Source organism: Rubneribacter badeniensis (genome assembly GCF_002899695.1).
GTDB lineage: Bacteria > Actinomycetota > Coriobacteriia > Coriobacteriales > Eggerthellaceae > Rubneribacter > Rubneribacter badeniensis.
Genome location: NZ_PPEL01000017.1, coordinates 1 through 42,845, shown reverse-complemented (window position 1 = coordinate 42,845; position 42,845 = coordinate 1). Strand labels below are relative to the sequence as shown.

Here is a 42,845-nt window from a genome sequence, read left to right as displayed (position 1 = left end):
ATCTACAGCACCCCCGCGACGCCCTCATGCAGCCGCACGGCCACCAGCGCCCCGCACGCCAGCGCGGTGCCCGCCAAGGCGGCGGCGTCGAGCGCGCGGAACGCGGGGCGGCGGTAGGCCGTCTTGCGGCCCGGCCGGTCGATGCCGCGCGCCACGGCAGCCGCGGCCAGCTCCTCGGCGATCTTCGCCGAGCGCAGCATGAGCGGCACGGCCAGCGCCTCGAACATGGGCGCGGGGCGCGTAAGCAGGTTGCGGACGGAAAGCTCCAGCCCGCGCAGACGCATGGACGCGCTCACGGCCGCGGCCTCCTCGCGCAGGGTGGGGAAGTAGCGCAGCATGATGGCGAAGGGGATCACGAGCGAGCGCGGCATGCGCAGCGCGTACAGCGCGGCCGTGAGGTCGCCTGTTTTCGTGCTGGTGGCGAACACGACGGCGAACAGGGCCACGGGCATGGCGGTGCGCGCCAGCAGCATGGCCGACCCCAGCGCCCCGGCCGCGCCGGCGGGCAGATGGCCGGCCAGCGCGAACAGCCCGACGATGACGAGGTAGCCGCCGATGAACGACAGCGCCGTGCGGGCGCGTCCCATCGCGAAGCACAGCGCCGCTACCACGGCGAACAGCACGCTGCCCCATGCAAGGTCCTTCACGAGCGCTCCGGTGAACACGATGAGGCAGAGCAGGATGAGCTTCGTGCGCACATCGAGCCGATCCGCCCGCGTGGCGGCGGTTTTCTTCTGCATGAAACCCTCTTTCCAAACGAAGCGTTTGCGATACCATAAAAAAGTAACCATTGGAGAACATGAGCGCGAGGGCGGCGGGAAGGAAAGGACCGGGCTCATATGAAAAACGGCGAATCGGATAGGTTTGAGGGGCGTGGGGCCGAAGATGAGCGGGGGATCGCGAAAACGTGTGGCAGGCGCGATGCGCGGGAGGAGGGCGCGAGGTTCGTCAACGAGACGTTCGACGACGCCTTGGCGCGTATCGGGCTGCTGCCCGCGCCGCCTGTGACAGGCGAAGCCGGGGGCGTTTTGTACCGGGGCGACGGCGTGCGTTCGACGGGCTGGTACTGGGCGTGGTCGCTCGGGCGCGAGGCCGTGGTGGCGTCGTGTGACTTCACCCTGCTGTGCAGCTGCGAGTTCAGTTTCGATTTTCACCGCTACTTCGCGGTGCGTCGCGAGAGGGCGGGGCTGCTGCCGCCCTGCGAGGCGCGCGCTTTTCTGGAAACGCGTTCGCGTCCGGCGGCGTTGCTGCTGCCGCGGGGAATCCGCTTCGCCTACACCGAGGTGGAGTACGCTGACGAGTACTGCCGCGCCAACTTGGGCGGCGGGCTGACCGAGGTTCTGGGGCCGGTGGCGGCAGTGCTCCAAGCGACCGGCGAGCGAGGCGCGTGGCGACCCGAGGTGGTGAGCCTGCTGAAAGCGCTCGAAGAGACGGCGCGGACCCATGCGGGCCAGACATCCCGATCGGGCCTCTCCCGCGCTTCTTGCGCGTCGGATGAGCTTATCCTGCGGGGATCGGTGGACGCTCTCATGGGGCAGGTGCTGCGGATGGAGGGGGATCGGATCGGATCCGTCGGCCGAGACGATGCTTTCGGCATTGCGGCGGTGGTGGAGCACATTCGCGCGCATCTCGACGAGCCGCTGAGGCAGGAGGATTTTCTTGCGCTTTCGCGTATGGGCAAGACGAAGTTCAAAAGCGTGTTCAAAGCGGTCATGGGCAAAACCGCCGCCGGCTTTGTGGCCGAGACGCGCATCGAGCACGCTTGCCAGCTGCTGCTTGATGGCAGCATGGCGGTGACGGACGTCGCGCGCGCATGCGGATACGAATCCCCCACGAGCTTTTCCGCGGCGTTTCGCCGCCGGACGGGGCTTTCGCCCCGTGCGTGGCGTCGTCGCGCGCGCATCGCATTCTCTGACGATCCGCAAGCTTTCGTTCGCCTTGCGCAGGGGATCAAGGGGATGGAGCGGGAGGGCGGACGGTAAGGGCCTTTCGGAAGGGGTCTTGCATGTTTGGGGCGGTCGCTCGCCTCAAGCGCGGCCCCTCGCTTTTTCGCGGATCCGGGGGTGTGCCGGATCTGCGGAGGTCGAGCGCGCGGATCGGGAGCGTCTGCCGATTTTTCGCGACGGGAAAGGGGAGGTCGCTCTATACTCGCTCCTGGAGGGCCGCATTCGATGCAAGGAGGGGCCGTGGCCGCGAACCGCCAGAAACTCAAGCTGCTCTACCTCATGCGCATGCTCATGGAGGAGACGGACTCCGAACGGGGGCTGACGATGGCGCAGATCCTCGAGGGATTGGAGGAGCTGGGCATCTCGGCCGAGCGCAAATCCGTCTACCGCGACATCGAGGCGCTGCGCGAGTTCGGCGTGGACGTGCGCGCTTATCAGCGCGCGCCGGTGGAGTACGGCGTGGAGGAGCGCGACTTCGCCTTCCCCGAGCTTGTGCTGCTCGTGGATGCGGTGCAAAGCTCGCGTTTCCTCACGCAGCGCAAAAGCGACGCGCTCGTAGAGGGGGTGAAGCGCCTCGCGTCTCGGCGCCAGCGCGCGCTGCTCGACAAGCGCGTGCACGTGGAGGGCCGCATCAAAATGCAGAACGAGTCGGTGTACTACAGCGTCGACCGCATCCAGGAGGCGCTTGCGAAGCGGCGCAAGGTGTCATTTCTCTATTTCAAATACGACGCGGCGAAGGAGAAGGTCGCGCAGCATGGCGGGGACCGCTACGTCGAGACGCCCGTGCAGCTTGTGTACGCCGAAGGGTACTACTATCTGGTGGCGTTCAACGAGAAGCACGACGGGTTCGCCACGTACCGCGTCGACCGCATGGACCGCATCCGCGTGCTCGACGAGCCGGCGGTGCGCAACGAGCGCATCGCCACGTTCGACGCGCAAAAGCTCGAGAGCCGTGCGTTCGGCATGTACAGCGGGAGCCCGGTCGCGGCGACGCTTTTGGTGAGCGACGAGGCGATGGGCGCGGTCATCGATCGGTTCGGGCGCGAGGTGAAGTCGTCTTTGGCGGGCGCGGGCAGGGCGCGCGTGCATGTGACCGTTATGAAGAGCCCCGTGTTCTTCGGCTGGCTCGCGCAGTTCGGCGACCGCGTGCGCGTGGAGAAGCCGCGGGCGCTCGCCGACGAGTACCGCGACTACCTCGCCGCCATCGCGGCCTCGTACGACGAGTAGGCGCCGCGAGCGGGGCGCGCTCATACCGCGCATGGAAGTGCGCGGACGGCGTGCCCGCCCAGCGCGATGCGGCCTCCGTCGTCGAGCGCGACCTGCGCTCCCACGAGCAGACCTTTCTCGTCGGTTTCCAGTTCGATGTCGACAACGGTGTGGTCGATGGCGTACGAACAGGGGCGAAAGCACTCCCAGTGCAGCGCGCATCCCAACGCCGCCGTGGGCGCTGCGGTGTCGACGGTGCCGAAGAGCAGCGCGATGTGCGGCGCGCGCATCGCGAACGCGGCAAGGTCGCATGCTTCGAGGCGCAGGACGGTCGGCGTGCCGGGGAGCCAAGAGCGTGCGCGTTCGTCCCAGAGCGCAAGCACGTCGGCCACCTGCTCGCCGACGACCGCGTGCGCCTGCCGGGCGCTTTCGTCGGCGAGGGCCAGCGGATCGTCGAACCATCGATGGTAGAGCCGTGCGAACGCCGTCGCGGCGCCGACGCCCCGGTTCATCGGGCGTCCCTCACGAAAAGCCCCGCGCGCACCTGCCTCCACGGTGCCGCCTCGGGATCCACCTGGAGGGCGCGCAGCTCGAACGCGTCGGCGTGTCCGAAGCGGCTCATGAGCGCGACGAGAGGGCTTTCGTCGGCGGGCAGGTACCCGATCTTGGTTCCGTCGAGGCGCACGGCCACCGCGTCGGGGTCGTGCGGGTTGTCGGGCTCGGGCGCGAGGCCGAGTGCGATGCCGGGTTTGAGCCGGTCGAGGACGAGCGCCCCGTCCCAATGCTGGAAGCCGGCGAGGTGGAAGGTCGCGAGATGGCGTGACGGCTCGTACATGGTGCTCCTCCTTCGTTTGCGAACCTGCAACGCATCATACGCGTGAGATTTTTCTTGCCTGTCCCTTCTGTGGGACTTGCGAAAAAAAGAACATCTGTACGATAGTTTTGCCAGTTCGTGCTGACCGTGTCGGTTCGCCGAGCGCTCGGGCGAAGGGGCAGGCGCTTGCGCTAGAATACGGAGGAGTTCGTTCGATCAGGGTGGAGGAGACGTTGACGAGACTATCGATCGCGCCGCGGGCGCGCGATGACGCGGGGGTGGCCGCGGTGGCCGAGCGCTTTTCCCGGCGCGTGCGCACCGTGCCGCCGGGGACGTGCCCCCTTGCGTTCGAGCTGTCGTTTCTGCAGGCGTCGGCGGCGCAAACGTGCGGAAAGTGCGTGCCGTGCCGCGACGGATTGCCGCAGCTTGCGGCGATGCTTTCTCGCGTGGTGTCGTGCGAGGCCAACGAGGGGGATGTTGCGCGCATGCGCGCGCTCGCCGAAATGGTGCGCGACACTTCGGACTGCGCCATCGGCTACGAGGCGGCCGGGGCCCTGCTCGATGGCCTCGCCGCGTTCTCCGACGAGCTCGAAAGCCACCTGACGGCGGGTCGTTGCCAGAAGGGGGTGGGGCAGACCGTTCCGTGCGAGACGCTTTGCCCTGCGCATGTGGACGTGCCGGGCTATATCGCATGCGTGGCCGCAGGCGCCTACGCCGATGCGGTGAACGTCGTGCGCAAGGACAATCCGTTTCCCACGGCCTGCGCGTTCGTGTGCGAGCATCCCTGCGAGGCGCGCTGCCGCCGCGCGCTCATCGACGCGCCCGTGAACATCCGCGGCATCAAGCGCTACGCGGTGGACGCCGCTTCGGCAGACACCGTGGCACCGCCGCCGCGCAGCGTGGACACCGCGCGCACGGTTGCCGTGATCGGCGGCGGCCCGAGCGGTTTGACCTGCGCGTACTTTTGCGCGCTCATGGGCCATCGCGTGACGGTGTTCGAGGCGCGCGAACGTCTCGGCGGCATGATGCGCTACGGCATCCCCGCGTACCGCTTTCCGCGCGAGCGCCTCGACGAGGACATCCGCAGCATCATGCAGGCCGGAACCATTACCGTGCGCTGCGGCGTCGAGGTGGATGCGGAGACGCTGCGCGACATAGCGGGAACGTTCCACGCCGTGTACGTGGCCGTGGGCGCGCAGGCGGGCAAGGGGCTTTCGCTTCCGGGAGCGCAGGCCGAGGGCGTGCTTTCGGCGGTGGATCTTCTGGGGGCCGTCGGCGATGGCGCGCAGCCCGATTTCTCGGGCAAGCGCGTGGTCGTGGTGGGCGGCGGCAACGTGGCCATGGACTGCGCCCGCACGGCGGTCCGTGCGGGCGCCGAGGAGGTGTCGGTGGTGTACCGCCGCCGTCGCGAGGATATGACGGCGCTCGCCACCGAGGTGGAGAGCGCCGTGGCCGAGGGCGTGGAGCTCATCACGCTCGAGGCTCCGGAGCGCATCGAGCGCGACGGAAAGGGGCGCTGCGCGGCGCTCGTCACGCGCCCGCAGATGATCGGCCCCGTGAAGCGCGGCCGACCCGCGCCCGTCGCGGCCGACAAGCCCGAGCGTCTCATTCCCGCCGATATCGTCCTCGTCGCGGTGGGGCAGGACGTCGTCACCGCGCCGTTCGAGGGGTTCGGCATGCAAGCCGACCGGGGGCGCCTCGTTGCCGACGAGCGTCTGCGCGCCGCGGGATTCGAGCATATCTTCGTGGGCGGCGACTGCCAGACGGGGCCGGCGACGGTCATCCGCGCCATCGCAGCGGGAAAGGTGGCTGCGCGCAATATCGACGAGCATCTGGGCTTTCACCACAAGCTGGCCTACGAGGTGGAGGTGCCGAGCGCCCTTCCGAACGACCGCACGCCCATGGGGCGCGTGGAGCTGGGGGAGCGTCCGGCGCGTGAGCGCAAGCGGGATTTTCTGAACGTTGAGACGGGCATGAGCCGCGAGGAGGTTGCGCAGGAATGCGGGCGGTGTCTGCGCTGCGATCGGTTCGGCTGCGGCGTGCTCGAGGGAGGCAGGGAGCAGTATGCCTAACATCATCATCGACGGCGTCGCGGTGGAGGCCGCAGCGGGCGTGACCATCCTCGAGGCCGCGAAGGGGGCCGATATCCGCATCCCGACGCTGTGCTGCTTGCGAGAGCGCGGCACCATCGCCTCGTGCCGCGTGTGCGTGGTGGACGTGGAGGGCCTCGATCATCCGGTTCCGGCGTGCTCGACGCCTGTGCGCGAAGGCATGGCGGTGACGACGTCCTCTCCGCGCGTGGAGGCCTACCGCCGCATCGCGCTTGAGCTCATCGTCGCCGACCACGGGCTCGACTCCACGAACTACTGCTTCTCATGCAAGAAGAACGGCGCGTGCGAGCTGCAGGATCTGTGCCGCGAGTTCGGCGTGCTCGCGTCTTCCTACGAGGTGGCGCAGAAGCGCGAGCCGGTGCTCGACGCCAACCCGTTCCTCTCCTACGACCCCAATCTGTGCATTCGCTGCCAGCGCTGCGTGGGGGCGTGCAACGAGGCCGCGCACAACCACACGCTTGTTGCCGGGAAGCGCGGCGTGCGCACGACCATCGAGGCGCCGTTCGGCGAAGGGTGGCGCGCCACTGACTGCGAGTCGTGCGGCAACTGCGCGCAAGCGTGCCCGACCGGAGCGCTCGTCGAGAAGCGCCGGACGGACTACCGTTTATGGGAGACGGAGCGCGTGCGCACGACATGCCCGCATTGCGGCGTGGGCTGCCAGCTCGATCTCGTGGTGAAAGACGGCCGCATCGTGGACGCCGAGGCGGCCGACGGCCCGTCCAACCACGGCCTTCTGTGCGTGAAGGGGCGTTCGGCCAGCTTCGACTTCGTGGATGCGCCCGATCGCCTCTCCACGCCGCTTGTGCGCAATCCCGCCACGGGAGAGCTCGAGCCCGCCGCTTGGGACGACGCCCTCGATCTGGTGGCGCGCCGCTTCACGGAGCTGCGCGACGCGCACGGGGGCGAATCGCTTGCCGCGTTCGCGTGCTCGCGCTCCACGAATGAGGATATCTACCTGTTTCAGAAGATGGCCCGCGCGGCGTTCCACACGAACAACGTGGATTGCTGCGCGCGTGTTTGACACGCCCCCACGGTCGCCGGTCTGGCGACCATGCTTGGTTCGGGGGCGATGACGAACTCAATCGAAGACGTGACGCGCAAGGCCGACGTCATCATGCTCGTGGGGTCGAACCCCGAAGAGGCGCATCCGGTCATCGGCATGCAGATCCGCGCCGCGGTCGAGCGGGGATGCCGGCTCATCGTGGTGGATCCGCGCGACATCGGGCTGGCGGCGCAAGCCGACATCCATTTGAAGCTGAGGCCGGGCACGAACGTCGCGTTCGCGAACGGCGTCGTGAACTACCTCATCCAAAACGACCTCTACGACGAGGACTTCGTGCGCGAGCGCACCGAGGGCTTCGAGATACTTGCCGCCACCGTGCGCGACTGCACGCCCACATGGGTGGAGGAGGTGTGCGGCATCGATCGGCGCGATCTCGTGCAGGCGGCGCGGATGTACGCCGCAGCCGATGCTGCGGCCATCATGTACTGCCTTGGCGTGACCGAGCACTCGACGGGCACCGACGGCGTCATGGCGCTGTCGAACATCGCGATGATCACGGGGAACCTCGGCAAACCGGGTGGCGGCGTGAACCCGCTGCGCGGTCAGAACAACGTGCAGGGCGCTTGCGACATGGGCGCGGGCCCGGACGATCTGCCCGGATACCAGAAAGTGGCCGATCCCGAGGTGGCGCGTCGCTTCGAGAAGGCGTGGGGCGTGCCGCTGCCCCGCACGCGCGGCCTCAAGGCGACCGAGTGCTTCCCGGCCATGATCGAGGGCGGCATCAAGGGGCTGTTCCTCTTCGGGGAGGATCCCGTGCGCACCGATCCCGACACGGCGCACGTCATCCGGGCGCTCGAGGCGCTCGAATTCCTCGTGGTGGACGACCTGTTCCTCACCGAGACGGCGAAGTACGCCGACGTCGTTTTGCCCGGTCGCAGCTACGCCGAGAAGGAGGGCACGTTCACGAACACCGAGCGGCGCGTGCAGCGCGTGCGCAAGGCGGTCGCGGGGCCGACGGGCGCGCGATTGGACACGGAGATGTTCACCGAGGTCATGAACCGCATGGGCTATGCTCAGCCGTCTCTGAGCGCAGCTGAGATCATGGACGAGGTCGCCTCGCTCACGCCTTCTTACGGCGGGATGAGCCATGAGCGCCTTGACGGCTCGGCGCTTGCCGGCCGCGGTTTGCAGTGGCCCTGTCCGAGCGAGGCCCATCCCGGCACGCCCATCCTGCACATGGGCGAGTTCGCCTTGGGGCTCGGCGCGTTCTCGACTCCCGAGTACCGGCCTTCGGCCGAGCTGCCCGATGCGGAGTACCCGCTTATGCTGACGACGGGGCGCGTCCTTTACCAGTACAACGCCTGCGCCATGACCGGCAGGACGGACGGCGTGAACGAGATCATCGATCACTCGTTCATCGAGATCAACGAACGCGACGCTGCGGCCCTCGGCGTTTCCGACGGCGACCGCGTGCGCGTCTCGTCGCGTCGCGGCACCATCCAGTCCACGGCCCGCGTGTCCGGCAAGACGAATCCCGGCCAAACCTGGATGCCCTTCCATTTCCAGGACGGCAACAGCAACTGGCTCACGAATGCCGCCCTCGACCGCGTGTCGAAGGCTCCCGAGTACAAGGTGTGCGCCGTGAAGGTGGAGAAGATCGGCTAGCCTGAAAAGCGAAGGATCCCGCAGGGGATCCTTCGCGTTCGGAGTCAATGTGCCGCCTCCGCGGCGCCCGAAGGCAAGTAAGGCTCAGCCTTTATTTTGACTCGCAGTGACATCTTGACTGGTATCAAGATATGCCCCATTCTAGCAGGTGCCTCGAGAAAGGGAAACCCATGAATTTGCGCAATGTCGAGTCGTACCAGATCGGATTGGATATCGGCACCGGATCGGTGGGGTGGGCCGTCCTCGATGAGAACGGGGATCTGTGCCGCTTCAAAGGGAAGCCCACGTGGGGAAGCCGCATTTTCCCGTCGGCTCAAACGGCGGCCGATGCGCGGATGCACCGTGGGCAGCGCAGACGCTACGACCGCCGGCGGCAGCGCCTTGACTGGCTCCAGGAAATATTCGCCCCCGAAATGGCCAAGGTCGATCCGGAGTTCTTCGTTCGCATGAACCAAGCGCGGCTTCATCCGGAGGATCGGGCCGAGGGGCATCGCGATTACCGCTGGCCGTTGTTCAACGACGCGGGCTTCACCGAGGCCGACTACTACAAGCGCTTTCCCACCATCTACCATCTGCGCGCATGGTTGACCGAGGCGGACGAGAAAGCGGACATCCGCCTCATCTACCTCGCATTTCACAACATCGTGAAGCATCGGGGCAATTTCCTGCATGAGGACAACCCTGCGCTCAGCGCCAGAAACGCCAATATGAAAGAAGCGGTGAAACGGCTGCGCGAAGCGCTTGAAGACTGGTGCGAGGAACATGACATCGAGTGCGCTTTCGACGAGGATGCTTTGGTTCGGGCGCTCAGCGACGCTTCTTTGAGGGCGGCCGAGAAGCGCGAGAGGGCCGAAGCGGCGCTCGGCGTCGAGAAAGCGTACAAGAAGCTGGCCAAAGCGGTGTCTTCCGCCGTGGTGGGATATGCGGCCGAGTTCTCGCACGTCTTCTTCGTTGAAGCCGAGGGCAGCAAGTTCGCGCTCTCCAACGATGAGAAGGTCGAAGCGTACGCGTGCCCCGACGAGGGGCGCGACCTGTTCGAGGCGATGCAGAAGGTGTACTCGTCCTACGTGCTGATGGGCATTTTGAGCGAGGCGCAAGGCAAGACGCTCTCGTTTTGCAAGGTGGGGGAGTACGAGCGCTACGCCCGCGACCTTGAGACGCTCAAGGGCCTGGTGCGTGCCTACGGGCCCGAGCGCTACGACGAGTTCTTCCGCGGTCCGTTTTACGAGGGGACGCACGACTACAACCCGGACAAGGCGAAGGGCTACACCAAATACAACTTGGGCACGAGCAAACTCTCGCACGAGGACTTCCTCAAAGAGGTGCGGAAGCTGCTTGCGGATATCGGCGCGCAAGAAGACGAGCGGTACGCAGCCGTTGAGCGCGCGATCGAGGCGGGCACGTTTTTGCGGCGCCTTAAAACGAGCGACAACGGCTCCATTCCCTACCAGCTGCATTTGGAAGAGTTGGAGGCCATCATCGAGCGGCAAGCGCGGCACTATCCCTTCCTCGCACAGGAAAAAGGCAAGCTGAAATCCCTCGTGTCGTTCCGCATCCCCTATTACGTGGGGCCTCTGACGACGAAAAACGCTGCGGTTGACGGCAAGGGGGAGGCGCGCTTTGCGTGGTCGTCGCGCAAGCAGGGAATGGAAAACGAGCGCGTCTACCCGTGGAACTGGGAAGACGTCATCGACAAAGATCAAAGCGCGGAGGACTTCATCCGGCGCATGACGGGCACCTGCACCTACTTGAAAGGCGAGCCGGTGCTGCCGCGCTGCTCGCTTGCCTACGAGATGTTCTGCGTGCTGAACGAGCTGAATGGCGCGAAGTGGACGCAGGACGGCGACAAGAGTTATCGCTTCGATGCGGCTGATCGCCTGGGCATCGTGGAGGAACTCTTCAAGAAGCGCAAGCGCGTGACCTACGAGGCGGTGGAGAAATGGCTGGCGAAGAGGCACGGGCCGGAGGGCGGCAAGTCTGTCGGCGGCGCGTACCACGTGTCCGGCGGGCAGGGTGAGGACGCGTTCGAGTCGCAGCTCTCCTCGCACTACGACTTCTGCAAGATCCTCGAGGTCGACGAGCTGTCCGAAGCCGATGCGGCTATGGCCGAGGATGTTGTTCTGTGGAACACTGTGTTCGAGGATCGCTCCATTTTGAAGCGCAAGATCAAACTTGCTTACGGCGACCGTTTGAGCGATGCGCAGATAGGCAGGCTTTGCAAGAGGCGCTACACCGGATGGGGAAGGTTGTCGAGCGAGCTTCTGTGCGGGTTGCGCAGCGCCACCGACAACGGCCCCAAGACCATCATGGACATCTTGCTGGAAGGCGATCCGAACCATGCGCGCCGCATGGGGGCTGCCATGAACCTCATGGAGATACTCCACGACGACCTGCTGGAATTCCAAGCGAAGATAGACGAGCGCAATCTCGAGCGCGCGCACGAGGCGGGCGGGATGTCGGTCGACGAGGTGACGGGCTCGCCGGCTTTGCGCCGCGGCATCAACCAGGCGCTTCGCATCGTGGAGGAAGTCGCGCGAATCGCCGGAAAGCCTCCGGCGCATATCTACGTCGAGGTGACGCGCGACGAGGATTCCCGCAACAAGGGCCGGCGAACCACGAGCCGCTATCGGGCTTTGGACGCGGCGCTCTCCAGCTTGAAAAGCCAGCATGCCGACGTGTACGCCGAACTGAAGGAGCGCGACTCGCACGCGCTCGACGACGAGCGGCTTACACTCTACTTCATGCAGTGCGGCAAGTGCATGTACTCGGGCAAGCCGCTGGACATCAACAAGTTGCAGACGTATCACGTGGATCATATCCTGCCGCAGTCCTACACCAAAGACGACAGCTTCGAGAACAAGGTGCTGGTGTACGCGGATGAGAACGAGCGCAAGCTCGATTCGCTGCTGCTGGACCAGAAGCTCATCGCGCGCATGCAGGGGTTTTGGCGCACGCTGCGCGATGCGGGGCTCATCGGTGACAAGAAGTTCAACAACCTGACGCGTACGAGCGTGGGAGACGAGCTGATGAGGAAGTTCGTCAGCCGCCAGCTGGTGGAGACGAGCCAGATCGTGAAGCAGGTGCAGCAGCTGCTTCAGGCGCGCTATCCCGAAAGCGATGTGCGACCGGTGAAAGCGGGCGTCTCGCATCAGCTGCGCGAGCAGTGCGGGCTTGTGAAGAGCCGCGAGATCAACGACTTCCACCATGCGCACGATGCTTATCTGGCATGCCAAGTGGGGCGGTTCATTCAATATCGTCATAGCGCTGTATACGACGAGCCGGTGAAGATGGCGGCGGTGGTGCGGCAGTTCATCAAAAAGCAGGCGGACGACTATCGCCGGACGCGCGAGATGCCGGGTTCTGCGGGATTCATCGTGTCGAGCTTCCTGACGCCAGGCTTCGACGTGGAGACGGGCGAGGTGTTCCGCGATGCGTGGGATGCGGACTTCGAGGTCGATCGTATCAAACGCTGCTTCGACTACAGGGATTGCTTCATCTCGCGCATGCCCGAGGAGACGAGGGGGGCGTTTTGGAACCAGCAGCCGCTTCCTGCTCACGGTAAAGAAAAGAAGCTGCCTTTGAAGAAGGGCCTTTCTCCGAAAAAGTACGGCGGCTATTCGGGCGAGCAATTCTCGTATTTCATGCTGTATCGTGCGTTGGATGCCAAGGGGAAGCCCTGTGCCAAGTTCGTGGGGGTTCCTTTGCCAGTTGCACGCGAGATAGCTTGCGGCAAGTTGACCGTCGAGCAGTATGCGATGAGCGTTGCGGATGCCGAGGGTTTGCGATTCGAGAGGATTTTGAGGGGTCGTATCCTTAAGTATTCCAAGGTGTATTACGGTGGCGACGAATTCTACCTCTCCGCGTTGGATGTGGTGTATTCCGCTCGTCAGCTAGCGTTGACGGGGGAGCTGCTCAAGGTGGCGGCGGATGTTTGCGACAAGAGGATCGATGCAGAGCGTTTAGACGAAGCTGCTATGGGTCGGCTTTTCGATGAGCTGAGGGATAAGGCTCTCTATCTGTGCTCAAGATTTAAGACTGTTCGGGATGTGCTAGATAAGGGTCGCGATTCATTCCTTGCTCTGACGAAGAGCGAGAAACGGTTGCTGCTTGTCGGCTTGATCGAGTTCTATGCTGGGAAAAAACAGCGAGTGTCTCTGTCCCTTATCGGGGGTTCTCCTAATGCGGGGAAGATAACCAACAGCTTCCTGCACGCTAAAATAGAGGATGTGGTGTTCGCCGACACCTCGGTCACCGGCATGTTCGAAAGGCGTGAGACGATTGGCCTTTAGGACCGTCTTCATCGAGAGCCGATGCCGATGCAGCTACCAAGGCGGTTATCTCGTGGTGCGAAAGACAGACGATACGAAGAAGATCCACCTGTCTGAAATATCGTCCATTATCCTGCAGAACACGCAGGTGTATTTGAGCGCCTATCTGCTCGCGGAGTTGGCGAAGTGCAAGATATCGCTGGTCGTTGCCGACGAGAAATGCAACCCCATCGGGCAATACCTTCCGCTGTACGGTGCCCATAACGCCAGTAAGCGCGTGGCGGAGCAGCTGTCGTGGGGCGAGCCAATCAAGAAGCGCGTGTGGCAGCAGGTGGTCAAGGAGAAGATTCGCCAGCAAGCGCGCGTGCTTGAGGAGAAGGGACTTGTGGAAGCTGCGAGGCGGCTCTATGCGAGTCGCGATGAGGTGAAGTCCGGCGACACGACCAACCGGGAAGCCCATGCGGCGCGTGCGTACTTCGCAACGCTGTTCGGTCGCGATTTCTCTCGCGATGAGGATATTCCGGTCAATGCGGCTCTGAACTATGGGTATGCCGTGCTGCTCTCTATGGTGAACCGGGAAGTGGTTTCGCGCGGGTACTTGACGCAATGTGGCATCTGCCATCGCAGCGAGTACAACCAGTTCAATTTCTCGTGCGATCTGATGGAGCCCTTCCGCCCTATCGTTGACCGCTTGGCGTACGAGTATGCGCAAGAGCTTTTCGATCAGGATGTGCGGCGCTTGCTGGGCGATTTAGGAAATCGCGTCGTGACGTACAAGGGTGGGTCGTATCGGCTGCATTCGGTGGTGTCCCTTTTCGTGCAGGATTGCCTTGCGGCACTCAATAAGAACGTGGCACCATCCAAGATCGAGGGCTTTGAGCAGTGACGGGCGCTCGAGAGAGGATCCGGTACATGAGGGTGTTCGTGTTCTTCGATCTGCCGATCGACACGGCGGCGCAGCGGAAAGAGTACCGGCTGTTCCGCAAGTATCTTATCAAAGAGGGGTACCTCATGTTGCAAGAATCGGTGTATGCGAAGCTGGTGGTGAACGACGCACAGGCGGGCGCAGCCATCAACCGCTTGCGGCAGCACCGCCCGCCGGCTGGATTGGTGCAAGCGCTCAAGGTGACGGAGAAGCAGTTCGCCACGATGGAGTTCATCACGGGGGCGAGGCAGTCGCATGATGAGCTTGATACGTTGGAGGGGTTTGTGGTGCTATGAACCTTGTTCTGTCTGGGTTTTCCGAAGCGCTGACCTTGGGAAGCGACAGGGTGTCGGTGTTGGAGGTTCACAATCGTCGGTTGTTCGCGCGGATATGCCAGTCGTTGGCGTCCGAGCTTGATAGTGAGGCATTAGAGCCGTACGCTTTGTGGAACGGCGAGGATCGGCGCAGTTCCAGAAACTATTTCCTGTTCGTGTTCAACCCTTTCGAGCTTCCTTGGTCGGAAAGGGCGCTGATGGGCGAGGTGCTTGAACGTGTCGAGGATATGTTTCTGGCCGAGGATGACGTGCGCCAAGAAATAGAGACGGCGGGACGGGCGTTGTCGGAGCGGGTGGCGTCGCTGGGGTTGCGGCTTCAATCGGACTATGCCTTTGAAGTACAATGGGAGATGCGGAAATACCTGAAGGCTTTTGATTTCGGCGTTGAGGTCGATCCCTTCGATGCGCTCCTTGACAACCTGATAAAGTTTTTGAAATTCGCATCGGATGCCGCGTTTGAAAAGCAGCTGGTTTTCGTCAATTTGAAGAATTTTTTGGAGCCAGATGAGGTCCAAGAGTTCTATCGACAGGCGGTTTTTCTGGAATTGAACGTGCTGCTGCTTGAGAACGTTCCCGACGATGCGGTTTTCGAATACGAGAGAAAAATGTGTATTGACAAGGACTTTCTTCAATCATGAAGCTATGTGCCAGTCGGCTGTCCGTCCTCCCGCAGAGAGGATTTTGCCCCAACGGTTTTGGAGCAGTGACAAACTGACTGGTAGTCAACCCCGCCAGGACGCCGGACAGCGCGGCGGCGGGTTTTGGAGCAGTGACAAACTGACTGGTAGTCAACCACGGTCATCACCAGCAACTTCAAGGTGAGGTTTTGGAGCAGTGACAAACTGACTGGTAGTCAACCTCCGGCGACTGCCGGGTGGTGGACGGACCGGTTTTGGAGCAGTGACAAACTGACTGGTAGTCAACCGGGCTTCGCGTCATCTTCAAGCAGGGTGTGTTTTGGAGCAGTGACAAACTGACTGGTAGTCAACCGAAAACCTCCTTGTTGAATCCCATGTGTGTGTTTTGGAGCAGTGACAAACTGACTGGTAGTCAACCGAAAACCTCCTTGTTGAATCCCATGTGTGTGTTTTGGAGCAGTGACAAACTGACTGGTAGTCAACCCCGTCACTCTGACGCATGGAACCGAGTACAGTTTTGGAGCAGTGACAAACTGACTGGTAGTCAACCCGTAAAGGAGTCTGAATGCAGTACACCGAGTTTTGGAGCAGTGACAAACTGACTGGTAGTCAACCTGCCCATCACCTTGGAGTGGCGGCGCACCAGTTTTGGAGCAGTGACAAACTGACTGGTAGTCAACCAACCTCGTACTTGCCACCCATGCTACTTGCGTTTTGGAGCAGTGACAAACTGACTGGTAGTCAACCGGCTGCGTGTAGTTATCGGTGTCCATGCGGGTTTTGGAGCAGTGACAAACTGACTGGTAGTCAACCTTACAAGTCCTTCATCACGTGTGGCGACCGGTTTTGGAGCAGTGACAAACTGACTGGTAGTCAACCTTGTACCAAAAGATCAGGGACGAGAACTTGTTTTGGAGCAGTGACAAACTGACTGGTAGTCAACCGCAGACCGTAGCTCACCATGGCGCAGTGCCGTTTTGGAGCAGTGACAAACTGACTGGTAGTCAACCGAGCACAGCCTGCGGGTCCACGTCCTCGGCGTTTTGGAGCAGTGACAAACTGACTGGTAGTCAACCCGGCCACTGGTGGAGCCCGTCGTTGAGGACGTTTTGGAGCAGTGACAAACTGACTGGTAGTCAACCCTGCCCTACTCGGAGTGCCACGCGGCCTGGTTTTGGAGCAGTGACAAACTGACTGGTAGTCAACCTGCCCTGGGTGCCGTTCGTCACCGTGACGTGTTTTGGAGCAGTGACAAACTGACTGGTAGTCAACCCCGCGAGGTCGTCTGCCTTCGACGCGCGGAGTTTTGGAGCAGTGACAAACTGACTGGTAGTCAACCTCGGCGGCGGTCGTGCCCGTGATGCCCATCGTTTTGGAGCAGTGACAAACTGACTGGTAGTCAACCGTAGTCCACCATACGCATGACGTCGAAGGTGTTTTGGAGCAGTGACAAACTGACTGGTAGTCAACCTCTGGACGATGCGCTCAAGGTCGGTCGACAGTTTTGGAGCAGTGACAAACTGACTGGTAGTCAACCGGCCCTCTGTCGTGCCCCAGCGGCCTGTCGGTTTTGGAGCAGTGACAAACTGACTGGTAGTCAACCGTCTGGCCTCGGCCTTCGCAGTGTCCAAGGTTTTGGAGCAGTGACAAACTGACTGGTAGTCAACCGAACGTCGAGCAGAGCGTGTCCAAGGGCGGGTTTTGGAGCAGTGACAAACTGACTGGTAGTCAACCGATCGATCCTAGACACGATGTGCCAGTGGTGTTTTGGAGCAGTGACAAACTGACTGGTAGTCAACCGCTCGCCACGACGTTCGAGCCCGCCACGGGTTTTGGAGCAGTGACAAACTGACTGGTAGTCAACCCGAGAACATCCGCTCGATGATGGAGGAGGCGTTTTGGAGCAGTGACAAACTGACTGGTAGTCAACCATCATATCGATGGCGTTTTTGATGTCGCTGTTTTGGAGCAGTGACAAACTGACTGGTAGTCAACCTGCCTGTTGATGCCGTCGAGGTACCAGTTGTTTTGGAGCAGTGACAAACTGACTGGTAGTCAACCGATGGCGAGCACCTTTTCAGCGTCGTCCTGGTTTTGGAGCAGTGACAAACTAACTGGTAGTCAACCTCGTTTCGCCTCATTCCTCGCCTCCTCTCTGTTTTGGAGCAGTGACAAACTGACTGGTAGTCAACCCCGCCTTCCCGGCGTCCAGCATGTCGCGCAGTTTTGGAGCAGTGACAAACTGACTGGTAGTCAACCGTTCACCGGCGGCTCGATCCCCGGGCGCAAGTTTTGGAGCAGTGACAAACTGACTGGTAGTCAACCCTCGCGCTCGACCTCCTCCAGGTCCTCGGGGTTTTGGAGCAGTGACAAACTGACTGGTAGTCAACCACCCCTCCACGGTGTTGGCGCGCCGGGTGCGTTTTGGAGCAGTGACAAACTGACTGGTAGTCAACCCTCAAGCTGTACGACACGACCGACGCGCCGTTTTGGAGCAGTGACAAACTGACTGGTAGTCAAACCTCTGGTGGCGCGCAGCGTGCCGTCGGCATGTTTTGGAGCAGTGACAAACTGACTGGTAGTCAAACCTGCACGGCGCTCATGGCCCCGTCCGCGTGTTTTGGAGCAGTGACAAACTGACTGGTAGTCAAACCCTCCCATTTGCATACTATTTTACATCATTGTTTTGGAGCAGTGACAAACTGACTGGTAGTCAAACCGCGGTGAACGTCGTTTGGCCGCAATGCGCGTTTTGGAGCAGTGACAAACTGACTGGTAGTCAAACACGGAGCCGGGCGGCGAAACGGGCATCTGAGTTTTGGAGCAGTGACAAACTGACTGGTAGTCAAACCGAATCCCTGGGCGCTCGGTGCCGCGAAGTGTTTTGGAGCAGTGACAAACTGACTGGTAGTCAAACCGACGAGCTCGCCGTCCCGGTAGACCCTGTGTTTTGGAGCAGTGACAAACTGACTGGTAGTCAAACAGCAGGTTTTCCGCGTGGTCGCGGATGTAGGTTTTGGAGCAGTGACAAACTGACTGGTAGTCAAACGGCCGCCTCCGGGCACAGAGGCGGCCACCTGTTTTGGAGCAGTGACAAACTGACTGGTAGTCAAACTGCTCGCCTTGCCGATAAAGCCGTCGACTTGTTTTGGAGCAGTGACAAACTGACTGGTAGTCAACCCCGGTACGTTGATTGGATTGCGAGGACGCTGTTTTGGAGCAGTGACAAACTGACTGGTAGTCAACCGTACGCAGTTATTTCTATCGAGAAGTCCGAGTTTTGGAGTAGTGACAAACTGACTGGTAGTCAACCCGGGGTTCTGCCAGTAGCCGCGCTCGCCCGGTTTTGGAGCAGTGACAAACTGACTGGTAGTCAACCGACCGCGCCAGAATCGGCGACTGCGACTTCGTTTTGGAGCAACGGCGACAGACTGGTGACCAACCTTGGCGTCCGTCGCGAACGACGGGCGGGCGCGTCGACTTCTCGATCGCACAAGGACTTTTCCAACGTTTCCAACTCGTTTCGTTGCGATGGGGCTTTCTTGGAGTTGACCTGCGCATGTTGACTGGGCAGACGGTGTTCGCCGATGATCGTTGCGACAGACAGGCGACAAGATAGAGGCAAGGAGCGAGACATGGCGAAAACGCGCATCGGCATTTTGGGGTACGGCAATCTCGGCAAGGGCGTGGAGCTGGCTTGCCGCCAAAACGACGACATGGAGCTTGTGGCGGTGTTCACGCGCCGCGACCCGGCTGGCGTGAAGCCGCTCACCGAAGGCGTGGCGGTGCGCTCTGCCGACGACCTCGCGGCGCATGCGGACGACATCGACGTGCTCGTCTTGTGCGGCGGCAGCGCGAACGACCTGCCCGAACAGACGCCGTCGTGCGCCGCGCTGTTCAACGTCGTGGACTCCTTCGACACGCATGCGAACATCCCCGATCATTTCGCGCGCGTGGACGCGGCGGCTCGGGAGGGCGGCAAAGTGGCCATCATCTCGGCCGGTTGGGATCCCGGCATGTTCTCGCTCGCGCGCCTTTACGCCACGAGCATCCTGCCCGACGGCGCAGATTACACGTTTTGGGGCCGCGGCGTCTCGCAAGGGCACAGCGATGCCATCCGGCGCATCGACGGGGTGGCCGACGCCCGCCAGTACACGGTTCCCGTGCCCGCCGCGCTCGAAGCCGTGCGCTCGGGCGAGAACCCTCAGCTGACGACCCGCCAGAAGCACACGCGCGAGTGCTACGTCGTGGCCGAGCAGGGTGCCGACAAAGCCGCCATCGAGAAGGCCATCGTCGAGATGCCGAACTACTTCGCCGACTACGACACCACGGTGACGTTCGTCACGCAGGAGGAGCTCGACCGCGATCATGCCGGCATTCCCCACGGCGGCTCGGTCATCCGCTCGGGGGCGACCGGCGAGGCGGGCGAGCATCGCCATGTGGTGGAGTTCTCTCTCAAGCTCGACTCGAACCCCGAGTTCACCGGCAGCGTGCTCGCGGCATGCGCCCGCGCCGTGCATCGTATGAGCCAGGAGGGGCAGACGGGTTGCAAAACGCTGTTCGACGTCCCGCCCGCGTACCTGTCCGCGGCAAGCGCCGAGGAGCTGCGCGCCCACTTGCTGTAAACACGCGCAAACGGGTTTTTCCAGGTAGAATCCGAAGCACGATCGGACGGCCCTGCCGCATGCGGCAGGGCCGTCCGCTGTCGTTCGCCCTCACGCAAGCGCGCTGGCGAACGAGACGACGGCGAACACGATGCCGGCCGCCACGGCGAAGGAGCGATCTTTGGCACTGAGAGGATAGGGCGTTCCCGCCAGGGTTCGTCCAAGGCGGGGCCTGGGGCTGCCGATGCGTTCGGCGCGGGCATGGCGGGGGATCCTCTGAGAGCAGGTGCGCCCGCCCGCGATGACGCGGACTTCGACCGCGCGACGTTCTTGCGAGGGACGGGGGGACGTTTCGGAAAAGGCGACAGCGACTGCGTTCATGGCGGCTCCTTGCGACGCGTTTTCAAGTACGCGTGCAGCATACTGTCTTTTCCGGCGACGCAAGTACCGATAATGGGACAGCAAAGAGGCGAAAGAAAAGGTCTGGCGAGGTGTCCCGCCAGACCGGTCGGCAAGCTTTTGAACTGCGGTTACTCTTCGCCCGTCCAGCAGTACGTGCACACCTTCGCCGGGTCGATGCCGATGGCCTCGAGCATGCCGTCGAGCGACTGATAGCCCAGCGAGTCGAATCCCATCTGCTCGCAGATGGTGCGCAGCATGCACCCGCCTCGCTTCGTGGAGCCGTCGGCGTATTCGGCCAGGTGCCTCTGCCCCTCGTCTCCTTCGAGGTCTTGCACGACGCGCCGCGCGAGCAGATCCATCTCGGACTTCGTGCTGGAGAAGCTCAGGTACTTGCAGCTGAACATGATGGGCGGGCAGGCCGAGCGCATGTGCACTTCCGAGGCTCCGCACTCGTAAAGGAAGTCCACCGTCTCGCGCAGCTGCGTGCCGCGCACGATGGAATCGTCCACGAACAGAAGCTTCTTCCCGCGGATGAGTTCGGGTATGTGGATCTGCTTCATCTTCGCCACGCGGTTGCGCACGTCTTGGTTGCTCGGCATGAACGAACGCGCCCAGGTGGGCGTGTACTTGATGAACGGCCGTCCGAACGGCGTGTGACACTCCGTGGAGTAGCCGATGGCGTGCGGCACGCCCGAGTCCGGCACGCCGGCCACGTAGTCCACCTGCGGCACTCCCGTTCGCGCGGCCTCGTCGCGGGCCATGATCGAGCCGTTGCGATAGCGCATGACCTCGACGTTCACGCCTTCGTAGTTCGAGTTCGGATACCCGTAGTACACCCAGAGAAACGCGCAGATCTTCATGTGGTCGCCGGCGGAGGAGATGGTGCGGTAGCCGTCGGCGTCGATGAGGACGATCTCGCCGGGCCCCAGCTCGTACTCGTCGCGGTATCCCAGCTTGTGGTATGCGAACGACTCGAACGAGATGCAGTGCCCCGCCTCGCTTTTGCCGATGAGCACCGGCAGGCGGCCCATGCTGTCGCGTGCGGCGATGATCTTGCCCTCGTTCGTCATGATGAGCAGCGTGAGCGACCCTTCGATGGCGTTTTGGGCGTGCTTGATGCCCGAGACGAAGTCGTCCTTCTGGTTGATGAGCGCCGCGACGAGCTCGGTGGTGTTCACCTTGCCAGAGCTCATCGCCATGAACTGGCGGCCTCCGCTAGCGAAGTTCTGCTCGACAAGCTCCTCGGCGTTGTTGATGGCGCCGACCGTGGTGACGGCGAACGTTCCGAGGTGCGAGCGCACGAGCAAGGGCTGCGGGTCGGTGTCGCTGATGCAGCCGATGCCGCTGCCGCCGTGGAAGCCGGGCAGGTCGTCTTCGAAGCGCGTGCGGAACGGCGTGTTCTCGATGGAGTGGATCTCGCGCTGGAATCCCTCGTCGGCATCGTGAAACACCATGCCCGCGCATTTCGTTCCAAGGTGCGAGTGGTAGTCCACGCCGAAAAACACGTCAAGCACCACGTCGTTGTGGGACGCCGCCCCGAAGAATCCGCCCATTGCCAGCCTTTCCTCGTCTCCTGCGCCGCGCCGCGTCTTTGCTGCCGCGTCGGCGAGAGCATCAGTATACGGCTCTGCGCGCGCGAATGGGTCGAGGTCGTTCGACGATTCGCGGTTTCTGCACGACTGACTGCGCGAACGGCTGCGATGCGCCGCGCGTTGTCGGGACGTCCCGGCGCGCTTCGGGCGCGCGACCGTGCGGGGCGCCGGGGAGCTCCACCGTGCGCTTGCGGAAGGCGGCTCGCCTCGGCGCGCATTCGAGGCGAGCTGCCTCTTGGCGAGTGCAGGGGAGGCGCGTCCGGAATCGCGGCGAACGGGACGCTGCTGAGGTTGCCGGTTGCGCTGGCCCTCTTCCTCTTTCGCGGCGTTTGCGAGCTCGCTGAGGACTCGTGCGGATTTCTGACCGTTTTCTGGCCACGAAACCGCGCTCTGGCACGGATTCGCGGCTTTTCGTCCCCTGAGGACGGAAAGGGGAGCGAGAATGCCCAGGTGGCGTGAAATCGACTTCGCCGCAAGGGGGCGTTTTCGTGCCAGAACGCGGTTTCGTGGCCATATTTTGCCGAAAACGCCGCACGGGGTCCGGAGCGCTTTCGCGGCTGCGGCGGGAGTGCGTGCCGAGGGCGTCGCGAGGGCGAAGGACGCAGGCGCATCGCGTCGCTTCCGTCGCGTCTGTAAGGGGTGCCGCGTTTCGGGGTCGATTTCGCGGGCGCAGTGAAAGGGGCGGCGAAAGGCGCAGCGGAGGGATGGCGGAAAGGGTGGAAGAGAGGCTTGAAGGGGCCGATCAAGGGTGGTCCCAGGTGCGCGAGGGGCGAGAGTCCTTGGACGCGGTGGGCAAAGGCTCGGAGGCACGAGAGCGCGGAACCGGTGGCGCGAGGGGCGCGATAGGCGCGGCCCCGGAGGCGCGAGAGCGCGGACCCGGAGACGCGAGGGGCGAGGACCCGGATCCGCGAGGGGCGCGGGCCCGGGGCTCCAGCGCGCGAGGGCGCGCTTCGGGGCCGTTTTGCGCAGCTGCCCTTGACCGTGCGATCGGCCGGCTTCTATACTGGGGCGCTGCGTTCGTCGCGCGCGTTTTGCGGGCGCGACGGCACGCGCGATAGCGAGCAACGAGGAGCCGGCGTCATGAAGAACATCCTGCTGATAGCCACTGGCGGCACGATCGCCTCGGTCGAGGACGGGGGCGGCCTTCGGCCTGCGCTCGCCGGGGAGGAACTTGCGCGATACGTGCCCGAGGTCGCGGGCCTGTGCGAGCTCGACGTGGTTCAGCCCATGAACATCGACAGCACGAACATGCGCCCCGCCGACTGGATGCGCATCCGCGACGAGATCGTGCGCGCCTACGATGCCTACGACGGCTTCGTGGTGCTCCACGGCACCGACACCATGGCCTACACGGCCGCCGCGCTGTCCTACCTCATCCAGGAAAGCCCGAAGCCCATCGTGCTCACCGGGTCGCAAAAGCCCATGGCCAGCCCTTTCACCGACGCGAAGCTCAACGTGTACCAAAGCCTGCTCTACGCCGCCGACGACCGCTCGCGCGACGTGTCGGTGGTGTTCGGCGGCGCCGTGATCGCGGGCACTCGCGCGCGCAAGCAGCGCACTATGAGCTTCAACGCGTTCTCGAGCGTGAACTTCCCCGAAGTCGCGCTCATCAGAAACGACCGCATCGTGCGCGCCGGCGCTCCGATGGCGACGCGTACGCAGGGCGAAGGCGGTGGGAGCGCGCCTCTCGTCTACGACCGGCTCGACGAGCGCGTGTGCGTGCTCAAGCTGATGCCGGGCATGAATCCCGAGCTCTTCTCCCTGCTCGCGCGCGACTACGACGCCCTCATCCTCGAGACGTTCGGCGTCGGCGGCGTTCCCGCCTACGGCGGCTTTCAGCGGGCGCTGTTCGACTGGGTGGACGCGGGCCGCACGCTCGTACTGACCACGCAGGTGCCCGAGGAGGGGTGCGATCTGGGCGTCTACGAGGTCGGGCGCGCCTTCGCCGAGCACCCCGGCATCCTCGATGGCGGCGACATGACCACCGAGGCGCTCGTGGCGAAGACCATGTGGGCGCGCGGGCAGGCAAGCGACGCCGACGAGGTGCGCGCGCTGTTCGGCCGCGTGGTGAACCACGACCGCACGACGGCGTGAGGCCGTTTCCCGCAGACGCTATCCGACGAGGCGCACGGAGCGAAGCGGCTCGTATGCGGCTCCGTCGCGGCGAAGCGTGCTCTTGAACAGCGTGGCCGTCTCGGCCTGGTTGGCGAGCGGGAAGGGCAGAGGCGGCAGGTTCCCGCGGGGGATGCGCGCGCGGCGCGCGAGCGTGACGTGGGGCTTGAACGGCTTGCCGTCGAAGGAAAGCTCGCGCGCGGCGAGCTCTTTCCGCAAGCGGGCGGCAAGGTGCTCAAGCTCCGGGGATCGCGCGATGCCCAGCCAAAGCGTCGCGTCGTCCTGGCGGCCGAACGTGCCGAGGCCTGCGGCGCGCAGCGGGATACGGGGAACTTCCGCGCACGCAGCTTCGAGTGCGTCGGCGGCAACCAGAGCGTCGGCCTTGGGCACGTCGCCCAGAAACGCGAGCGTGAGGTGGCGCGCCTCGCGCGGCACGAAGCGCCCCTCCACGACTGCCTCCAACCGGCGGGCGAGCGCCGATACGTCATCGGCGAAGCGTTCGGGCAACTCGAGGGCGGTGAACATCCTCACGACAGCCTCCTTTCGCAGCGGAGCCGTTTTGGCTTGGAGCTATTGTAATCTTCCACTCCGCCTTCTTCGGCGTTGCGCTCCGAAGTGTTGAACCGTCCCTTGTCTTCGACGAGTTCAATCATACTGTTATAATCGAAGGCAGAAGCGGTGCGGACGGTCGCGACTTTTCGAATTTGGAGAAGAGGGCGAATGGGGAAGAAACACGGAAAAGCGCGCAAAAGGCTTCTTGCGTACTTCGAAGAGGCCGCGAGGATAGCCGGCGAGGCCGGTCCGGATGCGACGCCCGGGCGCGACTGTTACCGGGATGGCCAGGCGTTCTACTCCCTGCTTTGGTACTTTCGCAACTGCATCAACGACGATCTGGATCGAAGTCGATCGGATCGCTATTCGCCGCTTCTCGACGCGTACCTCGGAGCCGACATCGCTGGCGTCTTTCACCCTCCGGCCCTCGATTCGCGGCAGACGCGCGCCGAAAGGGAGCTGGTCGAGCGCTTGTTCCCGCAAAGCGCGTACCCTCTCAACGGCAACCAGCGCATCGCCATGCACAAGGCGCTCCATTTCCCGCTGTCCATCATCAAAGGGCCGCCGGGCACGGGCAAGACCGAGGTCATCTTGCGCATCGTCGCGATGGCGGTGGCGCGCGGCGAGCGGGTGGCCGTCGTGTCGACGAACTCCGCGGCGGTGCGAAACGTCGAGGAGAAAGTGGGGAAGGCGCTCGCGCGTTACGGGCGCAAAAGCCCTGCCGAAGCGCGCGAGCTGTTCGAAGCCGACCTTGCCTACCAGGCTGCCTGCAAGCACGTCGCCCTCGGCAGCAAAGGCAATCGGGAAAGGGCCGTCGATCCGCTGACCGGCGCGCACCTGGCGTTCGAGTCGGGAGAGCATGTGTTTCCCAACGGCGAGGCCGTTGCGGGTTGGGAGCTGAACAAGGAGTTCGATTCCTTCACAGCCAAGTTCCCGTTCGTCACGAGCACGGTGCATTCTTTGAAAAAGTGCTTCGCCGACGGCGATGCCAAGCGCTACGACCTGCTGGTTATGGACGAGGCGTCTCAGACCAACCTCGTCGTGGGAATGGTCGCTCTGAGTTGCGCGCGCAGGATCGTGATCGTCGGCGACGAGGAGCAGCTTCCTCCTGTGGTCAGCGACGACTACCGAGCCGCCGTGAAGAGCGTCTCCGACGACCTCAAGCTGTTCAAGAAAGGAAAGCGCGCATCGCCTTACGACATGGCGCGCGAGGGGCACAGTTTCCTCTCGTCGTGCTACGAGGTTTTCAGCGAGAGGAATCCCGAGTTGCGCACGATGCTCACCGAGCATTACCGGTGTCATCCGGCCATCATCGGATTCTGCAACGAGGCGGTGTACGACCGCAAGCTGCAGGTCAAGACGCCCGTGCAGGGAGATGGCGTCCCGTGTCCCATCAGGATATGCTGGTACGAGGGCGACTATCGCGAGAGCGTCTGGCCGCCGACGGCTCCCCCGGAGGAGGAGCCCAACAAGAAGCTGCGCGCGACCTGCGTGAACCGAAAGCAGTTGGCGATTCTTCGGGAAGAGGAGGGCAAGCGGCTGCGCAGCCTTGCGGCTGACGGGAAATCCATCTGCATCCTCTCGCCGTTCAGGGGGCAGATCTACCTGCTGGGGGCGTTCATCCGCCAGCTGCTCAAAGACGTTGTCGCCGAAGGCGAGATCGAGCTGGAGACAGACGAGGAAGAAGGGCGCGAAGCGGTCGAGCCCGAGCGGGTGTACGCGCTGACCGTCCACAAATCGCAAGGGCGGGAGTTCGACGTCGTGTACCTTCTTCCAGTCGAGGACGGCAATTGGGAATGGCCGTGGTCGCAGGGCCGACGGCTGGTGAACGTGGCGGCGTCTCGTGCGAAAGAGGAGCTGCGGGTGATCCTGTCCGCGAAAATCCTCGACGGGGACACCCAAGAATGGCTTGCCGGACGGCAGGCGTATGTCAAGAAGCCGGCGAAGCGCGAGGACGATCCGGAAAACCAGGAGATGTTCGTGCGCAAGCTCGTAGAGTACACGCGCCGAACGATTGACGGGCTTTCAGGGGAGGATGCCGAGCGCCAGCGGGCCGACCGGACCTTCGGATTCTGCCGAACGGCCATCGCGTCGGTGTTCGACGACATCCCCTTCGAGCAGCGTCCGAAGAGAAAGGACGGGGATTACGCCCCTGAGCGATGCGTCGAGAAGGCGTTGAAGGCGATGCGCCTTCCCGGGTTGGCGGTTGCGAAACGGGTGACGTTCGACCGGGTGCTGCTTGAAGGAGGCCGCGTCCGGTTGAGCGACTGCTGCGGGGGCGGATACGAGTGCCCGTCCGAGGCGCATTTCGATTTCGTGGTCTTCGAGGCTGCGACCGGTCGGGTGGTGATGGCCATCGAGGTCGATGGGTGCAATCACCGCTTTAAAAGGAAGAAGGGGCGTATCGACTGCTCCCAGATACTTGCGGACGACACCAAAAACGTCGTGGTGCGGGACGTCTGCCATGCGACGCTCGCGTGGTTGGGTCCCATTCGCGACGGGTCTTTGCCTCGAGGCGTCGAAGGGCTGAGGACGGGTCGGGACGATTGGACGTGCTTCCCGAGCCGGATAGGGGCATCGTCGTCGTTCGTGTTCCTGCGCATTCCGTCGGATGGCAGCACGTTCTGGGAGACCGACGCATTGCGCCAAAAGGCGCGCAGCGTTGGTGCGGGCGAGCTCGTAGCCAGTTCCTTCGAGCCCCCGACCATCGAGGAGTACATCAGGGTGCAGCAGGGGGTTTTCGAGAAGGGCGAGGCTTCGGCCGTGTGCATTGCCGAGGACGCGAGGCGTGCGAAGGAGTCGGTTGCCGGCGATCGTCGCGAAGCCGTCTCCGTCGTTTCGGATGATCGTCCGATGAAGATCACGGCGTGCTTGGAAGAGTGGAGAAAAGACGCGCGGCTCGCCGAGCTGCTGGAAGGGGTGAGCGCCGCCGATCTGAACGCGCATCTGGTGCGGGCGGGATACCAGGTTCTCGAAGGCGGGGATTTCCGTCGGCGCATCCCCACCGAACGGGGAAGGGGCATCGGCATGACCTCGTTCCACGGTCGGAGCGCGGACGGGCCGTACGTCTGCCCGGAGTACTCTCGGGAAGCGCGCGATTGCCTTGCTGCGCAGATGGAGGAGATTCTGCGGGCGTAGGCGACCCCGATCGCGCCGAAGAGGCCGGGCTTTCGCCGGTGTCCCCTCTCCGTCTTCAGCCTTTGCGCAAAAGCGGCGTCAACTCGCCGTGCGCGAGGACGACGAGGGAGCGGGTGGCGCGCGAGAGCGTGGTGTAGAGGCGCCGGCGCGAGAGCGGGTCGTCGGCGGGGAAGACGCGCTCGGACGCGTCCGGCACGATGACCCGGTCGAACTCGAGGCCCTTCGCCAGCTTGAGCGTGATGAGCACGACGCCTTGCGCGGGAAGCGACGCCGTGTCGTCCGCGAGCGGGGGCGCGTCGTCGCCGAGCAGCTTCTGCAGGCGCTTCGCCTCGTGCTTCCAGGGGGCGATGACGGCGGAAAGGCCCTCGTCATCGCGCGCTGCGGCCACGGCTTCGCGCAGCGCGGCAGCATAGGCCGCCTCGTCGGGGCAGGAAACGATGGCTGGCGGCTCGTCAGCCCGCTGGACGGCTGAGATGTTCGCGCGCTCGTCCTCGCCGAGCAGGCTTGCGAACAGCTCGGTGATCTCGGGCGTCGAGCGGTAGCTCGTCATGAGACGGCATTCCTCCACCGGCCCGCGCGCAGCCTCGAACACGGCGCGCACCTCGTCGAACGTGGCCGTGCCCGGCGCGATGGCCTGGTTCGGATCGCCGAGCAACAGGAAATGCGCGCGCCGGAAGTAGCGCGCGAGCACGGCCAGCTGGGCGGCGGTGTAGTCCTGCACCTCGTCGATCATCACGTACTTCGCATCCGGGTTGCCAAGGCCCGTGAGCGCCATCTTCAGGTAGAGCCACTCGAGGGGCGAAAGGCCGTCCGCGTTGAGCAGGCGCATGCCGACGCGGTCGATGCGCAGCCAGTCGTCGTTGTCCACGGCGGCGAACGCGTCGGCGTACCGATCGCGCAGGTAGCGCAGCGCAAGCGCGCGCTCCTCCTGCTCGTCGGCCGGCGCGATGGCCTCGTGGAAGATGCGCAGCTGCTCGTCCAGGCTGAGGGTGGAAAGCGCGTCGAGCGTCTCGTCGGCCCCGGCCATCTGCGCAAGCCGGGCCTCCAGGCGCGCGTGCAGCTCTTCGCGCATGAGCGTGACGCGATGCGGTCCGGCGGGGATGCGGCGCAGCTTGTCGGAGAGCTTGCGGATGGAATCGGCCGAGACGAGGCGTACGTCGCGCACGCGGATGTCGCGGAAGTCGAACGCGTCGAACTCGAAGTCCCTCACGGCCGCGTCGATGCGCGCGAGCGCCGCGAGCGGTACGTTCGCCTCGCCGACGCCGCGGTCGGGCGGCAGGAGGCCGCGTGCGAACTCGTTCCAGGTGAGGCTTTCCGGATTGCGCTCGCCGAGGTCGGGCAGCACGCCGGCGATGTAGTCGCGGAACACGGGGTTCGGCGTGATGAGGAAGACCTCGCGCGCGTCGAGGCTGCCGCGCATCTGGTAGAACAAATACGCGATGCGCTGCAGCAGCACGGACGTCTTGCCGCTGCCCGCGATGCCGCTCACCAAAAGCACGGGCACGTCCTCATGGCGCACGACCTGGTTCTGCTCCTTCTGGATAGTTGCTGTGATGGCCTGCATCTGCGCCGTGCGGCGCTTCGAGAGCGACGCGAGCAGAAGCGAGTCCTGGATGGCCACGGTGGTGTCGAAGTAGGCGTTCAGGCGGTCCTCGTCGATGTCGAACTGGCGGCGCAGCTTGAGGTCCACGTCGATGGTGCGCCCGTCGGCCACGTACGACGTGGGGCCGGTGTCCTGGTTGTAGTACACCTCCGCGACAGGGGAGCGCCAGTCCACGACGAGGCGGTGGTACGCCTCGTCTGCGATGCCCGCCGTGCCGATGTAGAGCTCTTTGGGCTTCTGACCGGGCTTGAACTGGAGGGCCACCTTCGCGAAGTAAGGCTGCTTGAGCAAAAGCTCGACGTTCGCAAGCCTCTCCGCATCGGCGTCCTGCGCGAGGTTGTAAGCGTCGATCACGCGGTTCATGGCGGCGAAGTCCGCGTACGTCTCCATCGCGTCGGCGTACGTGGCGAAGTTGGGCGCAAGCTCCTCGGACATGGATCGCTTGTCCGCAGCTGCTGCCGCGCGCGTGCGCTCCATCTTTCGCACGAGTTCGCGCCCGATCTCCTGCAGCTTCGCGTAGGTGTCTGAAAGGTGCAGCTGCTCCTCGCGGAAAACCGGGTCGTCGGACGGGGCCAGCGTGTCTGTTTGCGCCTCGGATTGTCGGTCGTTTGTCGTGTGCACCGGTTCTTCTCGCACGTCTATCCTCGTTTCGAGCCTTGGCGACGCATGCCGCCCTTGCGGCCCGCCGCCTTGTTCGGCCCGATGCCCGCGCGGGATCGGCCGGATGCAGGCATCGGCAGGGGCCTCGAGGCGTTTTTTGCGGCCAGCGCGCGCTGCCAGCGCCCGTTTCGCGTGTCGTACGCGCCGTGCGCACCGTTGTGCGATGCGTCCATCGGTCGACCTCCTTCGTCCCTTCGAGTCCTTTTTCGGCTTACTGTCGCCTCCGCTTGCCTCAGGCCGCCTCGCTACACCAGCTTGCCTTTGCAGTGGTCGATCATGTGCTGGACGATCTGCGCCGTCCAGCCGGTGAAATCGCGCTTGCGCGGCTTGAGCGCGCCGTCTGCCAGTTCGTCGTAGGCCACTTTGATGCGGTCGAAGCGGGTCACCTTCGACTCCTCGTCGCGCGTGAGGCACCCTTCGGTCGTCTTGAACGCGCCGAGGGCGAGCTTGAGGACGGGGTTGTACATCACGTGCGCCTCGTCGTTCTCGTCGAGGTAGGCGACGATGCTCTTCGTCACGCCGATCTGGTTGGCGGCCAAACACGCCGCGTCTTCGAGGGACGCCAGCGTGTCGAGCAGATCCTGCGCCACGTCGACGTCGTCGGCGGTGGCCGCCTCGCAGGGCTTCGAGAGGAGGGCTTCGTCCTTCACGAGTTCTTTGATCATGGTCGCTCCTTGTCGATGCGGGCCGCTCTCGCGCGGCTCGAAAGGTGGGTGGCATATGGTTCGAAGAATTCTATCACGAGGTTCTTAGGGCGCGAGGGCTCTTTCCGGCTCGGTTCCTTTCGCCGCGCGCCTTTTCTTGCACTTGCACGGTCTTGTGCCTGAGCGACCCCTTTCTTCGCGGATGACCTCGCTGCAGACGAAGTGGAGCCCCCTCCCTCCGCGACTGCGCAGCCCCTTCTTGTTGCGAACCGCTTTCTTGCGGGCGCAGCGGGAAGCTCCCGTCCCCGCAGTCGCTTTCGGCGTGGCGCCCTCTTGTGGGCGCGGAAACAGGCTTTCGCTTCGTCCTCCCGATGCGTCTGCGAAGGTTCCCTATGGATCGCCTTTCTGCGGATGTGGTGGAGGTTCCTCCCCTTCATCTGCTCGACCAACTTGCCGATACGGTGGAATTTTTTCGCATCGGAACAGCGAAGCGGGGATTTCCTGACCTGCCCTCATGGAGAAAATGTCGTAAGGGGGGGGGGGGTGCTCAAATGCCGTCTTGTTGCCAAATCGTTGGGGAGTGCGTATGATGGCTTTTGCTATTCTGACAGAATACGAGACGTCTTCGCGCCCACGGCGCGTTCAGGAGAGCGTTTGCATGCAGGATCGTCCCCACAACGAGCCCGGTAAGGCTGGCGAGCAGCCTGTTCGGGTGAATCGCGCCGCCGCTTCGCACGGCGCTGACGCGCGCCGCCGGCAAACTCCTTCCGGCGCTCATCGCGCGCCCGCATCCGGCCAAGCGCGCGCAGCGGGAGCGTCCGCTTACCGGCCCGTGGGCCCCGATCTCGCCAAGTCCCAGGACATCATCCGCGTTCGCAAGAAGCGCAAGAAGCATTCGGGCCGCAAGGCGCTGCTCATCGTCCTTGCGGTGATCGTTTGCGTGTTCGGCGTGGTTGGAGGGGCCGCTGCGCTGTACTTCAATTCCATCAACCAGGCGCTGTCGTTCGACGACAAGGAGACGATCGAAAGCCTGAAGTCCGTTCTCGAGCCGGTGGTTGTCGATGACGAGAGAGGCGAGCAACCCTACTACGTGCTCGTGCTCGGCTCGGACGCGCGCGAGGGCGACACGGCGTCGCGCTCCGACGTCATCATCCTCACGAGGGTCGATCCGAGCGACGGCCTCATCACCATGGTGTCCATTCCCCGCGATACCATGGTCGAAATCGAAGGGCATGGCCGCCAGAAGATCAACGCGGCGTACGCCTATGGGGGCGCGGCGGGCGCCGTCGAGGCGGTCTCGTCGTTCGCCGGGGTTCCCATCAGCCATTATGCTGAAATCCATTTCGAAGAGCTTGAAACGCTCGTCGACATGCTGGGAGGCGTGTGGGTGGACGTGCCCGTCACCAACGACGAGACGGGTTCGAGCAACTCGGGTGTGCGCATCGAGGCCGGCGAGCAGCTGCTCAACGGCGAGCAGGCGCTTGCGTTCGCCCGCGAGCGCTACGGCTACATCCGAGGCGACTTCCAGCGCGCCGACAATCAGCGCATCCTCGCGGAAGCCATCGTCAAGAAAGTGCTCGACTCCTCGCCGATCGACCTTCCCGGAACCGTCCAGCAGTTGGCAAGCTGCGTGAGCACCGACTACGGTTTGACGGATATCATCGACCTGGCACAGCAATTCCAGTCCACGTCGGCGACCTTCTACTCGGCGCTCGCGCCGTCGTCCACGACGACGCTCGATGGCGTGAGCTACGTCGTGGTCGACCCCTCCGGTTGGGCGGCCATGATGGAGCGCGTTGACGCCGGCGAGGATCCCAACGCTGCCGGGGGCGAAGCGGCCGCTTCCAACGAGGCCTCGACAGAGGGGGAGTCTCCCGGTGCGGAAGCGGATTCGGCGTAGCCGACCCGAATCTCCACCCAAGTGACCGATTCGACATGCGCAAAGGACATTCATGACCCTGCTCGAACTCATCAAGCTCATACGCAAGCACCTGGCGCTCGTCGTGGCGCTGCCCATCGTGTGCGCCGTGGCGACGGCCGCCTTCGCGTGGCTCGCGCTGCCGAACCAGTATTCGTCAAGCGTCTCGATGTACGTGCTGACCAAGGCAAGTGCTGAAGGCTCCCTTGCGAGCACGGACCTCTCGGCCAGCCAGCAGCTTGCCAACGACGTGGCCACCCTCATCACCGACGAGCGCGTCGCGGAGGACACGGCGAGCGCCCTTCAAATGGATTCGCTCAAGGGCTACAAGATCTCCGTGGCCAGCGAGTCCACCACGCGCATCGTCACGCTCACTGTGACCGGCGAGTCCGCTCAGTCCGTGGCCATCATCGCCAACCAGCTGGCCGCCACCACCGACAGCGTGGCGCAGGAGGTCATGGACGTGCAGGCCATCAACGCCATCAACGAGGCGAAGGAGCCCGCCGCGCCCTCCGGGCCGCCCCGGGCCATGTACACCGCCGTGGCGTTTCTGGCGGGCATCTTCTTGGCCGTTGCCATCGTGGTGGTCATCGACATGGTGAACACGCGCGTGCGCAGCGCCGAGGAAGCCGAAGAGCTGCTGGGATTGCCGGTCATCGGCCGTATCCCCACCATCAAGGGTTAGGAGGGAAGAGCCATGGCCAAGAAGAAAAAGCAATCGTCGAACCAGCTTGAGATCCAGAACGCCGCGAAGACGCTGTTCGCGAACATCCGCTTCATGTCGGTGGACGACCCCATCAAGTCCATCGTCATCACGAGCTCGGTGCCCAACGAGGGCAAGTCCACCGTGTCGGTGAACCTGGCCCAGGCCATCGCCACGTCGGGCAAGCAGGTGCTGCTCGTGGAGGCCGACATGCGCCGTCGCAGCTTGGCGACCATGCTGGGTGTGAGGCCATCTGCCGGCCTGTACGCCGTGCTCACGGATGCGGCGCCGCTCAATGTGGCCGTCACCGGCACTGCGACGCCGAACCTGCACTTCCTCGACACCGAGCCGAACATCCCCAATCCAGCCGATCTTATCTCCTCGAAGCGGTTCGGACGCCTTGTGCGCACGCTCGAGGAGCGCTACGACTACGTGATCTTCGACATGCCGCCTGTGGGCACGTTCGTCGACGCGGCCATCCTGTCCACGCTCGTGGACGCGACAGTCATGGTGGTGCGGCCCAATCTGACGAAGCGCGCCGAGCTTACTGGGGCCTACGAGCAGCTTCAGAAGGCGAACGCCAACGTCATCGGCGTGTGCGCCACGTTCGTGGAGGGTTCGGGTTCCGAGTACTACTATGCGTACTACACGAACTCGGGTGAGCGGGTGAAACCCGAAAGCGCTGCGGGCGGTTCGGGCGTTCCGGCGGCTGCAATGGCTTCCGGTTCTCGTGGCGGGCGCGGTGGTTCGCCCGAGCCTTCTGCGCGTTCGCAGACGCCGTACGGCGGCATGTCCCAGCGAGGAGCGAGGCGATAGTGCGCGACCTGCACTGCCATATCCTGCCCGGCGTGGACGACGGCGCCCCCGACCTCGAGGCATCGCTTGCGATGCTCGAGGCGGCCAAGCGTGTGGGCATCACGTCCATCGTGTGCACGCCGCATGTGCGCGACCCCTACTTCGACTACGAGGCCATGCTCGAGGCGTTCGATCTGCTGCGTGCGCATGCCGGCGGGTTTCCGCTTACCATGGGGTGGGAGGTCAACCATGCCAAGCTCATGGAGCTGGGCATGGAATGGGCCGATAGATTGCATTTCGACGGCACGAACGAGTTTTTGCTCGAGCTTTCCAGCCGTTGCCACAAGCACGACTTCGAGGTGTACGAGCGCACGATCTTCGAGCTGCAAGGCAAAGGGTACACGGTGATCATCGCGCATCCCGAGCGCTACCGGGCCATCCAGGAGGACGTCGGACTTGCGCGCGATCTCGTGCGGATGGGCTGCAAGCTGCAAGCTTCGGCTGACTTCGTGGCCGGTGGCCGTTTGGGCAAGGAGAAGCGTCCGGCGAAGCGGCTGTTCGACGAGAACCTCTACAGCTACATCGCAAGCGACGCGCACCGCGTCGAGCATTACGACCTCTTCGCCGAGGCGAAGCGCACCTACCGAACCCGCGGCGCCCACGCGCGCGTGTAGGGGAGGCCAAGGGGCTTCGAGCGGCGGTTGGCGGTGCGCGGTCGGAGCGCGTTGACGTCGGGGCTTCATGCGGTGCGTCTGCGACTTCCGGAGCGGATCGCCCTTTCGGCGGTCGAGGAAGGCCTTGCCGAGATCGACTCGGGGCGCAGGAGTCGCAGATAGACCGCAAACGCCTTTCGATCCATCATGGTCGAGCGCGTGCCTCCCATGATGATGCCGCTATTGGCGGTCGGCTTCCCTCAAGCGTCCGTCCTCGCAGATATGATTGGGATTCACAAGCGGCCGATGGCTTCGAGACGATGCGCTTCGTCTCGAATATTCTCAAGGAAGCATGGTGCGCTTGCTGTACAATAGGGCAATAGCGACCGTTCTGCATGCAGATTGGCGGCATCATGTTCTGCTTCGTTTCGACTCATGGGCGCGGGCGATTTGGTCCATGCGTCGACAAAAAGGCATCGAAGAGGGCGCTGTGATCATAGGTGGTGGTTGCCGATGCAAGAAGAACCGGAAATCAAGCGATCAAAGAAAAGCGATTTGATCCTCGGCGTCTATAGCTTGCCCATAGAGAACCTTCTCGTGGACTGCTGTCGTGGGCTTCGCGAGATCGTTCCTTTCGACCGATCGTTCACCAACCTCAACGATCGATCGAATCGGTTCAAATCGATCTTCAATTACCAAAGCGAAGACACTGATGAAGAAATGCTGGCTCAGTATGCCGACTACTACCATACGATCGACTTTCTCTCATGGTGTTACAACCAAAGGCAGCCGATGGTCTTTCGAGCAACAGACCTCGTGTATCCGGAAGTGATCGAGCGATCGCGCATCCATCGCGAGTGGGAAAGCCGTATGGGCGTCTTCTATACCGTGACGGTGTGCATTGCCTCGGATGACATTCTGTATGGGACCATCTCGCTTATGCGTTCGAAATCCCACGGTGACTTCACGGACGCTGAGGTGGGCATCTTGGACGACGTGAATCAGCACTTGTGCAATCGGTTTCACCTGACCTATCCCAACGGAGTGAACCGTTTCATGATGGACGCAAGCGTTGACCCCATTGCGGAGCGGTTTTCGCTCACGCCGCGCGAGTGGGAAGTGACGTGCTTGCTCATGCACGGTTTGTCGCGTGCTGAGATTGCCGGAAAACTCTGCATCAGCACGAATACCTTGAAGCGGCATGTGGCGAACATCTACCGTAAGGTCGGCGTATCGAATGTGCAACGGCTCTTCGCGGCGCTGAGCCATGCCGATGCCGCTGCGGCACGCGAGGGCGGCGCCTCGGGGAAGGGGGGGGGGTGCTCTTTCAAAGAGGAAACCTTGGATCAGGTCGGTAGCATGCTCTTTGAGCGCGCCTCCTTGCGTCGGCATGCTGCGTAGCGGCTGTTGCAGGAAAGTCGAAGCCGCGTAGCGCTCAAGGAGCGCATTCGGCATGTGCCCACGGACATGTGCCCACGGAAACGGGCAGACGTGCGGTGAATGCGCGTCTGCCCGCTTTGCGATGCGGATCCGAGCGATTCTGCGGCATTGCGTTGATGCCGGCTGCCGACGCGCTCCCGTTCGCCTCGCTCCTTCGTTCGATGGTTGCACGGTGGCTGCGCCATGCGCTTCGCCTCGTCCCAAAACATCGAAAACGCGTCGTCTGTACGCAATCATGCCAAGGTACCCTATCTGGAAGATGGCGCGAGGGGGTGATTGAGGGTTATCCCCTTCGGTTTGCATAATCTCGCACAAGGAATCCCGAAAGGCGGGATTCGGAGGTGCGGGGTTTGCCGCAAACTCGAAGGAGTGATTGTCATGAAGCACGAGCACTACATGGACATGAACCGCCTGAGTGATTGGAGCGTCGATCAGATCAACGAGCTGCTTGACGTATGTCTGTTGCTTAAGGAGATGGAGGAGAAGGGCGTTCGCCTCCCGCTTCTTAAGAACGTTTCACTCGCAATGATGTTCGACCAGCAGTCCACCCGCACGCGCGTCAGCTTCGAGACCGCCATGGAGCAGCTTGGCGGCCATGCGATGTTCCTCGACGGCAAGTCGTTGCATGCCGGCACTGGCCAGGAGACCATCCATGAGACCGCCGCCATCATCTCCAGCATGGCGGACGCCGTCATGATTCGCAGTCTGAGCCAGCAGGTCATCGACGAGTTCGTCGCTGCGTCGACCGTGCCGGTCATCAGCGGCATGAGCTGCGCCGAATTCCGCTCAGACGGTTTCGGCAGTCAGGAACAGCATCATCCCACCCAGGTCATAGCCGACCTGATCACCATGATCGAGCGCAAGCCGAAGGACAAGCAGCTCTCCGATCTGACGTTCATGTGGCTGGGCGATGGCGCCGACGGGTTCGACTGCGTGTTCATGGATCACCTGTCCTTGTTCCCGCGCTTGGGCATCCGCGTCATTTGCGCTGCTCCGAAGAAGTACTGGCCGAGCGACGAGATGCTTGCCAAGTGCCGTGCTCAGGCTGCCGAGGATGGCAATGGCGAGATCATCTGCACCGACGATCCGCTGCAATACGCTTCGGAAACCGATTTCTTCTACACCGGCGTCGTGAACTATCACAAGTTCGGCGTGAGCGAAGAAGAGGCCTTCCAGGTGTTCTATCCGAAGTACCAGATCAACGAAGAGCTTATGGCCCATGCTCCGAAGACCGCCTGGGTGCTGCACTACCTGCCCGGCAACCGCAACTGGGAGATGACCGACGCGGTGTGGGACGGCCCGCAATCTGCCCTGCTGCCTCTCGGCGAGAACCGTCTGTATGCGCAGCGCGGCATTCTCGTGTACATCCTCTGGCCGTTGCGTCGCAATACGAGTCCGGCGCTTGAGCACTACTATCAGGGCAAGGTCGAAGATCTGCTCACTCCTCGTCTCCATAACTACGATTTCTAATGTGCCCGGAGGGCGCCCTGATCGGCTTCCGGTTCGTTTCGGAGCGCCCTTCTCATTGTGCGTCGAAAGAGCCGTTTGGGGTTCTTCTATTCCTTCGATTTCGTTTGGAGGCTTCGAAATGCGTCAAATCACCGAATCGGAATCCACGCCTCAAGCAGATGGATTCTACATGCCTGCTGAGTTCGCCCCTCAGGATCGCGTGTATATGGGCTGGCCCAATCGGCCCGATACGTTTGCCTTCGGCGCCGTGCCCGCCCAGCGCACCTACGCGGGCATTGCGAACGCCATCTCTCGATTCACTCCCGTTGTCATGTGCTGCAATGAGGAAGATTATGCGAACTGCCAGTCAGTGTTCAAGGACAACGAGCGCGTTACCGTGATGGAGATGAGCATCAACGATGCGTGGTTCCGCGATACGGGGGCGACGTTCCTTGTGGACGGCAAGGGCGGCAAGGCTGCGACGGACTGGAATTTCAACGCGTACGGCGGGTTGGTCGACGGCCTGTACTTCCCTTGGGACAAGGACGCCGAGATTGCGCGGAAGATGGCTGACTACGTTGGCGTGCGCACGTACCGTCCCGACCACGTGATCCTCGAGGGTGGCTCCATCACCGTTGACGGCGAGGGAACCGTCATCGTCACCGATTCTTGCTTGCTGTCTGCCGGCCGCACCGCGTCGGCGCTGATTGCCGATGAGCCGGATGCTGGGGACTGGCCGCACTATGCGCGCAAGTATGCTCCGTTTAGCGAGGAGCTGCGCGCGTACATGACCGAGGAACTTAAGAAGTACCTGGGCGTCGAGAAGGTCATCTGGGTCAAGGAGGGGATAGACCCTGAGGTGACCAATGGGCATATCGACGACTGCGCTACGTTCATCGCGCCGGGCGTGGTGGCTTGCATTTGGACCGACGATCCCGACTATCCCTTCTACCGCCAGTGCCATGAGATCTACGAGACGTTGTCCAACGCGACGGACGCCAAGGGCCGCAAGCTCAAGGTGCACAAGCTCCCCATGCCTGAAAAGCCGTGCTTCATGTCGGAGGAGGAGGCGAACTCGATCGACCTTGTGAACCCGCGCACCGCGCAAGACGAGCCCCAGATCGCTTCGTACATGAACTACCTCGTGACTAATCATGGCTGCATCGTTCCCCAATACGGCGACAAAAACGATGCTCTGGCGGTCGAAACGCTTCAGAAGATCTATGACGAGACGTGGGGTGCGGGAGTGTATCGGTGCATCGGCGTCGATTCTCGCCAGGTCGTGTATGGCGGGGGCAATATTCACTGCATCACCCAGCAAGAGCCCAGCGCCTAAACGAAGAGGCTTCGCAAACATATTTTGCTCGATACCTTCAAGTTTTGTCTTGGGTTGCCGAGCGGCTTCCCGGTCAGAGCATTCGTGTGGCGTGAGTTCTTCGGATGAACGTTGAGCTCACGCCACGTTCGTTGAGAGGCCGAAGCGACATGCCGGCTGTTTGCGTGCGTGTGACAGAGACAATCGTAATCGTCTTCTCGGCAAGAAATGAGACCGGGTTTCCAAAGGGGCTGGAGAACGTCTTGCGACTTCGTAAGGAGGGAATCGATGAGCGACATCGATGAGGTCAAGTTGGAACTGAGCGGTAAGACGAACTTTGACGAAGAGCACGAAGGCGAGCTCTTCGAACGCATTTCGGAGGTCGAACGACAAGAGCGCGCTGGCGATCTTGTGCAGGGGTTGAGCAGGGGCGACTGCTGGCTTGTTGTCGCCATGCTTGCGGTGTTCGGCGTGCTGCCCGTGATCTGGTATGCGGTCAGGTATTTCTAGGGAGGTGTGCTATGGCAAACGAAGATATCAACAGCGAGGCTCAGAGCGAGTCGATGCCGGTTCTCAAAGACGAGCGTCCGTATGCTTTCAAAGACTATACGGTTGTCATCACGGGTTTTGCTTGTGCGGCATGGTGCTTCATCACCGGTGGATCGCTCGCGCTGTACGTCGGTGTGCAAACCGCGCTGGTCGCTTCCATTGCGGGCAACATCGTAGCGGTACTGCTCATGTCGCTTACCACTCAAGTGCTCAACACCAAGTACGGCGTCGACGCCTACACAGGCGTTCGGGGCGTGTTGGGCGGTAAGGGCACGAAAGTCTTTCTGATCCTTATGTCGGTTTTCGTCATCGCCTGGCTCATCATCCTTTGCATGATGGTGGCGAAAGCCGTGGGCCATATCGTGCTGGGCTTTACGGGGATCGACATCACCACGGGCGTTCCGGTGATCGTTCTGTCGCTTGTTGCGGGTGCGGTGTGCTGGTTCGCTGCCTGGAAGGGACCGGGGCTCATCAAGAAGCTGAACACCATCGTCGCCCCCGTGTTCGTCATCATCCTCATTTTTCTCGTTGTTGCCATTACCGGAAATTACGGCTGGGACACCGTTTTGAGCGCGCAGCCGCTTGCGCCGTTCGAAGATGAATGGATGAACTTCCTCATCGCATTCGAGTTGAGCATGGGCGCCGGTTTTTCGTGGTGGCCCAACATGGGTGGCGTGGCGAAGTTGTGCAAGACTACTCGAGCGGCGTTCTGGCCCAACGTTATCGGATTGGTGTTCGCAGCTACGTTGGGAACCGTGATGGGTGTTGCCGCGGCCTTGCTGATCGGCGATTCCGATCCGACGGCATGGATGATTCCGATGGGCGGGCTGGCTCTCGGCACGGTCGCCTTGGTTTTGGTGATCGGGGCCGATATCACCGCTTGCTCTGTCATGCTCTACAACTTGGGCATCGGGGTCAAGCAGGTGAAGAGCTTCGTCAAGCTGTCTTGGGGCAAGGTGACCGGCTTGATTACGATCATTGCGTTTATCGGCATGATCTGGGCAGAGCCGCTGTACGCTCGTTTCTACATCATCCTTGGCATTTCCAGCATGACGTGCGCTCCCATCGCCATGATGCATCTTGTCGATTACTACATCTTCAGGAAGCAGCATATTTCCCTCCGTGATGCGTACAACAACTCGAGCAGCTCGAAGTATTATTTCTGGGGTGGTTTCAATTGGGTTGCGATTGGCGTGTTCGTCGCTTCGATCGTGCTCTACCTGTTGATCTTCGATCCCTTTATGTGCATTCCCCAGCCGATCTTCAGGTACTGCAATGCTACGGTTGCCACCTGTGTATTCTCTTTTGCTGCTTATTACGTCTTGGGAAAGCTTCTGCTGGTGAACAGGGGAATCGGCGGGTTCTCCAATGTGGAGGGAGGCGGCGAATCGAGCCAGGCCGAGTAGTTGCGAGCATGGTGCGATGTCCCTTCCGATTAATTGCGGCAAAGCGGGAGGGGAAGCGGTTGCGATAGACGGCTCGAAGTTGGGCTCATAGGGCAACGGGCTTGCTGCGCCCGGGTCGAACGGTCGATCTTCGCTTCTTGCGCAGGCCGTTGTTTTGCGGGGCGCCATCTGCTTGGGCAGAGGGCGCCCTTTTGCGCGCGAATGGGCGATTCCATGTCGCGCGATGGACTGCTGCTTGTGTTCGGTGGCGGTGGGGTGGAGCGATGGAGTGGGCAGCGCTATCGAAGGCGCTTTCCCCAGCTGGGGGCGTTGTTGCGGAGGGTTTGCGCCGACAAGGCGGCTCCGCCGTTCGCCTCCCCCACCCGCATGCTCACGGACGTGTCCCTCTCGCATGGAGGGAGGACCCTCGTCATCGATGCGAAGTGCTACGTGGGGGGGGGGATCTCCATGAGCTTTGGCAAGAGGCACCTTGCTGCCGATCGTGCGTGCCCGACCTGTTATTACGCATCGTATGTGGGCGATGTCAAGCATGCTTTCGGCTTGCTGGTGCATGCCGGTACCGGCGAAGCGGACATGTGGGAGCGCTGGACGGACAACGGGTACCGGCTCGGATGCCGCACGCTGGATCTCGCGGGAGACTTCGACGCCGTCAGCGCAACTCTTGACGTGGTTGTGAGGGAGGCGTTCGGCTCGGTTGCGAGGAGGGGGTAGAAGTTGGCCGTGCTTCGAGAAACGTGCGATAATGATCGCTGTCGGCGATTTCGAGGAGTGCGGCATGGCGGTTCCCAAATATGACGAGATGATGCTTCCCGTGTTGAAGCGGCTTGGCGACGAGAGGGATTTCGAGCCTCTGACGAGCAAGCAGATCAGGGAGCACGTCGCCTTGCACTTCGCCTTGGGGGAGGACGAGCGCGCGGAGCAGATCCCGAGCGGCTTCGCGCGCTACGCCAACAACGCGCAATGGGCGTGCACGTACCTCAAGCAGGCGGGTTTGATAGCGTCCCCCAAACGGGGTTCGTTTCGCATCACGGAGCGAGGGCGCTCTTTGCTGGCGGAGGGCGTCGGGAAGATCGACAGGCAGATGCTCCTCCGCTATCCCGAGTTCCGGGAGTTCTTGAGCAGGGGCGGCAGGAAGGGCGATGCGGCAAGCCGGGAGCCCCTGAAGGGCGGTGCTGCGGACGCGGACGGCGGGGTGGCCCCCGAAGACGCCTTGGAGGCGTCCTTCGGCAGCATCAACGCGGCGCTCGCGAGCGAGCTCCTCGACGCGGTGGTCCAGCAGACCCCGGAGTTTTTCGAGAGGCTCGTGGTCGACCTGCTGCTGGCGATGGGCTACGGGGACGCGAAGGCGGGATCGGGCACGACGACGAAGCGGACCGACGACGAGGGGATCGACGGCGTCGTCCGCGAGGACAAGCTCGGGTTCAGCAGCATCTACGTTCAGGCGAAGAGGTGGGCCGTCGATAGGAGCGTCGGCCGCCCCGAGCTCCGGGCGTTCGTGGGGGCGCTCACGGGGGCGGGGGCGAGCAAGGGGCTGTTCATCACCACGGCGTCGTTCTCGTCCAAGGCGCGCGAGTACGCCGAGAAGCAGCACGCGGTGTCGCTCGTCCTCGTGGACGGAGGGGAGCTCGCCCAGCTGATGATCGCGCACGACGTGGGCGTCTCCGTTCGCCGCCGCTACGAGATAAAAGGGCTCGACAGGGACTATTTCGACGCGGGGCTGTGATGCGGGGTGCCGCAGCCCTCTTCGGAACCTCGACGGGCTCGATGCTGCGAGACTCGAGGATCGGGGCATCGCCATTGCGGGCATCTTGTCGGATTGCCTCGAACTGCGAAGGCTGAAAAGAATGCCGACATGCAACGGGGCTGACGTACGCTGGGTTCATCTTTGGACGCTTAAGATTGTTCGAGTGGTGGTTCATGCAGCATTGCCGTGAGAGGTTTACTCAGCTTGAGCCCCGACCCTTTTTATGAGGTTCGACAAAACTAGAAAGTGCAAGACTGCAATGCAAACCCGGATCCTTCCATCCGAATCTGCATTGCAGTCTTGCGTAGGATTCGGGTATTGCCGGAAGGTATCCTTTTGCACTCGCTTGATGGAGGGAGTGGTGTTCCAATTTGCCGCAAGACTGACTTTGCCGTTTCTCTCGCCGAGCACGACATCCACCCGTGTCCCCCCATATCGTAGACTATGGTCTTGGTGGTTTTCTCACGCCGCTGCTGTTTCTCTTTTCGTGATCACGGTTTGGCTTTGGCTTCGGTTGCGGCTTCAGTTGGGGGGTGCGGACGTTTTTCCGGACGGCCTAGGCGGCCAGCCCCAGCCGCCTCCTGCGGCCGGCTATCGTATCGTACACCTTGCGCCCTCCCTCGTCGAACGCCTTCAGCCTCCCCTCCCGGTACCA

29 protein-coding genes and 1 CRISPR repeat array are annotated in these 42,845 nt (G+C 62.9%); of the genes, 22 read left to right on the top strand and 7 right to left on the bottom strand.

From position 1 onward, the window contains the following. Window positions 1-2: 2 nt before the first annotated feature. Window positions 3-740, bottom strand: a complete 738-nt coding sequence (locus C2L80_RS04825; RefSeq protein WP_087197011.1) for an energy-coupling factor transporter transmembrane component T — start codon at window positions 738-740, stop codon at window positions 3-5. Between the two features lie 99 nt (window positions 741-839). Here C2L80_RS04825 and C2L80_RS04820 point away from each other — a divergent pair, with 99 nt between their 5' ends. Continuing rightward, the gene (locus C2L80_RS04820) at window positions 840-1,982 is read left to right on the top strand and encodes a helix-turn-helix transcriptional regulator (protein ID WP_087197013.1); all 1,143 of its coding nucleotides are present in this window, start codon (window positions 840-842) and stop codon (window positions 1,980-1,982) included. Window positions 1,983-2,186: 204 nt separating this feature from the next. Further along, window positions 2,187-3,173 (top strand): helix-turn-helix transcriptional regulator, encoded by a 987-nt coding sequence (locus C2L80_RS04815; protein ID WP_087197016.1) that lies wholly within the window; start codon window positions 2,187-2,189, stop codon window positions 3,171-3,173. Between the two features lie 20 nt (window positions 3,174-3,193). On the opposite strand, the gene C2L80_RS04810 is transcribed toward C2L80_RS04815, so the two are convergent. Both C2L80_RS04810 and C2L80_RS04805 read right to left on the bottom strand, forming a co-directional pair. Continuing rightward, window positions 3,194-3,664 carry a hypothetical protein gene (locus C2L80_RS04810; RefSeq protein WP_087197017.1) on the bottom strand — a complete coding sequence of 157 codons (471 nt, stop codon included), beginning with the start codon at window positions 3,662-3,664 and terminating at the stop codon, window positions 3,194-3,196. Continuing rightward, window positions 3,661-3,987 carry an HIRAN domain-containing protein gene (locus C2L80_RS04805; protein WP_087197019.1) on the bottom strand — a complete coding sequence of 109 codons (327 nt, stop codon included), beginning with the start codon at window positions 3,985-3,987 and terminating at the stop codon, window positions 3,661-3,663. Before C2L80_RS04805 ends, C2L80_RS04810 begins: the two co-directional genes overlap by 4 nt. Before the next feature lie 200 nt (window positions 3,988-4,187). Between C2L80_RS04805 and C2L80_RS04800 the strand changes: the two genes are divergently transcribed. The 7 genes from C2L80_RS04800 to C2L80_RS04770 all read left to right on the top strand — a co-directional run bounded on the left by C2L80_RS04800 (window position 4,188) and on the right by C2L80_RS04770 (window position 19,536). Next, window positions 4,188-6,038: an NAD(P)-binding protein gene (locus tag C2L80_RS04800; protein WP_476707476.1), complete on the top strand. Its 1,851-nt coding sequence runs from the start codon at window positions 4,188-4,190 to the stop codon at window positions 6,036-6,038. Continuing rightward, a complete protein-coding gene (gene fdhF / locus C2L80_RS04795) occupies window positions 6,031-8,745 on the top strand; it encodes a formate dehydrogenase subunit alpha (protein WP_103262777.1) in 2,715 nt (904 codons plus the stop codon). Before C2L80_RS04800 ends, fdhF begins: the two co-directional genes overlap by 8 nt. 170 nt (window positions 8,746-8,915) lie before the next feature. Beyond that, window positions 8,916-13,034: a type II CRISPR RNA-guided endonuclease Cas9 gene (cas9, locus tag C2L80_RS04790; protein ID WP_103262776.1), complete on the top strand. Its 4,119-nt coding sequence runs from the start codon at window positions 8,916-8,918 to the stop codon at window positions 13,032-13,034. Next, the gene (gene cas1 / locus C2L80_RS04785; RefSeq protein ID WP_275668732.1) at window positions 12,970-13,899 is read left to right on the top strand and encodes a type II CRISPR-associated endonuclease Cas1; all 930 of its coding nucleotides are present in this window, start codon (window positions 12,970-12,972) and stop codon (window positions 13,897-13,899) included. The genes cas9 and cas1 overlap by 65 nt, the downstream gene beginning before the upstream one ends. A 26-nt stretch (window positions 13,900-13,925) precedes the next feature. Then, window positions 13,926-14,234: a CRISPR-associated endonuclease Cas2 gene (gene cas2, locus C2L80_RS04780; RefSeq protein WP_087197026.1), complete on the top strand. Its 309-nt coding sequence runs from the start codon at window positions 13,926-13,928 to the stop codon at window positions 14,232-14,234. Next, window positions 14,231-14,911 carry a type II-A CRISPR-associated protein Csn2 gene (csn2, locus tag C2L80_RS04775; RefSeq protein WP_087197028.1) on the top strand — a complete coding sequence of 227 codons (681 nt, stop codon included), beginning with the start codon at window positions 14,231-14,233 and terminating at the stop codon, window positions 14,909-14,911. The genes cas2 and csn2 overlap by 4 nt, the downstream gene beginning before the upstream one ends. 54 nt (window positions 14,912-14,965) lie before the next feature. After that, a CRISPR array of direct repeats spans window positions 14,966-18,290; the repeat unit is 36 nt; unit sequence GTTTTGGAGCAGTGACAAACTGACTGGTAGTCAACC. A 256-nt stretch (window positions 18,291-18,546) separates the two neighbouring features. After that, window positions 18,547-19,536, top strand: coding sequence for a diaminopimelate dehydrogenase (locus C2L80_RS04770; RefSeq protein ID WP_103262775.1), 990 nt, complete (start codon window positions 18,547-18,549; stop codon window positions 19,534-19,536). Between the two features lie 509 nt (window positions 19,537-20,045). On the opposite strand, the gene C2L80_RS04760 is transcribed toward C2L80_RS04770, so the two are convergent. After that, the gene (locus C2L80_RS04760; protein WP_103262773.1) at window positions 20,046-21,470 is read right to left on the bottom strand and encodes an amidophosphoribosyltransferase; all 1,425 of its coding nucleotides are present in this window, start codon (window positions 21,468-21,470) and stop codon (window positions 20,046-20,048) included. Between the two features lie 1,119 nt (window positions 21,471-22,589). Here C2L80_RS04760 and C2L80_RS04750 point away from each other — a divergent pair. After that, entirely contained in the window at window positions 22,590-23,603 is a 1,014-nt protein-coding gene (locus C2L80_RS04750; protein WP_103262771.1) for an asparaginase, read from the top strand. An 18-nt stretch (window positions 23,604-23,621) separates the two neighbouring features. Here C2L80_RS04750 and thpR read toward each other — a convergent pair whose 3' ends face one another. Further along, window positions 23,622-24,146 (bottom strand): RNA 2',3'-cyclic phosphodiesterase, encoded by a 525-nt coding sequence (thpR, locus tag C2L80_RS04745; protein WP_239938714.1) that lies wholly within the window; start codon window positions 24,144-24,146, stop codon window positions 23,622-23,624. Window positions 24,147-24,341: 195 nt separating this feature from the next. On the opposite strand from thpR, the gene C2L80_RS04740 reads away from it, so the two are divergent. Then, window positions 24,342-27,311 carry a DEAD/DEAH box helicase gene (locus tag C2L80_RS04740; protein WP_103262769.1) on the top strand — a complete coding sequence of 990 codons (2,970 nt, stop codon included), beginning with the start codon at window positions 24,342-24,344 and terminating at the stop codon, window positions 27,309-27,311. Between the two features lie 55 nt (window positions 27,312-27,366). Here the strand turns inward: C2L80_RS04740 and C2L80_RS04735 are convergent, their stop codons facing one another. Beyond that, window positions 27,367-29,550, bottom strand: a complete 2,184-nt coding sequence (locus tag C2L80_RS04735; protein WP_420820258.1) for a HelD family protein — start codon at window positions 29,548-29,550, stop codon at window positions 27,367-27,369. Window positions 29,551-29,819: 269 nt separating this feature from the next. Next, a complete protein-coding gene (locus C2L80_RS04725; protein ID WP_087198290.1) occupies window positions 29,820-30,239 on the bottom strand; it encodes a peptide deformylase in 420 nt (139 codons plus the stop codon). Window positions 30,240-30,876: 637 nt separating this feature from the next. On the opposite strand from C2L80_RS04725, the gene C2L80_RS04720 reads away from it, so the two are divergent. From C2L80_RS04720 to C2L80_RS04670, 11 genes are all read left to right on the top strand, one after another. Continuing rightward, the gene (locus C2L80_RS04720; RefSeq protein WP_103262767.1) at window positions 30,877-32,118 is read left to right on the top strand and encodes an LCP family protein; all 1,242 of its coding nucleotides are present in this window, start codon (window positions 30,877-30,879) and stop codon (window positions 32,116-32,118) included. Window positions 32,119-32,170: 52 nt separating this feature from the next. Then, complete coding sequence (locus tag C2L80_RS04715) at window positions 32,171-32,821, top strand: YveK family protein (RefSeq protein ID WP_087198286.1); 651 nt, start codon at window positions 32,171-32,173, stop codon at window positions 32,819-32,821. 12 nt (window positions 32,822-32,833) lie between these two features. After that, the gene (locus C2L80_RS04710) at window positions 32,834-33,655 is read left to right on the top strand and encodes a CpsD/CapB family tyrosine-protein kinase (RefSeq protein WP_103262766.1); all 822 of its coding nucleotides are present in this window, start codon (window positions 32,834-32,836) and stop codon (window positions 33,653-33,655) included. Beyond that, window positions 33,655-34,308: a tyrosine-protein phosphatase gene (locus C2L80_RS04705; RefSeq protein WP_087198282.1), complete on the top strand. Its 654-nt coding sequence runs from the start codon at window positions 33,655-33,657 to the stop codon at window positions 34,306-34,308. The genes C2L80_RS04710 and C2L80_RS04705 overlap by 1 nt, the downstream gene beginning before the upstream one ends. Window positions 34,309-34,800: 492 nt before the next feature. Beyond that, the gene (locus tag C2L80_RS04700; protein WP_157941013.1) at window positions 34,801-35,688 is read left to right on the top strand and encodes a helix-turn-helix transcriptional regulator; all 888 of its coding nucleotides are present in this window, start codon (window positions 34,801-34,803) and stop codon (window positions 35,686-35,688) included. Between the two features lie 417 nt (window positions 35,689-36,105). Further along, window positions 36,106-37,197, top strand: coding sequence for an ornithine carbamoyltransferase (locus C2L80_RS04695; protein WP_087198278.1), 1,092 nt, complete (start codon window positions 36,106-36,108; stop codon window positions 37,195-37,197). A 169-nt stretch (window positions 37,198-37,366) separates the two neighbouring features. Beyond that, window positions 37,367-38,512, top strand: a complete 1,146-nt coding sequence (locus tag C2L80_RS04690) for an agmatine deiminase family protein (RefSeq protein WP_239938708.1) — start codon at window positions 37,367-37,369, stop codon at window positions 38,510-38,512. 267 nt (window positions 38,513-38,779) lie between these two features. Further along, window positions 38,780-39,001, top strand: coding sequence for a hypothetical protein (locus tag C2L80_RS04685; protein WP_087198274.1), 222 nt, complete (start codon window positions 38,780-38,782; stop codon window positions 38,999-39,001). An 11-nt stretch (window positions 39,002-39,012) separates the two neighbouring features. Beyond that, window positions 39,013-40,446, top strand: coding sequence for a purine-cytosine permease family protein (locus tag C2L80_RS04680; RefSeq protein ID WP_103262763.1), 1,434 nt, complete (start codon window positions 39,013-39,015; stop codon window positions 40,444-40,446). 213 nt (window positions 40,447-40,659) lie between these two features. Then, window positions 40,660-41,157 carry an McrC family protein gene (locus tag C2L80_RS04675; protein WP_129589894.1) on the top strand — a complete coding sequence of 166 codons (498 nt, stop codon included), beginning with the start codon at window positions 40,660-40,662 and terminating at the stop codon, window positions 41,155-41,157. Window positions 41,158-41,221: 64 nt separating this feature from the next. Continuing rightward, window positions 41,222-42,169 carry a restriction endonuclease gene (locus C2L80_RS04670; protein WP_087198714.1) on the top strand — a complete coding sequence of 316 codons (948 nt, stop codon included), beginning with the start codon at window positions 41,222-41,224 and terminating at the stop codon, window positions 42,167-42,169. Window positions 42,170-42,845 lie beyond the last annotated feature (676 nt).

Bases quoted from the DNA above. Each gene is read 5' to 3' on its own strand.
- C2L80_RS04825 (WP_087197011.1), bottom strand. From the start codon at position 740: ATGCAGAAGAAAACCGCCGCCACGCGGGCGGATCGGCTCGATGTGCGC.
- C2L80_RS04820 (WP_087197013.1), top strand. From the start codon at position 840: ATGAAAAACGGCGAATCGGATAGGTTTGAGGGGCGTGGGGCCGAAGAT.
- C2L80_RS04810 (WP_087197017.1), bottom strand. From the start codon at position 3,664: ATGAACCGGGGCGTCGGCGCCGCGACGGCGTTCGCACGGCTCTACCAT.
- C2L80_RS04805 (WP_087197019.1), bottom strand. From the start codon at position 3,987: ATGTACGAGCCGTCACGCCATCTCGCGACCTTCCACCTCGCCGGCTTC.
- cas9 (WP_103262776.1), top strand. From the start codon at position 8,916: ATGAATTTGCGCAATGTCGAGTCGTACCAGATCGGATTGGATATCGGC.
- cas1 (WP_275668732.1), top strand. From the start codon at position 12,970: ATGTGGTGTTCGCCGACACCTCGGTCACCGGCATGTTCGAAAGGCGTG.
- cas2 (WP_087197026.1), top strand. From the start codon at position 13,926: ATGAGGGTGTTCGTGTTCTTCGATCTGCCGATCGACACGGCGGCGCAG.
- csn2 (WP_087197028.1), top strand. From the start codon at position 14,231: ATGAACCTTGTTCTGTCTGGGTTTTCCGAAGCGCTGACCTTGGGAAGC.
- C2L80_RS04770 (WP_103262775.1), top strand. From the start codon at position 18,547: ATGGCGAAAACGCGCATCGGCATTTTGGGGTACGGCAATCTCGGCAAG.
- C2L80_RS04760 (WP_103262773.1), bottom strand. From the start codon at position 21,470: ATGGGCGGATTCTTCGGGGCGGCGTCCCACAACGACGTGGTGCTTGAC.
- C2L80_RS04750 (WP_103262771.1), top strand. From the start codon at position 22,590: ATGAAGAACATCCTGCTGATAGCCACTGGCGGCACGATCGCCTCGGTC.
- thpR (WP_239938714.1), bottom strand. From the start codon at position 24,146: ATGTTCACCGCCCTCGAGTTGCCCGAACGCTTCGCCGATGACGTATCG.
- C2L80_RS04740 (WP_103262769.1), top strand. From the start codon at position 24,342: ATGGGGAAGAAACACGGAAAAGCGCGCAAAAGGCTTCTTGCGTACTTC.
- C2L80_RS04725 (WP_087198290.1), bottom strand. From the start codon at position 30,239: ATGATCAAAGAACTCGTGAAGGACGAAGCCCTCCTCTCGAAGCCCTGC.
- C2L80_RS04720 (WP_103262767.1), top strand. From the start codon at position 30,877: ATGCAGGATCGTCCCCACAACGAGCCCGGTAAGGCTGGCGAGCAGCCT.
- C2L80_RS04715 (WP_087198286.1), top strand. From the start codon at position 32,171: ATGACCCTGCTCGAACTCATCAAGCTCATACGCAAGCACCTGGCGCTC.
- C2L80_RS04710 (WP_103262766.1), top strand. From the start codon at position 32,834: ATGGCCAAGAAGAAAAAGCAATCGTCGAACCAGCTTGAGATCCAGAAC.
- C2L80_RS04700 (WP_157941013.1), top strand. From the start codon at position 34,801: ATGCAAGAAGAACCGGAAATCAAGCGATCAAAGAAAAGCGATTTGATC.
- C2L80_RS04695 (WP_087198278.1), top strand. From the start codon at position 36,106: ATGAAGCACGAGCACTACATGGACATGAACCGCCTGAGTGATTGGAGC.
- C2L80_RS04690 (WP_239938708.1), top strand. From the start codon at position 37,367: ATGCCTGCTGAGTTCGCCCCTCAGGATCGCGTGTATATGGGCTGGCCC.
- C2L80_RS04685 (WP_087198274.1), top strand. From the start codon at position 38,780: ATGAGCGACATCGATGAGGTCAAGTTGGAACTGAGCGGTAAGACGAAC.
- C2L80_RS04680 (WP_103262763.1), top strand. From the start codon at position 39,013: ATGGCAAACGAAGATATCAACAGCGAGGCTCAGAGCGAGTCGATGCCG.
- C2L80_RS04675 (WP_129589894.1), top strand. From the start codon at position 40,660: ATGTCGCGCGATGGACTGCTGCTTGTGTTCGGTGGCGGTGGGGTGGAG.
- C2L80_RS04670 (WP_087198714.1), top strand. From the start codon at position 41,222: ATGGCGGTTCCCAAATATGACGAGATGATGCTTCCCGTGTTGAAGCGG.